49 protein-coding genes and 1 pseudogene are annotated in these 57,671 nt (G+C 43.7%); 14 read left to right on the plus strand and 36 right to left on the minus strand.

The genetic code is table 11. The features are described 5' to 3' along the window. Positions 1–111 precede the first annotated feature (111 nt). On the minus strand, positions 112–633 hold the full coding sequence (locus EKM67_RS02695) for a MerR family transcriptional regulator (RefSeq protein WP_164506538.1): 522 nt from the start codon (positions 631–633) through the stop codon (positions 112–114). 31 nt (positions 634–664) lie between these two features. Here EKM67_RS02695 and EKM67_RS02700 point away from each other — a divergent pair, with 31 nt between their 5' ends. Then, positions 665–1,633, plus strand: coding sequence for an aldo/keto reductase family protein (locus EKM67_RS02700; RefSeq protein ID WP_125577049.1), 969 nt, complete (start codon positions 665–667; stop codon positions 1,631–1,633). A 1-nt stretch (position 1,634) separates the two neighbouring features. On the opposite strand, the gene EKM67_RS02705 is transcribed toward EKM67_RS02700, so the two are convergent. Beyond that, positions 1,635–2,540 (minus strand): helix-turn-helix transcriptional regulator, encoded by a 906-nt coding sequence (locus EKM67_RS02705; protein ID WP_125577051.1) that lies wholly within the window; start codon positions 2,538–2,540, stop codon positions 1,635–1,637. A 106-nt stretch (positions 2,541–2,646) separates the two neighbouring features. On the opposite strand from EKM67_RS02705, the gene EKM67_RS02710 reads away from it, so the two are divergent. Beyond that, positions 2,647–4,611 (plus strand): glycoside hydrolase family 127 protein, encoded by a 1,965-nt coding sequence (locus tag EKM67_RS02710; RefSeq protein ID WP_125577053.1) that lies wholly within the window; start codon positions 2,647–2,649, stop codon positions 4,609–4,611. A gap of 787 nt (positions 4,612–5,398) precedes the next feature. Here EKM67_RS02710 and EKM67_RS02715 read toward each other — a convergent pair. From EKM67_RS02715 to EKM67_RS02785, 16 genes are all read right to left on the minus strand, one after another. Then, positions 5,399–6,835, minus strand: a complete 1,437-nt coding sequence (locus EKM67_RS02715; RefSeq protein ID WP_125577055.1) for a glycoside hydrolase family 43 protein — start codon at positions 6,833–6,835, stop codon at positions 5,399–5,401. 53 nt (positions 6,836–6,888) lie between these two features. Then, positions 6,889–8,508, minus strand: a complete 1,620-nt coding sequence (locus tag EKM67_RS02720) for a xylulokinase (RefSeq protein WP_125577057.1) — start codon at positions 8,506–8,508, stop codon at positions 6,889–6,891. A 107-nt stretch (positions 8,509–8,615) separates the two neighbouring features. Next, the gene (gene araA, locus EKM67_RS02725; protein WP_125577058.1) at positions 8,616–10,046 is read right to left on the minus strand and encodes an L-arabinose isomerase; all 1,431 of its coding nucleotides are present in this window, start codon (positions 10,044–10,046) and stop codon (positions 8,616–8,618) included. Between the two features lie 43 nt (positions 10,047–10,089). Further along, entirely contained in the window at positions 10,090–10,803 is a 714-nt protein-coding gene (locus EKM67_RS02730; protein ID WP_125577060.1) for an L-ribulose-5-phosphate 4-epimerase, read from the minus strand. A gap of 48 nt (positions 10,804–10,851) precedes the next feature. After that, complete coding sequence (locus tag EKM67_RS02735; RefSeq protein ID WP_125577062.1) at positions 10,852–11,070, minus strand: hypothetical protein; 219 nt, start codon at positions 11,068–11,070, stop codon at positions 10,852–10,854. 20 nt (positions 11,071–11,090) lie between these two features. Further along, positions 11,091–11,660, minus strand: coding sequence for a hypothetical protein (locus tag EKM67_RS02740; protein WP_125577064.1), 570 nt, complete (start codon positions 11,658–11,660; stop codon positions 11,091–11,093). Between the two features lie 99 nt (positions 11,661–11,759). Further along, positions 11,760–12,605, minus strand: a complete 846-nt coding sequence (locus tag EKM67_RS02745; RefSeq protein ID WP_125577066.1) for a carbohydrate ABC transporter permease — start codon at positions 12,603–12,605, stop codon at positions 11,760–11,762. Between the two features lie 5 nt (positions 12,606–12,610). After that, a complete protein-coding gene (locus EKM67_RS02750; RefSeq protein WP_125577068.1) occupies positions 12,611–13,501 on the minus strand; it encodes a carbohydrate ABC transporter permease in 891 nt (296 codons plus the stop codon). A gap of 72 nt (positions 13,502–13,573) precedes the next feature. Beyond that, entirely contained in the window at positions 13,574–14,887 is a 1,314-nt protein-coding gene (locus tag EKM67_RS02755; RefSeq protein WP_125577070.1) for an ABC transporter substrate-binding protein, read from the minus strand. Positions 14,888–14,909: 22 nt separating this feature from the next. Next, complete coding sequence (arfA, locus tag EKM67_RS02760) at positions 14,910–16,403, minus strand: arabinosylfuranosidase ArfA (protein ID WP_125577171.1); 1,494 nt, start codon at positions 16,401–16,403, stop codon at positions 14,910–14,912. A 106-nt stretch (positions 16,404–16,509) separates the two neighbouring features. After that, positions 16,510–16,761 (minus strand): DUF6171 family protein, encoded by a 252-nt coding sequence (locus EKM67_RS10980; RefSeq protein ID WP_225417291.1) that lies wholly within the window; start codon positions 16,759–16,761, stop codon positions 16,510–16,512. Continuing rightward, positions 16,748–18,202 carry an alpha-N-arabinofuranosidase gene (locus EKM67_RS02765; protein ID WP_125577072.1) on the minus strand — a complete coding sequence of 485 codons (1,455 nt, stop codon included), beginning with the start codon at positions 18,200–18,202 and terminating at the stop codon, positions 16,748–16,750. Before EKM67_RS02765 ends, EKM67_RS10980 begins: the two co-directional genes overlap by 14 nt. 29 nt (positions 18,203–18,231) lie before the next feature. After that, the gene (locus tag EKM67_RS02770; RefSeq protein WP_125577074.1) at positions 18,232–19,182 is read right to left on the minus strand and encodes a glycoside hydrolase family 43 protein; all 951 of its coding nucleotides are present in this window, start codon (positions 19,180–19,182) and stop codon (positions 18,232–18,234) included. Between the two features lie 104 nt (positions 19,183–19,286). Further along, positions 19,287–20,372 (minus strand): GntR family transcriptional regulator, encoded by a 1,086-nt coding sequence (locus EKM67_RS02775; RefSeq protein ID WP_125577076.1) that lies wholly within the window; start codon positions 20,370–20,372, stop codon positions 19,287–19,289. Positions 20,373–20,572: 200 nt separating this feature from the next. Beyond that, positions 20,573–21,778, minus strand: a complete 1,206-nt coding sequence (locus tag EKM67_RS02780; protein WP_125577078.1) for an AI-2E family transporter — start codon at positions 21,776–21,778, stop codon at positions 20,573–20,575. 564 nt (positions 21,779–22,342) lie between these two features. Next, positions 22,343–22,711, minus strand: coding sequence for a PTS glucitol/sorbitol transporter subunit IIA (locus EKM67_RS02785; RefSeq protein ID WP_125577080.1), 369 nt, complete (start codon positions 22,709–22,711; stop codon positions 22,343–22,345). Between the two features lie 243 nt (positions 22,712–22,954). Between EKM67_RS02785 and EKM67_RS02790 the strand changes: the two genes are divergently transcribed. The 3 genes from EKM67_RS02790 to EKM67_RS02800 all read left to right on the plus strand — a co-directional run bounded on the left by EKM67_RS02790 (position 22,955) and on the right by EKM67_RS02800 (position 26,256). Next, entirely contained in the window at positions 22,955–23,977 is a 1,023-nt protein-coding gene (locus EKM67_RS02790) for a lactonase family protein (protein WP_125577082.1), read from the plus strand. 730 nt (positions 23,978–24,707) lie between these two features. After that, positions 24,708–25,541: an undecaprenyl-diphosphate phosphatase gene (locus EKM67_RS02795; protein ID WP_191986400.1), complete on the plus strand. Its 834-nt coding sequence runs from the start codon at positions 24,708–24,710 to the stop codon at positions 25,539–25,541. A 73-nt stretch (positions 25,542–25,614) separates the two neighbouring features. Beyond that, on the plus strand, positions 25,615–26,256 hold the full coding sequence (locus tag EKM67_RS02800) for a copper homeostasis protein CutC (protein ID WP_125577086.1): 642 nt from the start codon (positions 25,615–25,617) through the stop codon (positions 26,254–26,256). Positions 26,257–26,461: 205 nt separating this feature from the next. On the opposite strand, the gene EKM67_RS02805 is transcribed toward EKM67_RS02800, so the two are convergent. Next, positions 26,462–27,409, minus strand: coding sequence for a magnesium transporter CorA family protein (locus EKM67_RS02805; protein ID WP_125577088.1), 948 nt, complete (start codon positions 27,407–27,409; stop codon positions 26,462–26,464). A 182-nt stretch (positions 27,410–27,591) separates the two neighbouring features. Between EKM67_RS02805 and EKM67_RS02810 the strand changes: the two genes are divergently transcribed. Continuing rightward, on the plus strand, positions 27,592–27,846 hold the full coding sequence (locus tag EKM67_RS02810; RefSeq protein ID WP_125577090.1) for a GlsB/YeaQ/YmgE family stress response membrane protein: 255 nt from the start codon (positions 27,592–27,594) through the stop codon (positions 27,844–27,846). A gap of 641 nt (positions 27,847–28,487) precedes the next feature. Here the strand turns inward: EKM67_RS02810 and EKM67_RS02815 are convergent. Further along, the gene (locus tag EKM67_RS02815) at positions 28,488–29,096 is read right to left on the minus strand and encodes a DUF1054 family protein (protein ID WP_164506539.1); all 609 of its coding nucleotides are present in this window, start codon (positions 29,094–29,096) and stop codon (positions 28,488–28,490) included. 110 nt (positions 29,097–29,206) lie between these two features. Between EKM67_RS02815 and EKM67_RS02820 the strand changes: the two genes are divergently transcribed. Next, a complete protein-coding gene (locus EKM67_RS02820) occupies positions 29,207–29,671 on the plus strand; it encodes a YueI family protein (RefSeq protein WP_125577094.1) in 465 nt (154 codons plus the stop codon). Between the two features lie 62 nt (positions 29,672–29,733). Then, positions 29,734–31,032, plus strand: a complete 1,299-nt coding sequence (locus EKM67_RS02825) for a replication-associated recombination protein A (protein ID WP_125577096.1) — start codon at positions 29,734–29,736, stop codon at positions 31,030–31,032. 164 nt (positions 31,033–31,196) lie between these two features. On the opposite strand, the gene EKM67_RS02830 is transcribed toward EKM67_RS02825, so the two are convergent. Next, complete coding sequence (locus EKM67_RS02830) at positions 31,197–33,785, minus strand: bacterial Ig-like domain-containing protein (RefSeq protein ID WP_125577098.1); 2,589 nt, start codon at positions 33,783–33,785, stop codon at positions 31,197–31,199. An 863-nt stretch (positions 33,786–34,648) separates the two neighbouring features. On the opposite strand from EKM67_RS02830, the gene EKM67_RS02835 reads away from it, so the two are divergent. From EKM67_RS02835 to EKM67_RS02845, 3 genes are all read left to right on the plus strand, one after another. Next, on the plus strand, positions 34,649–35,485 hold the full coding sequence (locus EKM67_RS02835) for a GNAT family N-acetyltransferase (RefSeq protein WP_125577100.1): 837 nt from the start codon (positions 34,649–34,651) through the stop codon (positions 35,483–35,485). A 62-nt stretch (positions 35,486–35,547) separates the two neighbouring features. Beyond that, positions 35,548–35,835 carry a hypothetical protein gene (locus tag EKM67_RS02840; RefSeq protein ID WP_125577102.1) on the plus strand — a complete coding sequence of 96 codons (288 nt, stop codon included), beginning with the start codon at positions 35,548–35,550 and terminating at the stop codon, positions 35,833–35,835. Between the two features lie 277 nt (positions 35,836–36,112). Further along, on the plus strand, positions 36,113–36,616 hold the full coding sequence (locus tag EKM67_RS02845; protein ID WP_125577104.1) for a universal stress protein: 504 nt from the start codon (positions 36,113–36,115) through the stop codon (positions 36,614–36,616). Positions 36,617–36,680: 64 nt separating this feature from the next. Here EKM67_RS02845 and EKM67_RS02850 read toward each other — a convergent pair whose 3' ends face one another. From EKM67_RS02850 to EKM67_RS02905, 11 genes and pseudogenes are all read right to left on the minus strand, one after another. Further along, a complete protein-coding gene (locus tag EKM67_RS02850; RefSeq protein WP_125577106.1) occupies positions 36,681–37,199 on the minus strand; it encodes a GNAT family N-acetyltransferase in 519 nt (172 codons plus the stop codon). Beyond that, positions 37,196–37,858: an HAD family hydrolase gene (locus tag EKM67_RS02855; protein WP_125577108.1), complete on the minus strand. Its 663-nt coding sequence runs from the start codon at positions 37,856–37,858 to the stop codon at positions 37,196–37,198. Before EKM67_RS02855 ends, EKM67_RS02850 begins: the two co-directional genes overlap by 4 nt. Before the next feature lie 21 nt (positions 37,859–37,879). Then, a complete protein-coding gene (locus EKM67_RS02860) occupies positions 37,880–38,857 on the minus strand; it encodes a DUF2785 domain-containing protein (protein WP_125577110.1) in 978 nt (325 codons plus the stop codon). 75 nt (positions 38,858–38,932) lie between these two features. After that, a complete protein-coding gene (locus EKM67_RS02865) occupies positions 38,933–39,400 on the minus strand; it encodes a flavodoxin domain-containing protein (protein ID WP_125577112.1) in 468 nt (155 codons plus the stop codon). 1,078 nt (positions 39,401–40,478) lie between these two features. Further along, positions 40,479–41,453 carry an aliphatic sulfonate ABC transporter substrate-binding protein gene (locus tag EKM67_RS02875; protein ID WP_125577116.1) on the minus strand — a complete coding sequence of 325 codons (975 nt, stop codon included), beginning with the start codon at positions 41,451–41,453 and terminating at the stop codon, positions 40,479–40,481. Further along, positions 41,450–42,994 carry an AMP-binding protein gene (locus tag EKM67_RS02880; RefSeq protein WP_125577118.1) on the minus strand — a complete coding sequence of 515 codons (1,545 nt, stop codon included), beginning with the start codon at positions 42,992–42,994 and terminating at the stop codon, positions 41,450–41,452. The genes EKM67_RS02875 and EKM67_RS02880 overlap by 4 nt, the downstream gene beginning before the upstream one ends. A 46-nt stretch (positions 42,995–43,040) precedes the next feature. Beyond that, the gene (locus EKM67_RS02885; RefSeq protein WP_125577120.1) at positions 43,041–44,300 is read right to left on the minus strand and encodes an acyltransferase; all 1,260 of its coding nucleotides are present in this window, start codon (positions 44,298–44,300) and stop codon (positions 43,041–43,043) included. Positions 44,301–44,303: 3 nt separating this feature from the next. Continuing rightward, entirely contained in the window at positions 44,304–44,990 is a 687-nt protein-coding gene (locus EKM67_RS02890; protein ID WP_191986401.1) for an ABC transporter ATP-binding protein, read from the minus strand. 34 nt (positions 44,991–45,024) lie between these two features. Next, positions 45,025–45,854, minus strand: a pseudogene (locus EKM67_RS02895) (ABC transporter permease subunit). Between the two features lie 268 nt (positions 45,855–46,122). Further along, positions 46,123–46,452, minus strand: coding sequence for an AzlD domain-containing protein (locus tag EKM67_RS02900; RefSeq protein ID WP_125577126.1), 330 nt, complete (start codon positions 46,450–46,452; stop codon positions 46,123–46,125). Then, a complete protein-coding gene (locus tag EKM67_RS02905; RefSeq protein WP_125577128.1) occupies positions 46,439–47,146 on the minus strand; it encodes an AzlC family ABC transporter permease in 708 nt (235 codons plus the stop codon). Before EKM67_RS02905 ends, EKM67_RS02900 begins: the two co-directional genes overlap by 14 nt. A 220-nt stretch (positions 47,147–47,366) precedes the next feature. Between EKM67_RS02905 and EKM67_RS02910 the strand changes: the two genes are divergently transcribed. After that, the gene (locus EKM67_RS02910; protein ID WP_125577130.1) at positions 47,367–48,260 is read left to right on the plus strand and encodes an SDR family oxidoreductase; all 894 of its coding nucleotides are present in this window, start codon (positions 47,367–47,369) and stop codon (positions 48,258–48,260) included. A 465-nt stretch (positions 48,261–48,725) separates the two neighbouring features. On the opposite strand, the gene EKM67_RS02915 is transcribed toward EKM67_RS02910, so the two are convergent. The 4 genes from EKM67_RS02915 to EKM67_RS02930 all read right to left on the minus strand — a co-directional run bounded on the left by EKM67_RS02915 (position 48,726) and on the right by EKM67_RS02930 (position 54,862). Beyond that, positions 48,726–50,276, minus strand: a complete 1,551-nt coding sequence (locus EKM67_RS02915; protein ID WP_125577132.1) for a helix-turn-helix domain-containing protein — start codon at positions 50,274–50,276, stop codon at positions 48,726–48,728. A gap of 174 nt (positions 50,277–50,450) precedes the next feature. Beyond that, entirely contained in the window at positions 50,451–52,937 is a 2,487-nt protein-coding gene (locus tag EKM67_RS02920) for a hypothetical protein (RefSeq protein ID WP_125577134.1), read from the minus strand. Positions 52,938–52,967: 30 nt separating this feature from the next. Next, positions 52,968–54,044, minus strand: a complete 1,077-nt coding sequence (locus EKM67_RS02925) for a DUF916 and DUF3324 domain-containing protein (protein ID WP_125577136.1) — start codon at positions 54,042–54,044, stop codon at positions 52,968–52,970. A 146-nt stretch (positions 54,045–54,190) separates the two neighbouring features. Beyond that, a complete protein-coding gene (locus tag EKM67_RS02930) occupies positions 54,191–54,862 on the minus strand; it encodes a WxL domain-containing protein (RefSeq protein ID WP_125577138.1) in 672 nt (223 codons plus the stop codon). 541 nt (positions 54,863–55,403) lie between these two features. Here EKM67_RS02930 and EKM67_RS02935 point away from each other — a divergent pair. Next, complete coding sequence (locus EKM67_RS02935) at positions 55,404–57,026, plus strand: ABC-F family ATP-binding cassette domain-containing protein (RefSeq protein ID WP_164506540.1); 1,623 nt, start codon at positions 55,404–55,406, stop codon at positions 57,024–57,026. 81 nt (positions 57,027–57,107) lie between these two features. Continuing rightward, positions 57,108–57,578, plus strand: coding sequence for a phage tail protein (locus EKM67_RS02940; RefSeq protein WP_125577140.1), 471 nt, complete (start codon positions 57,108–57,110; stop codon positions 57,576–57,578). Positions 57,579–57,671: the final 93 nt, after the last annotated feature.

Below are 57,671 nucleotides of genomic sequence, written 5' to 3' on the forward strand. Positions count from 1 at the left end.
AAAGCGATATCTGTAAATTCAGATATCGCTCATAAATCTCCACCAACACTATTTGACAAAGACCCAATTAACCGGCTCCTGTTTTTGTATCCTCTTTATTTTTCAAGGCGGTTAAAAATGACGTTGCAAATAATCTGACCACAATGGATCTGGTTGCTGCTGTTCACGAGCAGTTTTAATCGCCTGATAGAAAGCCAACTTGCGCTTAATATTTTCCAAATTTTGAATCAGGCTGGCCACTTGTTGCTCGGTACTCTCCACGTGGCGCGCCAACAAGGCAATAATCGGATCCAATTCGAGTTCGCCCTGATCGTATTTAAAAAATTGCTGAATTTCTTTGATCGTCATGCCGGTCGTTTTGAAACATTCAATGGCGCGCAATCGCTCCACATGCGACTCATCATAGACTCGGCGATTGCCGCAATGCGTCACGTTTGGTAACAGACCGATTTCTTCGTAATAGCGCAACGTCGACAATTCCAGATCGAACTGATCGGCGAGTGTGCGAATGGTAAAAGTAGCGATGATCCTGACCTCCAATTTTGAAAATAGATTGCTTTTAAAAATTAGCGTTGAACCACTTGACCTCAAGTGTACTTGAGGTGATGAGATCAACTTTGTTAGCGAATTCAACTTAATCTGAGCACCATGAAAGGAATAGCAAATGAAATATCGTAATTTAGGAAAATACGGCTTAAAAGTTAGCGAGTTAGCACTAGGCAGTTGGATGACGGACGTGGCCACACCGGAAAAACAAGATTTAGCCGCCGCATCGATCAAGCTCGCTTATGAAAATGGCATCAACTTTTTCGACTGCGCAGACGCCTACAGCGGTGGTGCTGCCGAAAAGTTTCTCGGCAAAGTCCTCCAACAATTCCCTCGACAAGAACTCGTACTTTCTAGCAAAGTGTTCTTTCCAACCGGTGATGGTGCCAATGATCGCGGGCTTTCGCGCAAACATATCTTCGAACAAGTCGATCGTTCGCTTAAAAATATGCAAACCGATTATTTAGATCTTTATTTTTGTCACCGCTTCGACGAAACGACACCACTAGAAGAGACGTTAAAGGCGCTCAGTGACTTAGTAGACGCCGGCAAGGTTCTTTACTACGGTGTCAGCGAATGGACGCCTGTGCAGCTTTTAGAGGCGGAATTGATCATTTCCCGCGACCACCTCAATCCGATCAGCGTCATTCAGCCCGAATACAATCTCTTCGACCGCTATATTGAACACGAATTGATCGATGTCTGTGGACAATTCGGCACCGGAATTGTCCCCTTCTCGCCACTGTCACAAGGTTTATTGACCGGTAAATATCGCAAAGGGGCCGCAATTCCGGCGGGATCTCGCGCCACGTATCAATCTCAGATCCAAGCCATGTTGACCGATGATAATTTAGACAAGGTTGAAAAATTGATTCAGATCGCCGACGATCTTCACACTGACCTCGCCACATTTTCGCTCGCTTGGGCGTTAAGGGATCCGCGCATTTCGAGCTTGATCACCGGCGCCAGCAAACCCGCACAACTTCAGCACAATTTAAAAGCCATCGATCTCGAGATTCCTGCCGATTGCTTAGCTGCAGTCGATCGCATCTTTGATTTCAAAAAATTCAAACGCCAAATCGGTTGATTTAATTTTTGTGGGAGGTTTCAACGCGTTCCAATAATTGTCGCACATCCACGCCGGGGTCGACCTGTTGATTATTCAAAAAAGTATGTGTGTACGCCTGTCGATATTGACTCGGCGTCAGGTGTACTTTTTTTTTGAACAAACGCATGAAATATTTTGGATCCTCAAAAAAAGATTGCGCGCTGATTTCTTCCACCGACAAAGCCGTCGTCAACAATAAATATTTGGCGAAGTCGAGCTTCACCGTATTCATGTACGCCTTCACCGTGATGCCGACCGTCTTTTTGAAAACACGCGTTAAATAATCTGGATTGATGGCGAAATGCGCCGCCACGTCGGCCACTTTTAAATCTTGGCCCATTTGCACCCTGATCCATTCTTTAATTTGATTGACATCATGCGGCTTGCTGGTGATCTGCTGCTGTTGCTGCCAATAATTATTCGTCAACTCGATCAACAACATCGTCTCTGCATAATCGGCCGCCAATGCAGAATAATATTCACTGTGAGCCATATCTAATAATTGTTGGGCGCTGATCATCACCTTTTCGCCGGCACTCAAGTGAAAATTCCGCGGTAAAACGGCACTGTCAACCGTAAATTTGTCAGTTAATTGTAGCTGACCCCGCGCCATAAAGTGAAACCAAATAAATTCACTTTTTTCAAGCGTGGGCAAATAACCGACGATCGTTTCCTCGGGAAAAATCGTCAGCACGTCCCCTTTTTCGACGGTGTAGTGATGACCACTCACCTCAATAAAAATTTGTCCACTCAGGCCAATGATCACTTCGACATCTTGACCATGTTGCATCGAATGATGTTGCCAACCCAATTCCGCTAAAAATTGCCCGCACTGCAAATATCGCACCGGCCGATCAAGTGCAACTTTTAAAAACTGACTCGCCATTTTAATCACATCGCTTTTGTCCACTTTTTCTACAATTATAACAGTTTTGACCCGGCAATAAAACGCCTACAATTAAGTTATCAATTCGAGAAAGAAGTGTCTACTCATGAAAATTACGTCTACAAAAATTACCGATAAATTCTGGCAAAATTATCGCCAATTGGTCAAAGAAGAACTCATTCCCTATCAGTGGTCGGTGATCAACGATGAAATCAGCGTCAACATTCAACGCGAGAATGCCAATTCACTCGATGCCGTTGAGAAAAGCCACGCCATCCAGAATTTAAAAATCGCCGCGGGTTTAGCGACCGGCGAATTTTACGGCTTCTGGTTTCAAGACTCCGATGTTTATAAGTGGTTAGAAACTGTTGCCTATGCGTTGCGCTATGCCCCTGATACGGACTTACAACAAAAAGCCGACGACTTGATTCAATTGATCGCCCAAGCACAACAACCCGATGGCTATTTGGATACGTATATTCAGCTCACCACGCCGCAGAACAAATTTAAACACGTTTCTTTTAGCCATGAACTTTATTGCATGGGACATTATATTGAAGCTGGCGTTGCCTACTATCAGACCACTGGCAACCAGACGGCCTTAGACATCGCCGTTAAAATGGCCACATGTCTCGACAATCATTTTGGCCCCGAAGTTGGAAAATTACACGGCTATCCTGGCCACCCCGAAATCGAATTGGCACTCGCCAAACTCGCAGACGTTACCGGCGACACCCGTTTCACCAACTTGGCTAAATATATGATCGATATGCGCGGAACGACACCGAATTTCTTCGCGGAACAAACCAAGACCCGCCAGGCCGAAAACATCACAGACATGTTCGACAACATGGATCCCGACCCTCAGGCCAAGTATTTCCAAAATCAAGCACCTGTTCGCGAGATGAAAACTGCAGAAGGACATGCCGTGCGCATGACTTATTTGCTGACCGGGATGGCACATATTGCCCGCCAAACTCACGATCAAAGCTTGATTGAGGCTTGCCAACGTCTGTGGAATAATATCACCGATCGCCGAATGTACATCACCGGTGGTATTGGTTCGACAGTTAGCGGCGAAGCTTTTACGTACGATTATGACTTACCCAATGACACGATGTACGCGGAAACTTGTGCCTCATGTGCCATGACTTTTTTTGCCAAACAGATGCAAGAATTAACGCCTGATCGCAAATACGCCGACTTAATGGAGCGTGAACTTTTCAACGGGACGATCAGCGGCATGTCCTTAGATGGCAAACACTTCTTCTACGTCAATCCCCTTTCCGTCGATCCCGTCGCCAGCGCCAACGATCCAACCAAGTCACATGTCAAAGTCCAACGTGCCGATTGGTTCGGTTGCGCCTGCTGCCCACCTAATCTCGCACGTCTGGTCGCCTCTGTTGACCAATATATTTACACAGTCAAAGACGACACGATTTATGTAGACCAATTCATCGGCAACCACACAACTTTCGACAACGGCCTCACAATTGACCAGTCTGGTAATTATCCATGGCAAGGAAATATCACCCTCAAAGTTACCGCTACGCAGCCATCACAGTCGACATTAGCAATCCGCATTCCCACTTGGTCACAGCCTAATTATCAACTGGCAATTAATGGCGTCGCACAATCAATCGAACTCAATAACGGCTATGCGAAAATTAGCCAAGTTTGGTCTGGCACCACTGAACTGACGCTCACTTTGGATATGTCTGCCCGCAAAACACAAGCCGATCCAAAAGTCACCGCAGATATTGGCAAGCTCGCAGTTGAACGTGGTCCGTTGGTTTATTGTTTAGAACAAGCCGACAATGGCAGCCAATTGCCGCAATTAGCGCTCCCACTTACTGCATCATTCATTGAAAAAACCGACGAAAATTCATTAGCAATTCCATTCGTCCGTCTCCAAGCTGAGGGCACGCGGATTAAAGAAGATTCCGACGCGTTATATTCAACAGCAACCGTGCGTTCTGTTGAGGCGACCGAATTAAACTTCATCCCGTATTTCGCTTGGGCAAATCGAACTGCCGGTGAAATGGAAGTCTGGGTTGCTAAGCAAGGATAAAAAATTCGGGTCTACTTGCGGCAGGAGTTGCTCCAGAAAATAGCGGGAGGTTGCTGTGGGGACGGTTCCAAGCTTTTGGAAGTTCGCCAAAAGTTTTCCGCCTAAAATATGAGCTCTTCCAAAACCGGGAAGATCTCACATTTTCCCATTTTGTAAATTCGCAAAAACCGCTCATTAACAAAATTACCACTGCAATCCCACTATTTTCTTCCGCAACTTCTGCCTAAACTTATTTCGTCTAGGCTAGGATCTGAATAACAAGGTTCCTCAAACTTGATTAACACTGTTGCCTTTATGCAGAATAGTTCAGCTTAAAAGTTTGTGTGACAATCAAGTCCACCTTTCGCCTTCTAGAGAAAAGAGTTGCGATACAAATCAGTCGCACAGGACTAGACGTTGACTAGAGTAACCACTATGAAACCGCCAAGATGAGTCAGAACGCGGAAGAAAAAGTTGCGCCTCGCAGTGAAATTGTTCTTGCGGGACCAGATTATTTCCTAAACGTTCTCAGATGAATTGACTAACAATGCAGTTCTCCACAAAACCATAGTCCCGCTAGAACAAGGGTGATCTTCAAGACTTTGCCGATTTTGCAAAGGCTTGAAGTCATCCCCACAGCGAGGCGCAACTATTTTCTGGAGCGTTCTGACGGAACCGAACTAAATCCTACCTCACGCAAAACAAGCCTTCCAATTTTTTAAACAACCAAAAAAAGCGATGAACACCGCGTTGATTCTACTCAACCGTGTCCATCGCTTTTTCACACCCTAAATTTCAACACGCACAACTACTTACGAACCATAAACAATGGTTCGCCATTCTGATCCGTACCCGTAAAGGTCATGGTTTGCTTCTTCGTATATTGATCCCACTCCGACACAAAATAACCTTGATAATTCTTAGCGCCGATCGAAACCTGACTCTGCTCACCCTTATTTTCAAACTTCAAGTTTGCATTATCCACGCCACTGATTTTGCCATCTTTCTTGATCGTCAAATCAGTTGGTGTCGTAATTTTCGCCGTGATTTTCTTATTCATCTGAATCACTTCATAATCGCCGATCACCTGATCAAGTTTATACTTCGCAATTTTTTCACCGGCATAGCGCAATGGTGCCACTACCGGCCAACCCGATTCAGTGAAGAACATTTGGTGAACGCGATCTTCATAAGCCTCGCCTGTATTCGGAAAGCGAGAATGGAAAATCAAGAAATATTGATTGGTCTTCGAATCAAAGTACGCCGAATTATGCCCCGGTGAAACGTAGCCGGACTTATATGGTTTCTTAGTATCCCAAGTGTGATTACCCATAATTTTTACGCCATACTTTTCAATTGCTTGATCATCGAAGGTCGTTCCTGCTGGCCCTTGAATTTTGGTAAAATCATTCCCTGCTGAATCGACAAAGGGACCGTCAGGATTTTTCGAGCGGCCAACGCGAATATTATAGCCACCTGTTGCATCCAAGCCCCCAAACGATAGGAATAGATAGTAATAGTCTGTCTGGGCGTTATAGAGCATATAAGAGCCTTCTACGCGCACATGATTGCCACCGAGCAGTCGTTTGCCGTAACCTTGTCCTGCAATTGGCAAGCCAGTTTTTTCGTTCATCTTCAAAACGAATATCCCACCAGAATATGAGCCGTAAACCATCCACAACTGACCATTCTTATCATAGAAAGTTTGTGGATCGATCGCATTCGGTTCGATCGTGGCATCATACGTTACGTCGTCAGAGACGGCATTCCCCGAACGTAGGAAAATGCCCCGGTCATGATATGGACCACTGATTTTATCTGCGACCGCTAAACCAAGTACGGCCGTTGGATTATCACCTTCACAGGCACAGTAATACATGTAATACTTCTTATCTTTGAGTTGTTCAATATCACCCGCCCAAAAAGTATCCGTACTTGCATCCGTGAACACATCCGCCAACTCGGTATGAATATCCGTAAATAATTTTTGATCATCTACATTATTAGAGATCTGTTGCCACTTGATCAAATCAGGTGACTTCGCCATTTGCATGTGTGAACCGAAAATATAATAATCAGAACCCGATTTCACAATTGAAGGATCATGCACAGAAACATCCGTAAATTTCGGATCGTTCAACACTTGTTTCGCCGCCTTTGGTTTCGGTTGACTGCAACCGACTAAAATACTCAACCCGACTGCCAGACACGCTGTGCCAAACAGCGCTTTGCTTATTTTCTTCATTGCCCTTACCTCAATCTCTCTACTTTAGCTCCCCCTAGAACCAACTCTTTTAATTACGATTTCTTCGCCACATCAGGAATTTTTGCGGCAGTCACTTCGGCCGCCAGTCCTAATTTATAACGTTCGATATATTCGTCGTAGCCTGCAACGCCAGCTTGATTAGGTGGCAAGGTGCTGCTTTCTGGATCTTTGAAGACCTCGTTGTCTAAATAATCGGCTAATGAATCGGCACCATTTTTATCCAGCACATATTGCGCTAAAATCGCCATTCCCCAAGGGCCGCCTTCACCAGCATTCGCCATTACAGTGATCGGTGTATTCAAGGCATCGGCTAAAATTTGTTGTGCAACCACTGGCGTCCGGAAAAGTCCACCCTGCGCAATCAACACGTCGGTGGTGATGCCCTCTTCTTTAGTCAAAACATCCATCCCAATCTTTAAGGGTGCAAAGGCTGAATAAATTTGCGACTGAATAAAGTTAGCCAAGTTAAATTGACTATTGGGTGTGCGCACAAACATTGGGCGTCCTTCTTGCACGTCTGTAATGTTTTCGCCAGACAGGTAAGCATAATTAACTAAGCCACCGGCGTTAGCCTCCGCTGTAGCTGCAGCGTGATCAAATAATTTTCCATACAATTGATCGACGGATAAATCCGAACCGATCAGCTGGCTAAATTCTGTGAACATCTTCATCCACGCGTTGACATCAGAAGTACAGTTGTTGGTGTGCACCATGGCAACTGGAGCACCCTCGGGCGTGGTGACAATATCAATATCGCGGTGCACTTTTGCAAGCGGCTGGTCTAAGACAACCATTGAAAAAGCAGAAGTCCCTGCCGAAATATTACCTGTCCGTTTTTTGACACTATTCGTCCCAGTCATTCCAGTGCCCGCATCGCCTTCTGGTGGTGCCATTAACGAACCAGCTTGTAATTCACCGGTCACGTCTAATTTTTGCGCGCCAGTGGTTGTTAACTTGCCTGCAACCGCACCCGCAATCAATGGCTTTGGCAAAATTTGAGCGAGTTTAAATTGATAGCCTAAAACTTGGGCCAAATGATCAAACTTCTCCATTTTGTCATGATCATAATTATGCGTGGTCTCATCGATCGGAAACATACCAGACGCGTCGCCAATTCCGATCACTTTTTCACCAGAGAGTTGCCAATGCACATAACCCGCCAATGTCGTTAAGAAATCAACCGACTTAACGTGCGATTCCTGATTTAAAATAGCCTGATACAAATGGGCAATGCTCCAACGCTGAGGAATATTAAAATTAAATAATTTCGTTAACTGGGTTGCGGCCTCACCCGTTGTATTATTGCGCCAGGTTCTAAAGGGAACCAATAATTGATCATCCTTGCCAAACGGCAAATAACCATGCATCATCGCGCTGACACCGACTGCGGCAATTTTTGTCAGTGAAACTGAATACTGCGTTGAAACTTGTTGCTTAAGTTCGGCATAACTTGCCTGAATTCCTTGCCAAACTTCTTCAAGCGAATAAGTCCAGAAGCCATCAACCAACTGATTCTCCCAAGCATGACTGCCAGAAGCGACTACTGAATGATCAGTCGCCACCAGGACCGCCTTGATCCGCGTCGAACCCAATTCAATGCCTAGAGAAGTTTTGCCGTCCGTGATTTCTTGTTTAATATTAATTGTCATCATGCACCTCGATCGATTTACTATAAAAATGTTTCGTCAGAAAAGGCTGAATGATCAATAACAATCATCCAGCCTATAACCATGCTTGCTAGCTGAACGCATTGCACAGCTTATTTAATATTAACGAACTTTAAGTCAAACATTTGTGCGAGATCAGTCACTTGTTGTGCAGTCACTTTTGTCGTGAAGACAGTATGGTGACCACCACCATTTTGGATCCATTGTGTCGCGCCGTTCTTCAAACCAGCTTTTGGTACCCACAATTGACGCGCAACAGGTAAGTTTGGTGCTGGCTCTTCGGCTTTTTTAGCGTCGACTTCATAACCGATCAAGCGATATTCGTCGCCAAAATCAGACATCGTTACATCGATACCATCACCAACTTGACCATCAAAGACCAAACGTGCAGGATCTTCGCGATCACCAATGCCTAATGGGTGTACTTCAACACGAGGCTTTGTACTTGCCAAGGTTGGATCAACTTCAAGCATGTGTGAACCAAGAATAACTTCATGACCCTTACGTAAGTCAAGCGTGTAGTCTTCCATGAAGCCAGTGTTTTGATTATGGCTGACGATCTTCAACAAACGATCTAAGGCAGCCGTCTTCCAATCACCTTCGCCGGCAAAACCATAACCCTCGCGATTTAACAATTGAACTGCCAAACCAGGTAATTGTTTGATGCCCCAAAGATCTTCGAAGTTAGTTGTAAAAGCAGAATAACCGCCACGTTCGAAGAAACGCTCCATGGCAATTTTTTCTTTTAATTGATAACGAACTTGCTTCTTGAAGAATTCAGGATCATTGTCACCTGCAGCAGGCACAAGATCATACTTGCTCTCTAAGTCGGCGTATTCAGCATCAACGTCTGCTTCGGAAACTTTACCGATTTCTTCGACAAGATCGCCAATACCAAAGTAATCGACGGTCCAACCCATTTGGATCTGAGCTTCAATTTTATCGCCTTCGGTAACGGCAACATTGCGCATATTGTCGCCGAAACGAGCAACTTTAATATTGAAACTTTCGTTGTAACCAACGGCAACATTCATCCAGTCAGAAATTTCGCCTTGGACTTCTTCATCGCCCCAGAAACCATAGACAACTTTATTATGCTTGCGCAAACGGGCATTGATGAAGCCATATTCGCGATCACCATGAGCACTCTGGTTCAGGTTCATATAATCCATGTCGATCGTATCCCAAGGAATATCGTTACGGAATTGAGTGGCTAAATGAAGTAAAGGTTTTTGCAACAATTTCGTGCCACGGATCCAGTTTTTAGCTGGTGAGAACGTGTGCATCCAAGTGATAACACCGGCAACTTCATCTTTGAAGTTAGCTTCTTTCATTGCTGAAGTAATATTAGCCGCGTCAATCGCAACTTCTTTGAACTCAACCGGATAAGGTAATTGACCACTCTTATTTAATCCAGCAACAATTTCCTTAGCATCTTTTTCAACTGACTTTAAATCATCGTCGCCATACAAAGCCTGACTACCAACAATGAACCAAAATTTATATTCAGGTACTGATAACATGATATTCGACACTCCCATATTAAATTATTTCATATTTTAAATTCTATTTTTTCTGTCCGTAATAAGCATTCTTACCATGTTTACGATAATAATGTTTATCTAAAAGATATTGTGGCGTCGCGACGTCTTTGGCGATGCCGGCAAATTTCTGCAACATCATCGTGTGATAACTCATTTCAGCGCAGACTTCCAAAACTTTCGCGTTGTAAACTGCTTTTTCAGCCGTGGCACCCCAAGTGAATGGGCCATGATCTTGAACTAATACTGCAGGCACATCCATCGGTTTGATTCCGCGCTCTTTAAAAGTACGAACGATTACCTTGCCGGTGTTTTCTTCATACGCAGATTCGATTTCTTCTTGAGTCAGTGCATCGGAAACGGGCACTGGACCATAGAAAGTATCGGCGTGCGTCGTTCCTGCTGCGGGCAAATCTAAACCGGCCTCAGCAAACGAAACGGCCCATGGTGAATGGGTATGAACGATTCCACCAATTTCTGGAAATGAATTGTACAAAACGGTGTGCGTGGGTGTATCGCTAGAAGGATTGAGCTTGCCTTCGACAACCTCACCCTTCAAATTAACAACGACCATATCGTCGGGCGTTAATTTATCATAGTCAACACCACTAGGCTTGATCACAAACAACCCTTTTTCGCGATCAATGGCACTCACATTACCCCAAGTAAAAGTGACTAAGTTATATTTGGGCAATAACATGTTGGCTTCATAAACTTCTTTTTTTAAGGCTTCTAACAATGAACTGTCACTCCTTTGCAATTAATTTTAAACAGGCTTCCGATTCTTTTAACCGACCATGATCAGTCCGGCAATCAATAGAACCACACCAATTAGAAACAGAATATTATTACCATGTTTCCAGATTGAGCCCTTAGGCATGATCAAATTTTTAAAATCCGCTCTTTTTTCAGTAGGCATTTTAAAAATTTGCATCACATAACGAACCACACTGATAATGGCCAATACAATCCCGATCACTAATAGAAATGTACCGATTATTTTCAAATTGATCACCTACCCCACAATTAATGAATATGCAGTTGCAAACGAATTTGTTGCAATGGTTTCTTCGTTAACAAAATCAAACCCTCAATCACAACCGGTGCAATAATAAAGGCCATGAATTGTGGAATAAATGACACCGACATATAAATCAAGAAAAACAAGAGCACAATCATCAGTGAGTTCAGCCCAAAGTGACTTAGCGCATAAAATGACATCTTCAGACTATTCTTCACGTCAATTTTGAAAAATGATTGTATCCCAATAATCCAGCCAAGACTGACCAGAGTCAAAATCAACAAAACCAAAATCATCGGCGAGAATAATTGATTCTTAATAACCGCATTAACGGCATACATATCAAAAAGTAAAAAGATGACAATACCAGTGTAAAGTAGACCAATCTTTAAATATTTAAACCGATTTACCCAGTAAAAGTGGAAATATTTCTTAAAGCCCGCAATGAACTCAATATTCCAACTTCGATCTTTAAGCAAGTCTGCCAATCCACCAATCGAAGGATACAGAAGGACTAATCCAATTAAATAAATTGGAGAAGTGACCAGACTAAATTTAAGTGTCAATAGTGACACAATCAAAACCACATTGCTTAAGTAGAAATAGAAACTACAAAGCACAAAGCGCCAAAATATTTCGATAACTTGATAAATCAGATTTTTTTTCATATGAGATTAACCTTTCACACCGCCACTAGTAAGTCCTTCGATAAATTGATTCTGGTTCAAAGCAAAGACGATCAGTATTGGAATAACGGACATAACAGAACCCGCAAAGAGTAACTGATAATTATTACCATAAGGCGTCATAGCTGATAACAAACCTGCAGGAATAACAAAGTTTGCATCAGACTTCATAACGATCAATGGCCATAAGAAATCATTCCATGAGTTCATAGTCGTTAAGATCGTCATGGCACCAAAAGCTGGCTTCATCAATGGCACGTAGATCTGCCAGAAAATTCTGAATTCACCACAACCGTCGATCCGTGCTGACTCAGCAAACTCTCTTGAAAGTCCCAAACAGAACTGCCTGAAGAAGAAGATTGCCGACGCGGGAACAATACCTGGTAAAATTACCCCAGCATACGTGTTCATTAAACCTAATTGTGTGACCAATTTGTACAATGGTAACAAGAGAATACTGCTTGGTACCATCATCATGATCAATACAATGGCAAAAATTGTTTTACGACCTTTGAAATCATACTGAGCTAAGCCATAGCCAACCATTGAAGTGAAGGCCAAAACCAAAACAGTTTCAAGAATCGTAATGATCAAACTGTTCTTAAACCACTGCCAATAAATCCCATTTCGATTTGTCCATAGTGATTTATAAGAATCTAAATTCATTTTTTTGAAATTGAGATCAACATTTAACCCGTTTGAGAAAATCGTTGACGTATCTTTAAACGATGCAACCAGCATGAAGTAAAAAGGAATCATAACAATAATTGCAAGAAAGATCATCAAGATCAGGCTGAGGGTTATCCGAATTCTGTTTTTCTTAGTTTCACCCATGATAATTACCCCTCATCCTTGAACAAACCCATGACACGAGTTTGAATAATATTAACCACGACAACGATTGCAAACAGCGCAACACCTAAGGTACATGAATAGCCGAAATTACCATTCGTAAATGCAGCTTTGTAAATCAAGGTTACTAAAGTTGTACCAACGTTATTCGGTGATTGAGCACCCCAGTATACGTATGACTCATTGAACATTGAAAAACCAGCCATTATCGAAATCGTCAACACATAAATTGTAATTGGCTTTAACAATGGAATCGTAATGTACCAGAACTTCTGGAAACCATTAGCGCCATCCATTGATGCTGATTCATAGAGTTCTGGAGAAATGCCTTGTAATCCAGACAAGAAGTAAATCATGTTTGTCCCTAACCAACGCCATACGGCAATAACGATCAAGGCAAACATTGCAGTGCCTGAACTGTTCAACCAATCAACAGGCGCAATACCTAAATGACTGATCCATTCGTTAAATACACCCGTCTTTTCAGAACTGAAAGCATATTTAAAAATCAAACCTGCAATAACAGAAGAGGTCAATACAGGAACAAAGTATACAGAACGGAAGAAGCCTTTCATTGGCAAACCTTTTTGGTTCATGATATAAGCAACCAACATTGGCAATGGAATCAAAATGAGAATTGTCCAGAAAGTATACCGTAAGACATTCCACAAGGCAGCATAGAAGTCACCATCGTTGAATAATTGTCGATAATTTGCAAGACCGACCCATTGTGTATCACTAAATCCGTTCACCTGCTGGAAACTCATGATCACGGCATTGATGAAAGGATACAACGAGAACACCAAAAATGAAATAATAAAAGGTGCGACGAACAGATATGGTGCAATGCTTTGCCATCTGATTCTTTTCTTTTGCATTTTTCTACACTTCCTTCAAAGTAAAGAATTCTTAGAAAGGTTTTCCCTCCTAAGAATTCCCAACATCTAAATCTATTTATTTAAGGCATCGTTAGCTTTTTGAAGAGCCGCTTTAGGTGTCATCTTATCTTTCAAGAGCGTACTTGGGAACGTGTTCTTTAACATGTAATCATTCAAATCAGGAGAAATCTTAGCAGTCTTGGTTGTAGAAGTAACTTGTGACTTCAATTGTACAAAAGTATCGAAGATATCTTTGCCGAAGTAACGTGTATATTTGTTATCTTCCTTCATCACTGGTTCACTCCAGATATCTGAGCGAACTGGATCGAATCCTAAGTCTTCCCAAATTTTAACTGCTTGGCCCTTGCTAGCTTTAGCCCAAACAACGAACTTAGCAGCGAGTTTCTTGTTGCTTGCTTGGTTAGTGACCATAGTACCAGTACCACCACCACCAGCAGAACGATAGTCGCCTTCATTGAAGACAGGCATTGGTGCAATGGCAATTTTACCCTTTAACTTAGGCATGTGGTCAGCAATCCGCTCCATGTACCATGAAGGCATCGTAACGGAAGCAACATTACCCTTGTTCATTTCTGCAAAGAATTGATCGTTATCAATACTACCACCAACGGCAGTTCTAGCAATCTTGTCTTTATAGATCCAATTTTGTAATTGTGTTAAGACACGGACATTAGCAGCGTTGGTTAAAGTCGCTTTATCGTTCTTAATGTAATCAGCGTGTTGTTGAGTAACCATTGCGTCATATTGGAACATAGCGCTGTACTCAACTTCGTTCATCCATTTACCAGTCTTTGCTTTGACTTGTTCGCCGGCTTTTTCGTAATCGTCCCAAGTCTTGATCTTCGTATAATCAACACCAGCGGCTTTCATGATATCCGTGTTATAGTACGTAACAGTTGTACCAACATGATAATCCAAGCCATAGTAATTACCATTCTTCTTGAAGTTATCCAGCCGTGATTTAACTAAGTTATTCATATAAGGTTTTAAAGCACTGTTTAATGGATAGTATGCAGGTTTGTCGGCCTTTAATTGAATGGCACCTTGGCCCAATTCAACATCGGCGATATCTGGTGCACCTGAACCAGATTGTAACGCAACCGTTAATTTCTGGTTCATTTGATCAAATGGCAGTACATTGACCGTCAAATCAATCTTTTGCTTATGTGTTTTGTTCCAACTCTTAGCTGCATTCTTGAAGAATGTCCCTTGTGCATCAACGAAGGTCCACATGGTCATCTTTGTTTTACCATCTGCAGTTTTATTTGATGAGCTCGATCCACCGTTGCCGCAAGCAGCAAGTCCGATAGTTGTCAAAGCAGTCAATAAAACTAGCCCAATTTTTTTACCAAAATTCTTCTTCATTTTGCTTCTACACTTCCCAAAATTAATAATTCAATCTAATGACGTTCCAAGATAAAGGCTGTAGTGATGCATGCACATGATTGTAATCGGCACTCACGTTTGTGTTTGCTGCTAATTTCATCTTAGAATCTTCATTAGTTGCCTTAATATCATACCCGCAGAACTGTGTTGCTTCAATGATACCCTTCACATTGAGATCTTCGAGTTGAACATCGAGATCCAATGCTTCTTTTTGCGAACGGTTCACTGCAAAAATTGTAATTTCATGTGCGTCTTCGTTTAAAGTTGCGATACTTTCCAGATATGGAATTTCATCAAACTTCTTAGAACTATATGTGCTTGATTGAACTCTGGTATCTAGTGCAACACCGCGACCATACTTCGAAACTTGCATGAATGGATAAAAGATTGTTTGTAGCCAGACACCGTCGTCAGTTGTCATAATTGGTGCAATGACATTGACCAGTTGCGCGAGGCACGCAATCTTAACACGGTCTGAATGTTTCAACAAGGTAATTAACAAGCAACCAACCAATAAGGCATCTTCAAAATTATAAACATCTTCCAATAATGGCGGAGCAACTTGCCATGGTTCGATTTTCTTGTCATCGGCATTTGAATGATACCAAACGTTCCATTCATCCATCGATAAGTTGATCGTCTTCTTGCTGTGTTTTCTTGCCTTAACAGCGTCGCAAATTGCGACGACACTGTTGATGAAATCATCCAAATCTAGAGATTCGCCTAGATAATTGCCTAAATCATTATCTGGATTGCCATAGTAGCGGTGAAGTGACAGATAATCGACATTGTCATAAGCTTCATCAAGAACTGTTTCTTCCCAACTACCATAAGTCGGATTCTCCATTGATGAACTGCCGCAAGCGACTAATTCAATTGAATCGTCGACCCACTTCATTGCCTTTGCAGTTTCATTTGCCAAGCGCCCATATTCATAGGCCGTCTTCGCACCGATCTGCCAAGGACCATCCATCTCATTACCTAAGCACCAAGTCTTGATATTGAATGGCTTTTCGGCCCCATTTTTGCGGCGAAGGTCGCTCCAATAAGTTCCTTTTTCGAAATTCGTATATTCTACTAAATTCCGTGCGGCATCAACACCACGAGTTCCTAAATTGACTGCCATGTTAACTTCGGTATTCGCTTTGTCAGCCCATTCCATAAATTCATGGAGACCAAATTGGTTAGTCTCAAGACTGCGCCAAGCTAAATCAAGTCGACGTGGACGATCCTCCTTAGGTCCAATGCCATCTTCCCAGTTGTAACCGGAAACAAAATTACCACCAGGATAACGAACGATCGGAACATTGAGTTGTTTAACGGCATCGATCACATCTTTACGTAATCCGGATTCGTCTGAATTGGGATTACCTGGTTGGTAGATACCGTTATAAACGGCACGACCAAGATGTTCGATAAATGAGCCATACAACCGAGGATCAATATTAGAAATTCTTAAATCGGTACTGATTCTAACTTGCCCCTTCAAAAACATCACTTCCTAAACTTGTAATCAAATTTAACTTACATATTATTTATACTGCACAATGAAACCGTTGTCAAGATTTGTACGTAACATTTGTTATTTTTTTTGATTTTTTTTAATTCCATTTTTTAATTGGGCAAGTTTTATTCTTTAAACTAGTTCTAAATCGGGTATAACAACCACATTTTAGACACATCCCATTTTGAAAAAAAGGACAACTCGCACAAATTTTTAATCTAGCATCACGAATTTCATCGGGCACTAAATTACCTATTTCTAATTTTAACTGCTCGTCGATCAGCTGTTCTGTATCGAGTCGATCAAGGCTCTCCAACAGCTCACAGCGCACACAATCAGTGTTTGCCATTGATCTTGAGTGTGACTACACTCATCGGTGGCACATTCGCTGTAACGGTTTGTTCTGCTAAATCATAATCGTTAAAGTCTACAATTTGAACTTCATTTGGAGAATCAAAGTCATTATGTTGGTCCATTTTTTGACCTACTAGAATTTGTCCGGTCACCTTACCAACTGATTGATCAAATTCAAGAGTCACAGAATCACTGGCGGTTAATCCATAATTACATAGCGAAACAAAATAGCCATCATCCGTCTTTGAAACTGACGCGCTCGTTGTATCGGCCAGTTGATCAAAAGTATCCAACGCAACCGCATCTTGATGATCGACAAACATTTTGAAGACGTCGTAAGTTGGTGTCTCGATCATTTTGGCCCCATCGGTTAAGATCATGGATTGTAAAACATTGACCATCTGCGCAATGTTGGCCATATGAACACGATCTGCATGTTTCTGGAAAATATGCAATGTGACTGCAGCCACCATTGCATCACGCATCGTGTTTTGTTGATATAAAAAGCCAGGATTCGTTCCTGGCTCAACATCGAGCCACGAACCCCATTCATCAACAATCAAGCCAACTCTTTTATCTGGGTCATATTTATCCATGATCGTGCTGTGTTTGGTAATTAATTCATCCATCTTTTGCGCACTCTTGATCAGCGAGAACCATTCATTTTCAGGGAAGCTTAGTGCTGGGCGCTTGTTTTCCCACTTCGATGCGAGAGCGTAATGGTGCAGACTGATCCCATCCATATATGGCGCCGCGTTCTTCATCAAGACGTCCATCCAATTATAATCATCGATATTGGGACCGGAGGCAATTTTATAAATTGGATTCTTGCCATCGTAATTATGAATGAAAGTTTGATATTGTCGGTATAAATCCGAGTAATATTCTGGGCGCATGTTACCACCACAACCCCAGCTTTCATTACCAACACCGAAGAATTTAACTTTCCAAGGCTCTTCATGTCCGTTAGCTGCACGCAAATCAGCCATCGGTGAAACACCATTAAAGGTCATATACTCGACCCAATCAGACATTTCTTGAACCGTCCCACTACCAACATTTCCATTGATATAGGCTTCAGTTCCAAGTTGCCGACACAATTCGAAAAACTCATGAGTTCCGAAGTGATTATTTTCAACCACACCACCCCAGTTTGTGTTGACGATCTTTTTACGTTTATCGCGAGGGCCAATACCATCTTGCCAGTGATAAGTATCGGCAAAACAGCCACCCGGCCACCGCAACACTGGAATGCGAATATCTTTTAACGCTTCGACGACATCGGTACGGATCCCGTTAACATTAGGAATATCAGATTCGGGTCCGACCCACAGCCCTTCATAGATACAACGACCGAGGTGTTCGGCAAACTGACCATAAATATATTTGCTAATTTGGCCGTGTTGACGATGTTGATCAACAATAATTTTAGACATAGAAATCTCCTTTGAATTTAAAAATTATATTAATTATCTCCTGGCTCACCAAAATCAGGAAACCCTTTTTGATCCCAGCTAAATGTTTGTGCGTATGCATGACGGTCTGGGTTATCTAGCGGGTCACCTTCGATACCGGCATTATCGTACGGGCGCGCGTGATAAACAATCACATTTTGTTTACCATCGGCAGTTGTCGTGAAGCTATTGTGCCCCGGCCCAAATAGATGATTCTTTTGCGAACTCTTGAAAACTGGCTGTTCACTTTTATGCCACGAATAACCATCTAATAAGTCGCTACCGAGATCTGCCCATAATAATCCGACCGCATAATGTTCGTCTGTTGCGCTGGCCGAATACGTGATGAAGATTTTATCCTGACCGAACAAAACCGCAGGCCCTTCATTGACGGAGAAACCAATCTTTTCCCAATCAAATTCAGGAAGGCTGAGTAACATTTCTTTACCCGTTAACGTCCACGGATTTGCCATCTTGGCCAGATACAAATTGGAATTGCCAGGAACAGTCGGTCCCAGTTGTGCCCATAAATAATAAAGCTGAGATTGATATTCAAATACAGTTGCATCCAAACTAAAACTATCTTGGTCAGTGACAATCTGTCCTTTTTCCTGCCAGTCAGCCGTCATCGGTGATTCGTGGTCACATTCGATCACGAACATCCGATGATGATGTTTCGCGTCACGGACTTCAGCATCGTCTGATGCCGCAAAGTAGATATACCACTTGCCGTTAATATAATGGATCTCAGGTGCCCAGATCAATTCACTTAATGGTCCATCCGCATGTGCATGCCAAACAGTCACCCGCTCACAATCCTGCAATTGATCCAACTGTTTAGCTCGACGCACCTCAATTGTTTGATAACCGGGTACAGAACCAGTGAAATAATAGTAACCATCTGTATGCAAGTATGCACACGGATCGGCTCTTTGTAAGACGATCGGCTTTTTTTCTGCCATCAAAATTCTCCTTTTATTGGTATGAATTATTTAGAAAACGCTTTTAACAGTACAAATTCTATACTAAAAAAACTCCTTTTTCAAGGAGTTTTCGTTTTAGACGTTTAATTCTTTTTTCCTACCGAATCACCGACCACAATTTCGGGTTGATACATTTTTGAATACGAACTGAAATCCTTATTAGGATCTTTAAGCATCTTAATCATCAACTCAGCAGCATCCTGCCCCATTTGCGCCTTAGGGTGGTTGACTGAAGTTAGACGAATGCCAAAGCTGTGTGCCAGCGTCGAATTATCGAAACCAATGATCGATAATTGTTCGGGCACTTTGATCCCCATACTCAACGCTAAATTATATGCAGTCACCGCAATTTGGTCATTGTAACAAATTAATGCCGTTGGTCGATCCGTCAGCGAAAAAATTTCCCGCAGTTGCATGCCTAGATTTGATTTAGAAGCACCCGACTGAAATGCGAGACTCCGATTCAGACTCGGCATCTGACTTTGCTGAATGGCAAAATTATAACCATTCATCCGATCGATCCCCTGTTGATCATCCGTTTTAAAAACACCTAAGATATTTTGATGACCATGATCCAATAAATATTTAGTTGCGATGCGGCCGCCTTCATAATCATCCATGACAAAGTAAGGCACATCAAGCCCCTTGATACGCGCATTCAGGGTGATGATTGGCACATGCTCGTTATCCAGATCTTGATATAAAGATAGATTTTTAATTTCAAAAGCACTTTTAGTCGGTTCAACGATTAAGCCATCAATATTTGAATTCAATATTTTAGCTAAATTCCGCTGTTCCAACTGAGTATTATTCTGAGTACTACTCAACATCAACGAAATCGATTGAGCGGTTAATTGACTTTCGATCCCAGAAATAATCGATGGGAAAATATAGTCATTGATATGCGTGGTCAAGATTGCAACCGTTTGTCCATCGGAGAGACGATTTGCCATTCTTTTCTTATCGCAAACAAAAGTGCCACCGCCTTGAATGCGATAGACGATCCCGCGAACTTCCAGATCAGACAAAGATTTACGGATCGTATGCCGACTCACTTCGAAGATCTGCATCAATTTCGATTCAGTTGGTAACTTTTCATTAGGCTGATATTTACCTGATGCTATCCAATCTTGAATGGCCTCAGTCACGACTTCGTATTTCTTCTCCATAATTAACCCCACGTCTATTTGTACGTATGAATTATATCGCTTTTTTTCATAATTAACAAGAATTTTTAACTAGATATTTCATAAAAAATAAGCCGGTAAACGATATGGATTATAGTGCAATCCACTCAAATCACCAATGAATAGCACAAACAAGTTTCATAAATCATGAAAATTTGTCCCCGTACAAAAAAAGAAACTGATTATTTGTCAGTTTCTGCTTGATCTTGCTTATTTTTCTCAGTATCAACTTGCGGTTCTGGTTCTGCTTCAGGCTCGTATAATCCAGAGACAGATTTAAACCATTCGAAGAAACGCATAAAGATAATTTTAACAACGGCATAAACGGGAATACCTAACAGAACGCCGAGTAGCCCAAACATCTTGCCTGCGGCTAACAAGATCAATAACGTGGTGACTGGATGCATTTCCATCTTGCTACCAACGACCAACGGCGAAACGAAACGACTCTCGATTGTCTGCTCGATGGCAAAAACAATTAGCACTTTGACGACCATTAGTGGCGCGGTAAACGCTGCAATGATCAAGGCAGGAATAATCGCGAGAAACGAACCCAAGTATGGAATCAAATTCAAAAATCCCGCCAACACGCCTAAAGTCAGCGCATATTTCTGACCAACGATCGAATAACCGATTGAAAACATGACACCGACCCAAAATGCGACGGTCAGTTGACCACGAATATAATTACTCAGCGATAAATTAATGTCACTCAACAACTCACCTGTCGGTTGACGAAACTTCACTGGGACGAAAGCTAATAGATTCTTTTTAAATTTCGGACCATCTTTCAACATGAAAAATAAAACGAATGGTGCTGTCGCTATTGTCACAAAGATACTCGTGATCACACCAACCGCAGAAGTAATATTTGAAAACCAGTCGGCAATATTATCGTTAAATTGTTTGACGACTGTTTTCGAAAGACTATCAAACTGCGTATTGATTTGATCACGAACACCGTCTAACTGCGAACTCGATAACAACGAATCCGCTGTGGCCTGAATATTTTTCCAATACTTCGGCCAGTTATCAATAATTTGTTGTGTCTGTTCTTGAATAATAGGAATCAGGGCGACGATTCCCCAGACGATCAAACCGATAATGACCACAAAAACAATCGTGATCGTCCAAATCCGGTGAATTTTAAATCGCCGCTCCGCAATTTTGACCAAGGGTTCGATCAAATAATACAGCACTGCCGACAGAACCACAGGCGGGAAGACCATCATCAAAAAATCTCCGACCGGTGTAAACACCCAGCTGACATTAGCCAGCATCCAGATGACACCGAGCGCTAGTAGGATGTTGATCAGGGCAATTGTGGCCTTATTATTGAGGAACCAACGGTAAAACCAGGAATGTTTAGTTGCTTTGGGATCAGTCATTGACCATCCTCCTAAAAGAAATTGTGAGAGACAACCGGTTGAAATGATTGGCTAAGGTAAAAGTGGTAAAAGTGAAATTCTTTAGTAATTTGTCTACCTTCGGTCGCGGCTGTGTGGGGCAAGTGACCTAAACTGGAATTAGGTTAGTGGTGAACTCGGAAAAACTGGGTTTGGGTGCATGATTTTATTTCATAGTCGACAACTTTACTGCGAGAACTATAATCACGTTTGATATTTTGCCACTAAATATATATGTTGCTTAAAAAAGGCTTACACGGGTGAAAGTCCAGTTCAGAATTTAAATCTGTTTGCTAGAATAGACCCACAGAATTTGCGGAAGAGAATGAACAGCACACTGTGATAATGGTCTTAGCGACAGATTCACCGTCGCTTAGAGCATGGGAAATTCGGAGATCTTGCGGTTTTGGCAAGAGCTCCAAATTTAGGCGGAAGAATTTTGGTGGGTTTCCAAAATCCTGGAGCCGTCCCCACAAGTGAGCTGTTCATTCTCTGGAGCAAATTCAAACAGCAGTTACCCACCCACGATCAGCCTTTAACCCTAAGTTATTTCGTCGTATAAATAATTTGTGTCCCGACGTGAAACTCCGGCTTAGTTCCCTCAGCGAAATATAACGCGTTTTGCAAATCAGAAGGTCCTTTATCTGAAAAAATCAAGGTCACGTGACCAATCGTCCGCAAATTCTCATTGACTAAACTGCCCACTTCATGAATCTTAAAATGCTGACCATCGATCGACAGCTGATCACCAGACTGCACGTGCAATTTTTCTTGATGAGCTGGATCGCCGAATTGTTGAATAATTGCAACTTGACGCAGGGCCTCGCTAGCAGATTCGTCGAATAAAATCACCATTGGATCCTCATCGCTGAGTGCTTTAGGCCCGATGGCTGTGACTGTTGATTTGATTTCCATAATTGCAAAAACCTACCTTACTATTTTGAGTTCGTCTTAATAATTTCATTTTAGCACACAAGCCTTACTTTTTTATAAGGCTCCGCTCCAAAAACCGTTTAAAAATGCAGAAACACTTTTTTATAAATAAGTTACATTAATCTTCAATTTCAGCGTAGGCGCTCACACTCTGGCGCTAAGTCTGGTAAAATATGAAGTGGCTTATGCTATACTTACATTGATAAAAAATGGAGGCTTTACACAATGAAAGAAAAAATTCTCTTCGGCGGTTATACGCGTCGTATTGGTAAAGGTATTTATCAAGCTGAACTTGATACAGAAACAGAATCGATCTCACAACCTGAAGTTTATCTCGAGGTCCCTCAAGCAACTTACTTAGCACTCAGCAAGAAAAACATTCTTTACACGGTTTGCAAAGATGGTGAAAATGGTGGCGTTCGCGCTTATGATTTAAACGGCGAGAAACCACAACTGATCAATGAAGTGATGGCTGTCGGCGCACCACCTGCTTATGTCTCTGTTGATGAAGATCGTCAACTCGTTTATGGCGCCAATTATCATAAAGGTGAAGTTTTAGTCTATCGAATTGCCGAAAACGGTGGAATTAGTCTTGCTAGTTCTGTTACTCACGTTGGTGATGGCCCTCGTCCTGAACAAGAAAGTGCCCACGTCCACTTCACAGATCTCACGCCTGACCATCGCTTAGTTGCCTGTGACTTGGGTATCGATGCCGTGGTCAGTTATGACGTCAATGATGCTGGTGACCTGACGAAAGTTGCAACCTACCGCACAGAACCCGGCTACGGTCCACGTCACATTGTTTTCAATCCGAATGGCAAAATTGCTTACTTATTAGGCGAGCTTTCCAGTAACGTTCAAGTCTTAAATTATCAAAATGATGGTAGTTTCAGTTTAGTTGCGACTTATTCTTTGATCCCAACTGACTTCACCGAACACAACGGAAGTGCGGCCATTCGCATCAGCAATGACGGCCGTTTCTTGTATGCTTCTAATCGTGGTCACAATTCGATCACTGTTTTTGCCATCGCCGGTGATGGTCGCGAGTTGCAATTGATTCAACGGATTAGTACAGAAGGCGATTTCCCTCGCGACTTCAATTTAGATCCTACAGAAAGTTTTGTCGTTTGTGCAAATCAAAATACAGATAACACGACGTTGTATCGTCGTAATTCTGAAACAGGTCGCCTGACGAAAATCCAACAAGATATTCAGACGCCTGAAAGTGTTTGCGTTCTATTTAGATAAATAAATTGTGAACTACTGTTAAAAAAGCCTACCTTCGGTCGCGGCTGTGTGGGGCAAGTGACAGACTACTGTGGGGACGGTTCCAGGCTTTCCCCTAAGTTCCTGGGAAAGTCTTCCACCTCAATTTCGAGCTTTTTCTCCGTCGCAGGTGCGGCTCCTGAGAAAAATCTCGAAATATGCTCCTGCTGTAAGCGACGATAGCCCATGTCGCAACACCAGTTTCACAGTATCGTCACTTGCCCCACGCAGCCGCGACCTAAACTGGAATTAGTTTAGTGGTGAACTGGGAAAAACTGGGTTTGGACGAAAGTAGTTTAATTTCTGCCCGATTGCTTTGTTGTGGGAAATATAATCACGTTGAATATTTTGCCACTAAATATTTCTGTTGCTCAGAAAAGATTTGTGCGGGAGAAAGTCCGGTTCAGTATCTAAATCCGCTCACTAGAATAGACCAGCAGAATTTGCGGAAGAGAATGAACAGCACACTGTGATAATGGTCTTAGCGACATGGTTCACGTCGCTTAGAGCATGGGAAATTCGGAGATCTTGCGATTTTGGCAAGAGCTCCAAATTTAGGCGGAAGAATTTTGGTGGGCTTCCAAAATCCTGGAGCCGTCCCCACAAGTGAGCTGTTCATTCTCTGCAGCAAATTCAAGCTGCCATTACTTGTAATTACGTAGAAACCGAAAAGTCCACTTTTGTCACATTTCCCTAACGAAAGGAATTACTAATCTTGAATATTATCAAAGCGGTGATCTTAGGTATCATCGAAGGAATCACCGAATTCTTGCCGATCAGTTCGACCGGCCATCTATATTTAGCCGACGAGTTTATTAAATTAAACGAAGACAAGGCCTTCGTCAACATGTTCATGGTCGTAATCCAACTCGGCGCGATTTTAGCCGTCGTCTTGCTGTACTTCCACAAGTTAAACCCCTTCTCACCGAAAAAAACGCAGCGCGAACGTGGTCGGACTTGGCAGCTCTGGTTTAAAGTCATCGTTGCCGTCATTCCATCAATTATTGTTGGTTTACCACTCAATGACTGGATGGATGCCCACCTAAATAATTGGCAGGTTATCTCTGCCACCTTGATTATTTATGGGGTGCTCTTCATTGTCATCGAGCGTTACAATAAGACTCGCCAGAGCACGATGAATGATTTGAATCGGTTGCCGTATCAGACGGCTCTTTTGATCGGTGTTTTCCAATTGCTGTCCTTAATTCCTGGGACTTCGCGTTCTGGTGCGACAATTTTAGGCGCGATCCTCCTGGGGACTTCGCGTTACGTTGCGACCGAATTTTCTTTCTTCATGGCAATTCCAACGATGTTTGGCGCGTCCTTACTCAAAATCGTCAAGTTCTTGAAAGATAATAGTTTCTCCGGCGACCAAGTAATCGTTCTGCTCGTGGGAATGGTGGTTTCATTTATCGTCGCCTACTTGTCAATTCGTTTCTTGTTAAACTATATCAAGAAAAACGATTTTCAAGCTTTCGGCTGGTATCGAATTGCGCTTGGCGTCATCGTCATCGCTTTCTTTGGACTGCGTGCACTATTAGCCTAATCAATATTCAGAATGTCCCACAGCGCAAATGAGCTTGAATTAAACACAAATAAAACCTGGAGGCGATCGATCCTTGTTAAAAGAAATTGCCGTAGAAAATTTCACGATGATCCCTAAAGCTGTTGCGGCCGGTGCAAACCGGATCGAATTAAACGATAACTTGACCGTTGGCGGCACTACTGTTAGCCACGGTGTTATGGCCGAAGCTGCTAAATATCTCGGCGAGAAAAAAATTCCGCTGGTCGTGATGATCCGTCCGCGTGGTGGTAACTTTATCTATAACGACACAGAATTAAAAATTATGGAATCAGATTTATTTTTAGCCCAAGAAGTGGGCGTTGATGCGGTCACTTTTGGCGCATTGAATGAACGCAATGAATTGGATAAAGAAGCCATGGAAATGCTGATCGGTGCTGCTGGCGGCCTTCAAGTCGTCATGCACATGGCCTTCGATGAAATCCCCATCGACAAGCAAAAAGAAAGCATCGATTGGTTGGCTGATCATCAAGTTAGCCGCATTCTGACTCACGGTGGTCCCCTTTCTTCACCGATCGAAGCCCATTTCGCACAACTGGCACAGACCATTGCCTTAACCAATGGCCGGATCGAAATTTTGCCTGGCGGTGGCGTGACCGATCTAAACGCCGATCACGTGGCCGAAGTCTTAGGTGTTAAACAGTTACACGGCACCAAGTTACTAGGTTCTCTAGCTTAAATAATTCATTTTAAAACAAAAGCCGAAACGGAAAATTCCGTTTCGGCTTTTGTAGTTTGTTAAGTTGAATTGAATTAAATTTGAGTCAACCTCTCATTCGTTTTACAGCGTTAGTATAGGTGAATGAAAGACGCACTGATCAAAATTCTATTTTTTAAATTAATCGTGTTTGTTGAAGGAAACATCAAGTTGTGACTAATACTGATTACATTTTCGTATAATCTTTTCGCGCTAAATAAATGGCCGCCGAAATCGTCAACATCAGTGCGCCTAACAAGACTAGCCAGAACGCACCCGTGGTACTTCTTCCTGGCAAGCTACCCACATTCATCCCCCAGATTCCGGCGATCAAGGCTGGCACCGAGACAATTAACGTGGCTGAGTCTAAATATTTCATCAAGTGATTCAGATGATTATCCATCATGTCGTTAAATAAACCACCGATCGTCTCGATCAGATCACGATAGATCACCACTAATTTTTCCGCATAGCGATGGCGCAAACGAATGTCCTGTAAAAGTAATGGTGAAGCTAATTCCTCAATAAATTTCGCGTCTTGCCACAACTTCTTCAAAGTATCACGTTGATCAGTCAATGTGTGGTCCAGATAAACCATGTCCCGCTGCGTATCCGCTAACCGAAACAACTCAGTATTCTTAGTGGTCACTCGCGCCGAACGATCTAATTGATCGATGATTTCTTTTTTGTGCTCCAACTCAACGATAAAGTGAGTCGCCATCGCATAGATCGAAAATCCAATCACCCTAGCGACTGAGCTGAGTTTCTGCTCATACTTTTGAATGAGGCGTTCCGTGAAGTTAGATCCCTTGCACAGATGAAAAATTAATAGCTCGTCAGATTTAATGATCGTGATCGGTTGCAGCCGTTGCTCGATCCGTTCCTCATTTTCTGCCGATAAATCTATCAGAACCAAAACCTGAGCGTTGGTTAAATTTGTATCCGACAAAGTTTCATAGCGCGTCACTTCTTCGGCTTGATCACCGGCCTGAAAAATATCATCCGGTAAATTATATTGAGTGATGATTTCCGCCAGTTCAGCTGGCGTGGCTTCATTTAAAACCAACCAATTGGTCTCATCAGCTCGATTTTTCTCCGCGACGCCAGTTTCTGTGATCTGATAATGTTGATACATCGATCTCCCTCACCTTCATTGCCTCTAGTTTCATTCTAGCGAATCCAAGTGCTTCACTACAATTATCCGCCTACAAAGTTTTATCTGGCGCGTTCTAGGCGTTAATATTGCGTCGAATCGGTTCAGTTCGCTAAACTAAAGTTAGGCATAATTGCTTAATAAAAATGGAGAGGATGATGAACATGTTACATTTCTTATGGGTACTCATTATCGGTGCAGTGATCGGAGTGATCGGTCAAATGATCGTTGGTCGTGATATGCCATTGGGCTGGGTCGGCAATATTATTGGCGGGCTTGCTGGTGCATGGATCGGCTCCAGTTTGTTCGGTAATTGGGGACCGATGGTGGCCGGAATGGCGATCATTCCCGCAATCATTGGTGCTATCATTGTCGTATTCGTGATTTCCCTGATTTTAGGGTCGCGAAAAAAAGCTTAACTTAGTTTTTCGCGTTAATTTACTGTAAATTAAGATCCCCCCGAGGTGAAAAATACTCGGTGAGATCTTTTTTTGGTGTTGAATTTTTGTTTGGTTCCGGCGAAATTTGTGGTGGGAACTGGTTGCTTGCCGTGGGGACGGCTCCAAGCTTTTGGAAACCCACCAAAAGTTTTCCACCTGAAATGTGAGCTCTTCCAAAATCGGGAAGAGCTCACATTTCCCCTTTCTGTAAACTCACAAAATTCGTTCGTTAACAGAAATGTCACTGCAGTCCCAGTTCCCACCACAAATTTCGCCTAGTCTATCCAGAAGAGCTCGATAATGTTTAATGCATAACATTCTTTGTTATTTAGAGCCAAGGCTACCTTGATAATCACCTTTCAGGAACCCCGCAATTCAAATCCTACTCTAAACCAAATAAGTTTAGGTCGAAAGTGCTGGGGCAGGCAGTCGTGGCAGTGACAACCATGTTGGCGGGCCGTTTTTGCCCACCTTACATGGTGGATCGATTCGAGATTTTGCGGTCTGTGCAAAAGCTCAAATCGAAGCTCGGAACTTTTCCCGCCCTTGGAAAAGTGGAGAGCGGTCCCACAAGCCAACGTACTGCCTGCCCCAGCACTTTCAACCGAAGGTAGATCAGATTACCGAGGCTTAATCAAATTAACAATCTCCTGATACAACGGTGCCAAATCGATGATCTGATTATAAATGATCTGCTCGATTAATTTGGGCTCCGCAAACCGGGGATCATCTAGCTTAATCCATGAACCCAACAGAAAATCACTATTTTTAACAGTCTGGTATCGGGCAATCGATTTTTGCCAATTTTCCTCAGAATATTCCTGGGCGGCAGCGTTAGTGTGATCGGTGGAGATCTGAAATGCGGGAATGATTTGCCAATCAAGATCAGCCAACCACGCCGTAATTTTCTCGCGATCTTTCACCTCTGCGAGTAACGCGAACGTGATAAATAAGGTGTCTGGCCAGATTCCCACTTCAAAATGCGGTAACATCTTATATCCGCGAGCATTGTCGCTGAGCGCAAACCAGGTATCAACTGGTGGATTTTTGTGCCGCCGTAAGTGCTTGGCGATGTGCAAATACATTTTCTGATCCAGTTGTGGATGCAGCAAATCGATCAAATTCTGACCCATCATTTCGAAATCGGGATCAACTTCAGTTTGGATTTTTTGCAGGCGTCCTGGCAACGTTGGATCGTTGAAGACGCTAAAGCTCGTTCTATCTATCATGATAACAGTCCTCTTCTTAAACATGGTATACTGAAAATACGCTAGACGATTTTTTGTGTAAGCGTTGACGAAATTACTTTTATCATACCATAATTTTTTGAGGTGAAAAGATGACAACTCCACAAGATGTGAATGACCGTTTAAATAATGCCATGTATGGCACGCCACAGACACTTCCAGATCAGCGCCGCCAATATTTAGGCTCGTTGCGTGAACGCGTACTGTTGGCAATTCGCGTCAAGGATTTAGACAATCCGAGAACCTTCGACTTGTTTAAGAAACACTTGGTTGATTTTCCGGATCGAAGCGCACTCGTGAATGGGAAAATCGATCATCAAAAAATGGGCCCCTATTTAAAATTGCTAGCTCAAGAAGACTTCCCATTCACGTTAGTCAATAAGCCCGAAACGCCCAGTGAGGACGACAGCTTTGCTTTATTGATCATTGCGCAACAGGCCGTCGACCAAAAAGTCGTCGATCTGTTAGACCTGTACCCACTGACGTCGCCGTCAAAACCGGTAACGACTGACAAAGCGCCCGCTAAAAAAGGGTGGTTTTCAAAACTATTTCATTGATCTCTGACTGAATGCTAGTCACCGAGTTATCTTTCATCACATTTTAAAAAGGAGATCTTATTTTGGCACAACCATTAGCTTGGCGCATGCGTCCGCAACAGTTGGCTGATATTGTGGGTCAACAACATTTAGTCGGTCCTGGCAAAATTATTGCGCGGATGGTCAAGGCCAAGCAACTTTCGTCGATGATTTTATATGGCCCACCTGGCACCGGCAAGACTTCGATTGCTAGCGCCATTGCCGGTAGTACGAAATATGCCTTCCGCACGCTCAACGCCGCCACCAATACTAAGAAAGATTTACAAGCCGTTGCCGAAGAAGCACGCATGAGTGGCACCGTAATTTTATTATTAGACGAAATTCATCGCCTCGATAAAACCAAACAAGATTTTTTGCTGCCATTGTTGGAAAGCGGCCGTATTATTTTGATCGGTGCAACGACTGAGAACCCCTATATGACCATTAATCCGGCCATTCGCAGTCGAACGCAAATTTTCGAAGTTTATCCGTTGAAACCAGACGAAATCAAAGTCGCTTTGAAACGCGCGTTGACAGATGAGAAAAACGGATTAGGTCAGCAAAAAATCGACATCGCCGATGACACGTTAGACTTTTTAGCCCAACGTACCAATGGCGATCTTCGCTCTGCCTTGAATGGTCTCGAATTAGCGGTCAATTCTACCACTCCGACCACTGATGGCGTGATCGAATTAACACTGACTGACATTGAAGAGTCGATCCAGAAGAAAAGTTTCTCCCACGATAAAAATGGTGACGCACATTACGATGTTATTTCAGCGTTTCAAAAATCGATTCGTGGTAGCGACACCGATGCGGCACTACACTACTTAGCTGAATTGATCGTTGCTGGCGATTTAACCAGCATTATGCGGCGTTTGATGGTGATTGCGTATGAAGACATTGGTCTGGCTAATCCGGCCGCTGCAGCGCGAACTGTGAGCGCCTGTCAGGCCGCCGAGCGTTTGGGTTTACCCGAAGCGCGGATCCCCTTGGCAAATTCGGTGATCGAATTATGTTTGTCGCCTAAATCTAACTCGGCCATTCAAGCCGTGGATGCTGCCATCAGCAATATTAACAATGGCAAGGCTGGCCAGGTTCCCCGCCAATTACAAGATGCCCACTATGCCGGTGCCAAAGATTTGCATCATGGCGATAATTATCAATTTCCACACGATGCACCCAATGATTGGTTGCCACAACAATACCTACCTGATATCGTGGCGCATCAACAATACTATAAGCCTAAGAATAATGGCAAAATTGAAGCCGCCTATGCCCAGCAATATCGGCAATTACGGCAAGCCCAACGCGACGGTTTAAAAAATAAAAACGGCTCATAGAATTAATACTGCAGTCGTTTTGAGCAATGCATGCGTGCATTGCGCTTTTTCATCAAAAAAATCATCACGAGAGGTAATCAGGGCGTTTTTGACCCGTTACCTTCTCGTGATGATTTTTTTTAAAACTTAATTTAATTGCATAGTTCGAAAATAAGTCGTGCTAATCAATCACGGTTAGTTTTCTTTCTCATCGTGAATTCAAATCCAAATGCTGAACCGATCAAACTCAGCAATCCAATGATCACCATACCCATACTTTTTGCTTCGTTGGTTTGTGGCAAAGTCGTCTGTTGATCGTGGCTATTATTTTGATTGTTGTGATTTGGTACGGACGGTTTAGCTGGCTCTGGAATCGTCGGAACCGCAGTTAGATGCAGATAGACGCGAGACGTTTGCCCGGCAACTGTCAAGGTCACAACGTAATCACCTGAATGTGACCAATCAACCTGACTGAAATCGGCGGTGACTTGAGCCGTTACATCCGCACCCAGACCATCGATTGCTTTAGTCACGAATGCTTGCGCAGTTGGGTGTTTACTTCCAACCTGTTGGGTCAAGTCATGACCGACCAGCTGAACTGAATTCATGCGGGGGCTCACTGTAATGGTTGCAGTTGCAGTTTTGCCACCATAACTGTACGTAATTGTATACGTTCCCGCTTTTGTGGTATCAACCGAACCTTTGACAGTCACATCTGCAAAGTCAATCGAATGACCGTCTTTGTCCGTGGCACCAACAAAATTATCTTCTGCAGTCCATTTATCACCAACGTATAAGTCGCTGTTTTTAGCAGTAACCGCAGTTTGATCCGCTTTGACAATAACAGTTGCAGTTGACGTTTTCCCGCCGTAGCTGTACGTAACTGTGTAAGTCCCAGCTTTTGTTGTGTCGACCGAACCTTCAACCATGACGTCCGCTAAGTCGATCGAATGACCGTCTTTGTCCGTGGCACTAGCAAAATTATCTTCTGCAGTCCATTTATCACCAACATATAGGTCGCTATTTTTAGTAGTAACCGCGGTTTGATCCGCCTTAACTGTAACCGTGATGGTCGTTGATTGTCTAGCCGACTCTGGTCCATAACTGTAAATCACATCATAATCGCCTGGTGTTTTAGTATCGACCGTTCCTGATATCGATAAATCTCCAATGCTCAATTGCGAAGTTTGCAATACCCCCTCTTGAGTGAAGGTATTATTAACACCACTATCGAAATTATCCGCAGCTGACCAATCATCGCTTGTATAAATGGTCGAATTATGAGCAAGGATGTTTAAAACTCCTGACATCACGACACGACCAAACATAAAGTTGCCCGCTGCATCACTATACGTGACCATAAACATAAATTGGTTGATGGTTGAGCCATCGGCGTTCATCGGCAATTGGAGATAATTACCAGCCACTATCACACCTGGCGTATAATTTTCAATTTCAGCAGTCAACAATTTACCATTGACATAAATATACGGAATATAACCATCTACTGGTATTTTGCCATTGACAGGAACCGGCGTGCCATTAGGTAGACTATTAACAGGTGCAGTACCGATCATACCATTTTGGTCGTTTCCGTATAACGCGTTAACCGAACTCAGGTACTGTAAGCCATTCATGTAAAAAATCCCAGTACCGGCTGTCGTTAAATCGCCTAAAACATCAACGCCAACCAATTGGTTATAAGCAAAAGCTTGGTCACCAATTGAAGTCACGCTCGCCGGAATCACAAAATGTTCACCAGGCTGATTGGCCAATCCATTATTATAAAACGCATTGCTGCCGATCGATTGCAAACCATCGGGTAACGTTAAGGAACTGATGTAATTATTAATAAAAGCACTATCACCAATAGTTTGTAAACTATTCGGCAACGTTAAGGAACTGATCAGATTATTAGCAAACGCACTGTCACTGATCGTTTGTAGTCCAGTAGGCAATGTTATGGATTCAATTTTATTGCCAGCGAAGGCACTTTCACCAATCGTTGTCACCTGCGCCGGAATATTCAGCGTACCCGCTAATTTATTGTCTTCGAAGGCAAAGCTGCCGATCGTAGTAACGGTGTCTGGAATTACAATGCTCGTCAAAGGATTTCTGATAAAAGCAGCACTGCCAATTGTTTGTAGATTGGCAGAAAGTTGCACATTGGTCAATTCATTCCCGTTAAAAGCCTGATCTCCGATTGTGATGACACTGTCTGGAATCACAACACTCGTTAAGTTTTTAAACCAAAGCGCCTGAGCCCCGATCGCCGTCACTGTTTTTCCATCGATCGTTGATGGGATGGTCAGTGCAGTCTCCGCGCCGGTATAACCGGTGATCGTCAGTGTGCCGTCGGTATTAGTCGTGTACGAATAATCAGTTTCGGCAGTCGTTGCTGGGGCCATCGCTTTGGCCTGCTGCTTGAGAGAAACAGTTGTTGTTTTTTGAACCGCACTTGTATCACTGCTACTATTTTTAACCTGGTCAGTGCTACTATCACTTTTGGAAACGGTGATAGCTGCATTGCTTGTCGATGCTGACGTGTCTTTATCGAGACTTGCTTGTTCAGCCTCCGTAGCATCTTTACTGGATGTCGCTGTCTCGGCACTTGAACTATTCACCTGACTAATTGCCGACTGATCAGTAGCCGCAAATGCTGGCACTGCCGGCGCAATAATCCCTAACGAAATGATTGCAATTCCAGCAACCACCCAGAATTTACCCGCCTTATACATCTTGAAATGAACTTTACGTTCACCAAAATTACGCATGATAGACTCCCCCTTATAACTATCGTTACGATAAGTTTAACGCAATATACCCCCGAAAGCGTTTCATATTTTGAGTGAAAATTGTTTGTAATTTGACATTCAGCGTCTTAACAGGCATCGTGCCTCGATTAGGTCTTAAGTAAACGTTTTATTAATTGCATTTTCACCGGTAGAATGTTAATGTTAATTATGGAAAGTCTAAGGTGTTCGATTGATTCAAATTTATGTTGACCGATCAAGTAATTTAATGTTTAGGCTGTGGATCGTTGAGCGGTGTGCGAGTCTTCTGACTTGCCAAGACCAATCAACTGCATGGCTCCTGCTTAGTAATTAGCGGGCTCAACTAAACGAATCTACCACCGGCACCACTAGATTTTCTCAAAGTTAAAAACTTTGCGGGGATCAGCTGAGAAGCTGATCCCTTTGTTTTTGTAAGCTGCGAAACAACACGGGTTGAAATTGAGGATTAACTCTGAGACATCCTTCAATCCCGCTTTTGGATTCAAGGATGTCTCAAGTTAACCGGAAATTTCAGTGTTGTTGAGCGCAATTTGTAAGCTGCGAAAAGTGACGGGTTGAAAATATTGTCCAAGTCGGCGATAATTAAAATCTTGGTCTTAAGATTTCGATTATTGCCACTTGGACAACTATTTTCAGTCACTTTGAGCGCAATTAAGCTGCGAAAGTCAACGTTTTGGCTGCGTAAGCTAAGTTCATCAATTGCTTAATTCGGTCTTTGAATTTAGTAATTGATAAACTTAGCTCTAGCAGACAGTTGACTTGAGCGCAATTTGTAAGCTGCGAAACAACACGGTTGAAATTGATAATAACTTTTAAAATTTTCATGGAAACTAGGCCAGCCTATGGAAACTATGACCAACCAAATAAATTCCGATATCGTCGCATTTATTCTGCACCATAATCAAGCAAGTGATTGTGCTTATGTTGGCGGTGATACAAAAAATGTGAATGCAGATATTGCTGAAATGGATACATATACTATCTTCGCCTCACCTAATCTCCAGTCGTATGATTCTTTGTGCTTAGTCGACACGTACACGATCGGGTCAAAACGGGTCAATGAGATTTGGGGGCCATTTGGAAACCAAAAAGCAGCACTACTGACTGAGGTTATACAACCGAATAATCGTTACGAAATGCTGATCAAATCTTCGGAGCCATTCATTCCAACAATAACCGAAAAATATGGATTCAGTTTAGTAGAGACGTACAACCAGCTTGAGTTCAACAATCGTAATCGACAACAACACGAAACAGATAATACTAATGTGAACAAAGTCAAAGAAATTTTGTTTGAGAGAGATTCTGCCGCGATTGCGGAATGTGCCGCGATTCATCAGACCTGTTTCCCAGATAGTTCCTCTTTTTCTGACATCGTTAGTAATCTAACCGCGAATACGAAACTTTTAGTTTTCCAATCCGATCAAGTCGTCCTCGGCTACTTTCTTTTCGAGCTTAGGGAACAGAGCGGTTGGCTTTCGCTAGAATACCTCGCTGTAGACCCAGACCAACAACGCCAAGGAGTTGCAACTGCCCTGTTCGAATATGTAATCAACCACTTCGACTTTTCGTTGATTTCATTAATGCAACCAATCTCCCACCAAGCTGCTTTTAAATTTTATCAGAGCGTCGGTTTCACCTTAACTGAGCAATACAGTCATCTACGACTAGACAACTAAGTTGACCATTTAATGATCAATTACCTGAATTAAAAAAATCCCATTTTTCAAAGGAGTCCCTCATGAACGTCATTATCACAGTCGCAATGTTAGTTTTTATCGCATTACTTATTATTCTCGCAATCTACCTGCTAACTCATCTCAACAAATCATTTCTGATCTTCAATCCAGGTGCAACACCCCGATTGCGCGCAGCCATGGTGACCACGAGCGTCCTTTTGTTGGCGACTTGTGTTGGTGGCGTGCTCGTGTTATTTTTGCTCCCTGCCAAAATGAATTTGATCACGTTGATCGTTGGTAGTATTATCACCGCTGGGTTTGCGCTGTCGATCAATTTCAGTAATAATTAATTGTCTTGAAAAATAATTGTTTTTCTTAAAAGTGTTCACTGCGGCTATGTGGGCGCTTTTTTATGTGGATTGCTTCTGGAGTTAACGTGCTAAAACGCGCTCGCAGCAACTGAAATGACTGTCTAAGTACCAACAACTTGAAATCCAAGGACAGGATTTTAAGTTGTTGGCGACTTAGCCAATCATTTCACCCGTTGCTGCTCGCGCTCTGGCTTAAATTCATGCTTTTTCTTTCTCAATGCTGTAAAATGAAGTTGAAATCGAAAGGGGCGGTATTATGTTACAACAGTATAAAAAAATACAAGTTGCGATTGACGGCTCACAGGAATCTGAACTTGCATTCAAGAAGGCAGTGGCGGTCGCATTGCGTAATCAAGCTGAACTAAAGTTAGTCCACGTTATCGATACGCGCGCGTTCCAAAACGTTTCAAGCTTTGACTCTGCAATGGTCGAGGAAGTTTCTGAAACGGCTAAGAACACGATGGAAGCTTACGTTCAAACCGCAAAGGATGCCGGCTTGCAGCACGTTAATTATTATATCGAGTATGGTTCACCGAAGACGATTTTGGGACGGGAATTTCCTAAACGTGAGAAAGTCGAATTGATCATGATCGGCGCGACCGGTTTAAATGCCGTTGAACGTTTATTATTAGGCTCTGTCACAGAATTTGTCACGCGCAACGCGACTTGTGACGTATTAGTCGTTCGAACAGATTTAAATAATCAACCCGTTAAGTTTAACGAGAAGGCTAAATCACCCAAAGCTAAAAAAGAATCATAACTAACTAAAAAAATCTCCCACTCGGTCGAAATAACCGGTGGGAGATTTTTTGTATGGACAAAATTTAACTCAGTAATAATTCATAGGCAAATCGCGGCGTGTGATCGGCCATGGCGACTCGACCACAGTAAGTGAAATTATTTTTTTCAGCGAGATAACGCATGCCTGCATTTAATTCGTGGGTGTCAAACCGCAGCGACGGATAAGACTGCGTGCGGGCAAACTGGCTGGCAAATTCTAGTGCTGCCTGAGCGACGCCATTTCCAGCGGCATCACGGGCAACTGCGATGCGATGAATAGCCAGATAGTTATCCGTTGATTGCAGCCACTTACCATGGATGATCGTGTAATTAGGATCCGGCCCTGGCGACAAGGTCATGATCAACGCTATTTTTTGATTCAAGACGGCGACCCAGAGCGCCCCTTTTTTGATATCGGCTTGAAAAACGGCTTCAGTTGGATACACGCCTTGCCATTGCGGCACGTTTTTTTCACGCAAATAAACACGCGCATCGGCGACAATTGTCATGATCGCGGGTAAATCCAGCTCAGTTGCGAGGCGAAAAGAAATTGGTTGCATCATCGTGTCACCTTCCTCATGTGAGCTAACTGTGGCAACAGCGCCGTTAAATTCGCAACGTGCGCATCGGCGGCGCTTTGATCCGTTGCGACCCGTGGATCGGAAACGGCGACGGCAAACGTGAAGATCCCTGCGGCTTGCGCGGCGGCGATCCCCATTTGCGAATCTTCAACGGCAACTGCTTCGGTGGCTGCCACGTCGAGTTTTGCCAAAGCATTCAAATAAATACTTGGATCCGGTTTGCTTTTAGGAAAATCGGCACCGCTTAAAATAACGGAAAAGTTTCCCGCCAAGCCGGTCGTGTTTAACATGTCCTCAATTGTCGAGCGCTCGCTGGAACTTGCCAGCGCTAAAGTCAGTCCTTCCGCACGCAACGCGGCAATCGTCGACTTAGTATCTGCCATCAGCGTCGCATTGAAGTCTTGCGGATGACGCGACTTGTAATAACGATAACCCGCGCGCAGACGATCATATTCCGCTTCACTTTTACCCGGAAGTAATTGTGGTAAAACAATTTTCATATTGCCACCGACCATATTTTGCAGACGCAAATCGTCGACATCCACACCGATCAGCTGGAAATATTCATTACGTTGCTGTAAATAATAGGGCTCACTATCGATCAGAGCCCCATCCATATCAAAAATTACTGCTTTGATCACACTGTCACCCTATATCTTTGCCTAATATTCCGGCAATTTTTTAATAAAATCGATCAGAATTTGCGGTAAATCTGGCACGACCATTAAATTCAAGAAATAATGGGTGCGGTTATACCACTTCACCCAGAAATCGGCGCCACTCGTCTGTGGATCCGTCGGCGTACGCAGTGGCCAAATTTTGAAAATACGAACCAAATATTTCGCGTAAAATTGCTCCTTGTCTGCCAACGCCAAAGTTGAATTGGCGATCCGTTGATCTTCACCGAACGAAAACGACTGACCCGCCTGTTGATAAGCAATCATCACACTCGTTAAGAAAAATAACTTTTGCGCGCGTGACAACCGACTTTCGGTGGCCTCGGATAAAACATTGCCCACATGCGTGAATGCGTGCGCCCAACCATGATCCGGCACGAAACCGCGGGCATCCTGCTCCAAAATAATATAAAGCGAGATCTGTTCGATCACATGCCAATATTCATCCTGTGATAAAACACCACCGTACACCTGATCGGCGACCAGAAAAACGGAGCACAACAAAACCGCCATTGACCGACCAAAGATCGCGTCATTTTCCGGTTCCAGAATGTGATCAAACAAGACCTCATCTTGGCTTAAATATTGTAACGCTGGCCAAATTTGTTCTTCGTGGAGAACGCCGCGATTCATCAAACTGCTGACCGTGAAAAAAATCCCCCGATCACGCAGCGCCTCACTTAAACTACCCGAGTTTTTTAACAACAAAAATAAATCTTCGTTGCTGATCTCGGCATCGTCGTCCCCGTTAATGATTTCTGTGGTAATTTTTTTAAGAACGGCCTGCAAATTCTCGATGGTTCCTTCCGTTCGCGGCACGACTTTTGTCCGCCGCGTCGCATACTTAACGCTCAGTTTCAAGTCAGTCAAATCATCGGGCAGACTGTCGAAATTTTCTCCCCGCTCAAACGACTGATATAATTGCTGCATTTGCTGGCGCACATCATTAATTTTCGAAACCACCAAATCGATAACCTACTTTTTCTTAATTGTGTTCAACTGAATGGGCCGAATAGCCAAGCCCGCGCGATTCACAACTCATACTAGCTGCTGCTGATGTAATTGCATGAAGTCTAAAAATTGCTGACAAAATGCATCCAAACGCGCTAAATCGGCGCGGTCCGCATCCAAATCGATCTTCAAGATCGCCGTGGCGCGCAACGCACCCAGATGATTCAATTGTTGATCTAAATAATCTAGCGCGCGACCGAAATGTTCATGCTTGATCGAACTCGAACCGGTCAGCGCATAACATTTCCCAGTCAGATCGATGGTTTGCAGATCATCGAAGAAATCTAACGACTCATCTGGCAACTGCCCATCATGATAAGTATAGCTGACAAAAACGAAGCCGTCATAATCGGCTAACTTTTGCGAATCGAACTGCGAAACTTCATTGATTTCTGTTGGTTGATCGAGTTTTGCAAATTTTTCCTGCAAATACTCGGCAACTCGTTGATTGCGCCCAGACATGCTGGCGTAAATGATCCCCACTTTTTTATTCATCGCGAAACCTCCATCACTTTTTTCCTACTCTAATTCTAACATAACCATTGAAAATTGTGATAATTCTGGGCAACTGCTAAAAACATTATCTACCTGCGGTCGAAAGTGCTGGGGCAGGTAGTACGTTGGCTTGTGGGACCGCTCTCCACTTTTGTAAAAAAGTCTAGGATCAGTCTACCTTCGGTCGAAAGCGCTTGGGTAGGCAGGTCTGTGGCGTGGGACCGCTCCAAGCCTTTCGAAATTCGCGAAAGTCTTGAAGCTTCGATTTGAGCTTTTGCACAGACCGCAAAATCTCGAATCGATCCACCATGTAAGGCGGGCAAAAACGGCCCACCTTACATGGTTGTCACTGCCACGACTGCCTGCCCAAGCACTTTCGACCTAAACTTATTTGATTTAGCGTAGGATTTGAATAGTTGGGTTCCTGAAAGTTTGATTATCAAGGTAGCCTTTACTCTGAATAGTTCAATAAAAAATGTGATGAATTTCAAATCTGCGCAAAATAACACACGACAAATTTTAAAACAGGTGCAGATTAGGCTGAAAAAGCCGACTTCATATTGTTTCAGACGAAAGATTGCGCCTATTTTTAAATTTGTCGTGTACCTAGATTACCAATTTTTGTTTTCCGTGTTTAAAAAAATATTGTTTGGAATAGAAATACAAATTAAATCTTCAACGTTGAACATATCGAGCTCTTCGGAATAGACTAGGCAAAATTTGTGGTGGGAACTGGGACTGCAGTGGCAATTTTGTTAATGAGCGGTTTTGGCGAATTTACAAAATGGGGAAATGTGAGATCCTGCGGTTTTCAGGAGCTCAGATTTCAGGCGGAAGAATTTTCCGTACTTTGGAAAATCCTGCAGCCGTCCCCACAGCAGTTTCCCAGTTCCCACCACAAATTTCGCCGGAACCACAAAAAATCCACCCAATCGAAGATTGAATCTTGTTAACCTCTTGACAAAATACTTCAACCACGCCACAGCAGTTTCCCAGTTCCCACCACAAATTTCGCCGGAACCAAATAAAAAGTCAGCGCCCAACCAGGGTCGCTAACTTTCAAACTCACATAAAAGCTCTATTTATCGCCAACGTCTGCCACGGCAGATTTGACGTCAACTTTTTTCTTGATCAGACCTTCTTCATAGAACAGATCCGCAACATTCTGCTCCTCTTTGATCGTCGTGCTGTTCATGGCGGTCATCGCGTACGTGCGCCGCTCAACCATCCGCGTCACCACTTTCGTCGACAAGTTCAATGACTTGCTCAACATCTTGATCAGCTTGGCATGATATTGATTGGCCCATTCCATGTCATCTTGCAGATACTCGATCAACAACGACGACACTTCTTTATTGTTGCTGGCAAAAGTGCTCGTTGACAAAACATAGTCTCGGTTGTTCGAGATGCCGTTATTGCCGGTCACCAATAATGTGGCGTCTTGGGTCAACTCTGCAGTTGAGGTCATGGGATCCCAAGTCGCCCACGCATCCACTTTGCCTTTATTAAAAGCAACGCTGGCGGCGGAATTATCTAGATTGACCCAGGTAATATCGCTAGACTTCATGCCGGCCTTCTTTAAAGCACTCAACAATAAATAATTAGAGCTCGTGCCTTTGGTATAAGCCACGCGCTTCCCTTTCAAATCTTTGATCGATTTGATTGAGGAAGTTTTTTTGACTAACACGCCGGAACCGTTGGATTTCGTTGAACCGGCCGCAACATATACGAAGTCTGCGCCGGCTGCTAAATTAACGATCCCTGGCGTATCGCCGAGTCGAGCGTAATCGATGCTGCCAGATTTAAGCGCCTGTAATTCGGCGGCGCCATCTTGAAATTGTTTCCAAACGATCTTATATCCTTTGGCCTTCATTTTTTTAGCGAAGACACCACGTTGGCGCGCAATGTCGAATGGATCTGCTTTTTGATAGCCTAATGTGATCGTGGTCAGCGTTGTGGACTCGCCGTTGACTTGTTGATAGCCATAATAGGCGACGGAGATCCAGACGATCAACAACGCCAGTAGACTAAATTTACGCCAGCGTTGTTTCATCGCGCCTCACCTGCCAGTTGTTGAACTAATTCTTCGTGTAATTTCGGACGCACCACTTTCCCAGTCGCATTGAGTGGAAATTCAGAGACGAAATAAATTTGTGTAGGTTGTTGGAACTTGGCGAGTTTTTCCGCCGCGTAATCAAAAATAGCTTGCTTTTCGGCTTCCAAATCATGGGTCTGTGCTTTTTTAGGGATCACCACCGCAGTCACGGCTTCACCATAAATCTCATCGGGCAAACCGATCACCGCTACCTGACCGATAAAATCGAGCTGGTTCAAAACATTTTCGACGGCGGCCGGCGCAACTTTTTCACCGCCACGGCTGATCATTTCCTTGATGCGGCCCTTGACGAATAAATAACCATCTTCATCGAAGTAACCTAGGTCGCCGGTCAGGAACCAACCGTCACGGAAGGAATCTTGATGTGAATCTAAATAATCATTGATCACGTGGTCACCGCGCACGGCAATTTCGCCGATACGATTCGGTGCTTTGGTGATTTCACCGTTAATCAAAAAGCCCACTTCGGTTTTATAGGGTTTTCCGGCCGAGCCAATTTTAGGCGCGTCAAAGGGATTGATCGTGCATTGGCTAGCTGTTTCTGTCATACCATAGCCTTCCAAAATTTGGGTGTGATAACGGCGTTCAAACGCGCGGAACTTATCTTCTGGCAAGGCGAAGGATGAACTGCGAACGAAACGTAACTTCAAGTATTTTTGGTACTTCTGATATTGTTCGTTAGCCGTTTGATTCAGTAACAAAATCGTGATGATCGTGGGCACAACGGACGACCAAGTGACTTGATTTTCAGCGACTTGTTGCCAGAAACGGCTCGCGCTAAACTTCGGTGCGACCACAATTTTTCCGCCGGCCAAGCGCATTGATAAGACCGACATGGCCTGCGCGTTGATATGAAACATGGGCATGGTGATCAAGGTCGTGTCTGCGGCGGTCATCTGTTGGCTTTCCCGGTCGTAAGTTGCGGCGTTAAATAATAACCGGTGGGTCAGACCGACGCGTTTAGGTTTGCCGGTCGTTCCAGACGTGTTCAAGATCAAGGCGAGGTCATCTTCGGAAATTTCTGCCGCAGGTGCTACTGCACGCAAAACCGTCTGATCAGGATCGACTAATAATTTCAAACCGGCGACAGAAATCAGCTTCAAGTTGATTTCATTGAGTGTGATTGCCGCTAAAATTTCTGTTTCCAAATTGGGATCGATCAACATGGCCACGTAATTCTGTTCCTGCCATTCAGTCAATAATTGGGCGGCAGGTGTCGACGCCGAAACGGGATGTACCACCACACCCTGCGTCCAAAACGCCTGCATTAATTCGGGATAGGCAATCGAATTGTCTAAACAAACCAAGACTTGATCTAAATGGCCGATTTTCGCATTGGTCAATGCCGACATGATCCGCATCACATCGGTGCGAAATTCGCCTTTCGTGATCCAATTGGGTTCGTCGACAGATTTGATCAGTGGTCGTTGAGGATCGGTCAGTAGTTGTTGCGTTAAAGCATCGGTTAATTTCGTCATATGATCACTCCTATTTTTCTTGAAAACTTCGACTTAAAAATTAAACTTAACTATTTTTGGTCACGGTTTCTATTTGCTCGGTCACGGCGCGAACCCGTTCGGTGATCGCGTTTGTCTGTTTTGCGCGGCGTTGTGGGCGTCCGATCAGAATTCCGAAGGGCCAAACTTTATAGCATGCCCACGAAATCAAAAACGAGCCGCCTAACACAAATGCGTAGCCGAGTGGAAATAGCATCAACATCAGCCACGACGGGATCTGATCGATGTAGCCGAGAATGCCGTACAACAACGTGATCGGAATCGTTTGCGATAAATAAATTCCGAAAGAAATTTTTGAACCCAGTTTAATAAAATGGTCGATAGCTGGATCCAGTCTCGTTTCGCGGATCTCCGCATATTTCAACCCGACCAGAAAAACCACACCGATCATCATGATCGCGTAAATCATGATGTAAGGTTGATGCACGATTTCCGTCCGCGCGAAACTTAATTTCAACACGTTTTGATTAAAGAAATATAAGCCGACAGTTCCGGCTGCGAGAATAGTTGCCAGGCTGTAGATGATTTTAGCGTGGGCTTTCAAAAACGTGACGGCTTGTTGATAGTGGATCGCGGTGTACGCCCCTAAGAAGAAGTAGGCTTGGTAAACAATGATGTTCATGCCATAGGCTCTGAACCAATAAGGCCAGCCACTGCGATCGACGCCAGGCAACCAATATTTAATGCCAAACATCAAGCCCAGTTGTACGAGCAAACTGATGGTCAGAATCAGACCATGATGCTGCGAAAATGACTTGAACAGTTTGACCAGTGCTGGAAAAATCAAATACAGTTGGAAAATCACAAAGACATAGTACAAATAAAAACTGCTGCCATGGATAATATTGCTATAAAGGGTCGTCCAATATTGGTGACCCTCAAACAAGGTGCCTGAAATCACATCGGTGAGAAATAAGAGGAGCACATTCCAGGCAAGATAAGGAATCCCCACGCTGGTGTAACGTTTCTTCCAGAAGACCCACCAATTCTGGTGCTCGCGGTTATAATAATTCAAAAATAACACTAAGCCAGTCATGAACATGAAGCCCATTCTGGTGAAGTGCAACATTAAGTGACTTGCGTGTAAAAATAATTTACTCCAGGAATCATCCGCCATATGTTGGGCAAATGCAGAAGTCGTGTGATTCATCAAGACGCCGAAAATAAAAATATTGCGCATCAAATCGACTTCGTGTAAGTAGGGTCGTTTCTTCTTAGCGGGCTTAATTGTCCCGTCTGTGGGTTGTGCGGTAGTTGTCGTGGTCATGGCCTACCCTTCTTCGTCAATAATATCGTGTAACACTTTTTCAGCAACGACACCGACTGCGGCCGGATCGTGCCGATCAAATCCTGATTCTTCGTATAAATTCGTGCCGTTCTTGATGACGACGATCCTGTCGGCCATCCGCGCCGCTTCTTCAACGTCATGGGTGACCAAAATTGTGGTGAGCTGTTGTTTGTGACACACGTCTAGAATTAACTCCTGCATTTTGCGCCTTGTCAGCGCGTCTAAGGCACCCAAAGGTTCATCGAGTAACAGTGGCTGGGGCTCGGCCATTAACGCTCTAGCAAGCGCAACCCGCTGTTTCTGGCCACCGGATAATTGTTCCGGATATTCGTTGGCGAAATCCGCCAAGCCGACCAGACGCAACATTTCTTTTGCGCGGGCACGCATTTGTGGTTCACGTCGATGAAAGGTCACATTTTCGAATACGCTCAGCCATGGTAACAGCCGATCGTTTTGAAACATTACCCGGATCACCGGGGCCACGTTGCCAAAATCGATCGCGCCTTCGGTGTTGGCTTCGAGCCCGGCGATCAATCGCAGCAAGGTACTTTTACCGCCACCACTCATGCCGACCAACGCGACGAATTCGCCTTGGTGGATCTGCAGGTTAACATCTTGCAAGGCCACTTTACGGCCGTAATTTTTTCCTAAGTGCGTCGCGGTCAACATGACTTTTTGCGGTGTTTCTGTTTTTGTCGATAAATTAATCACGGACATTCACTCCTTTAGCATCGCGCCATGAGAGCACGATTTTTTCAATATTCTTGGCGATCACATCGGATAATTTCCCAAGTAAGGCATAGATAATGATGCAGCAAATGATCGTTTCCATATCCATGAAATCCTCGGCGTTGGTTGACATATAACCGATGCCGGAATCCGAAGCGATGGTTTCCGCCACGATCAAAGTTGTCCACATCACGCCCAAGGCATAGCGAACACCCATCAGGATCGTGGGCAACGCACCGGGAAAAATGATCTTACTAAATAATTCGCGTTTGTTGAGGCCATATGACTTGCCCATCTCGATCAAATCGGGATCGACCGAACGAATGCCGTGGTAAGTATTGATATAGACTGGGAATAAAACGCCGACCGCCACCAACGAAATTTTGGCGCCCTCACCGATCCCTAAAGCGATAATCACCAGCGGAATCAAAGAAAGATGGGGAATATTCCGAAACATTTGAATTGAACTATCGAATAATTCACGCGAGAAACGAGAGATCCCATTCAAAAATCCGAGAATAAATCCAAGGCTGCCACCGATCAGAAAACCCATCGTGGCCCGGTACAAACTAATACTGATATTTTTCGGAAGCGTGCCATTCTGAGTCAACTTGATGCCATCCTGCAAAACCGCCAATGGTGAAGGTAACGTTGAACTGGCTAAAATTCCGAGGCTGCTCGCCCCTTGCCAGGCCGCGATCAACAAAACCGGGATCACCCACGGTAAAACACGATGAATATTAAACGAAAAATATTTGTGGTGCGGTTTCAGTGTGGCTTCGGTCGCTTTGATCGTTGCGGTATTATCCAAGGTCATGCATCTCCATTCATTTTCTGTCGGTTAAATAATTGCTGTCATTGATTGATAACTAGTACTTTAGACTTTGCTAACGAATATTTATGGGCAAATTCGGGAATAAAAATACAAGAATAAATGAAGATTCTGTGATGACCAACTCATGAGAAACAAAAAAATCCCCAACAGATTTAAACTGTTGGGGAAACTAATTTGCTGCTTAATGCGCGTTAAGTGGCGCGATATGATACTTTTTAAACTGTCGAAACTTGCGACTCACCAGCCTAATAATCGGATCGCTGCTAAGGATAATAAACCGACTAAAACGATGACTAATAAATTCTTAGAAATAATTGCCGACACCACCCTCGGCATCGAGGCCAGCAAATTATTGACATTTAATTCTGGCAAATGGCCCAAATGCTGTGTGAACAGATTGCTGAACCACAAAGCCGACATGATCACAACGGGCACGAAGCTCAAATATTCAACGACTGCTTTCGACAGGCTGAATTTTTTCAATAACACAAACGGTAGGATGCGCGATAACCAAGTCACCACGCCGCAACCGATGATGGTCAACAATACAAATTTAAAAGAAGGCATGCTTGATCACCACCCCGATTCCACAACCGACCACCGTCACAACTAAGATCAAAATATTGCTAGGAATAAAAATAAACCCGAGATAAATCAAGACCAAGGTGATCCCAACCATCAGTAATTGCAACATGCGAGGCAATGAGCGGTCCGTGATGATCTGCAAATATAAGAGGCCGATAAACATGGCGACGATGGCGAAATCTAATCCAAATTTTTGCGGATCTGGAATAAAGTTGCCCAGCAACGCACCGACAAAAGATGAGATCGCCCAGGTTAAATACGCGACCACATTCGCCGTGTTGAACCAAGCAAAGCTCAGATGATGATCGGTGAAATTCAGCTTGTTCATCCCCAACACGAAACTTTCGTCGGTCAATAAAGTGCCAACTAGAATATTTTCACTCATTTTATTTTTCTTAAAGTATGGCGCTAAGGTGGTGCTCAATAAGATCATCCGCGCGTTGACGAGGAAGGTGGCGAAGACGATCGACAAAAGTGGACTGCCCACCGCCAACATCGAAACGGTAATAAACTGGGCGGATCCGGCGTAAATAATGATCGATGTTAACAAAACGACCAGCGGACTAAAGCCGGTCGCGCGACCAACAATGCCGAAAGTCACGCCTAGACCCACGTAGCCAAATGCAGTTGGCAATGTTTCTTTGAATGCGGTCAACGAATCGAGTTTATCATTCATCGCGGTGACTCCTTCATAAAAAAATGTGCCCATCAATAGCAGCACTAAATAATATCTTTATGAGTATTCTAATTTTCCATTAATCTAAAGTCAAACGCAAATCTGTCAGTCAACGCCTAAAATTCTTGCAGGTATGCCGATTTCGTGACTCGACTCCAGTCAGTTTTATATAATGAAATTAGTCGACAGCACCCCCGGATTTAAAATGAGGAGGAATTTGATGCCAGAGCCAAAATTAGTAGACCCACGAAGTCTTTATCATACTGAGAAATTTCCAGAACAAGACCAAGACACGCCGGCATTACAAAATCAGATGCGGCCCAAACCCGATTGTGGTGAGGAGAGCTATCGAGGTCACGAGCGTTTATTGAATCGACGCGTGCTGATCACGGGTGGTGATTCGGGGATCGGACGCGCAGCGGCGATTGCTTATGCGCGCGAAGGCGCCAACATTGCCTTGCAATTTTTCCCTGGTGAAGAAGCAGACGCGCAAGAAGTTGCGGCATTGATCGAAGCGGCTGGTCGCCGGGCAATTTTATTACCTTCGGACCTCCGCGATGCCGCCGCGCCCAAAGAAATTGTCGAACAAGCACTCACAGGATTGGGCGGTCTAGATACGTTGGTGTTGAATGCAGCGCAACAAATTTCTGAGAGTTCGATCGAAGACATGCCATTGGTTCAAGTCCACGATACATTCAAGGTGAATATTATCGCCATGTTTGCCATCGTCCAAGCCGCACTCCCCCGCCTAAAACCAGGCAGTGCGATCGTGACCACAACTTCGGTGCAGGCCTTCGAACCAAGCGAACACTTATTAGATTACGCAGCCACCAAAGCAGCCATCGCGAACTTCACCGTCGGCCTTGCCAAACAATTAGCACCAAAAGGCATCCGCGTAAACGGCGTAGCACCCGGCCCGATTTGGACACCATTACAACTCGACCAAGGCCAACAACCAGGATCGATCCCAGAATTCGGCCAAGATTCATTAATGGAACGCGCAGGCCAACCCGCAGAATTAGCCCCAGTCTACGTCTTCCTAGCCTCAAACGAAGCCAGCTACGTCACAGCCCAAATCTACGGCGTAACAGGAGGACAAGCGATTAATTTGTAGGGTGCGGAGAGCAACGGGTGAAATCAACAGCTAAGACAACTAAAACCGAAAGTTTGCACTTTAACTTTTGCGTTTTAGCTACTTAGGCACTAATTTCAGTGTTGCGCAGCACGTTTCAGAGTGTGAAAAACCACGGGTGAAATTGAGGATTAACGTAACTGATTCAAAAATCCATGCACTTGGGATTTCTGAATCAGTTCGTTAACCGGAAATTTCAGTGGTTTTGAACACGTTTAGAGTGCGGAGCAACCTGGGTTGAAATCAACAGCTAAGCTAGCTAAAACCGAAAGCTTGCACTTTAACTTTTGCGTTTTAGTTTCTTAGATGCTTGATTTCAGTTGCTCGCAGCACGTTTCAGAGTGCAAAAAAGCACCGCCTCCATTCCAACTAGAAGGCGATGCACAGACCGTTCTTCTCCGGCTACTTTTCAGCCGAAGAAGAACGTTTTTTCTTTTTAAACAGGTCTTACACGATTTCAAAATCAGGTTGAAACCGAGTTACTTTATCCAAGTATGCGGCTTTTAAATACGCGTTCAAAGCTGGATAATCAAATTCGTACTCGATGCCAAAAATCACAAAAACGCGAGCGTCATTTTGCTGCAAGTAACGACCTTGCTGATTTGTGAGGATCACGTCATAATTTTCACTGCGATTATAAATCCCGATTTCATACGGAAACGTGTTGTCAAAATGCCGCGTGACATTTTCGATTGCGGTTTCTGCGACCACATCTTCAAACGGAAAGTCGCAACCAATTTTCAAGCGAATGCCAATACTCCTATAAATCATGTGCAAGATCATCGCATATCTGCCGATCAATTCGAACCGCAAATCCGCATATTTCTGTGGATCAATTTCCAATCCAGTCAGCACGTGCATTGCCATCTTCTGACAAAAATCACCAAATTTTTGATTGGGTAAATAATCAATTTCAGGTTGCCATAGCTGCTCGTTAAAAGCCTCGGCTAATTGATTGGTCTGATAAACATCGATGGTTCCACGAAAATAGGCAATGCGAAAATGAGTCTTGATGACCGATAAAGAAAGTCGATGAATCAATTGCGGATCCAACTCGAATTTGGCAAATGCGTGGTGCAATCGCTGGTCCACATACCGATTGCATTCATGGACCCGCGGATCACTCGCACCCGAAAAAAGCACGATTTCAGAAGTGACTGGACTCTTCACATTGAAACAATAATTACTCATCAGAAATAATAACAGCGATTTAGATTCTGTTTGCGTCCATTCAAGCCCCCATTGTCCGAAACAATCCCGCAAAAACTTCGCAGATAATTGCACCGATTCAGGTGCGCTCGCTAATCTTGTATCAAGTTCCTGTGCAAAATCGCCCGTGATCGAATGGCCAAATTCAAGTCGTTGCTTGGCAATCGCTAAATAAATCATCGCCTTCAATTCACCGCTCTCAGTCAACACGTTGCCATATTGTCGGCGAATATCGTTAAACATTTGTTGCCATTGCGGCCGATCAAACGCAATATCGTTGACTAGATTAGGACGACCAAACCAATAAAGCTGCATAAAAAAGTGCCGGATTTGCAACTTACTGCCGACAATTTGAAAATTTTGCGTGGTTAATTCAAAGTTGGCTAAGAGCTGATTAATTTCACGAATCCGCCGCGTCACCGTCGATGCACTAATGCTTAAATTTTTGATCATCGGTTTCATTTCGACCGGTTGATTTTCAAACAAATAAATCAGCAATTGATATTTGAGCGAATTTTGCAAATAATGCCAGTATACATCCGCTAACGAAAAATTCGCCGCATGAGAGAAACTAACCGTTTGTGTATCGCCACTTTGCAACACGATCCGGCCATCTAACTGATCGATATTTTCCTGCAGTGCGGCCAAATCTTGACGCACGGTATTGCGCGCCAAATTTAATTGTTTAGCCAGCAACGAAATCGGTGTCGGTTGTCGCTGTTTCAAGATGATTTGCAAAATTTGAATTTGTCGATACTCAGTCTTGTCCAATAGCTCAAACAGCTGCATGAAATCTCCCTCCCCCAGGTTGATAGCTTAACCATAGCACACTTGACGGCGTTTAAAATTCCGACCTTGATTAGAAAAATATATAAAATCTGACATATCCATAAAAAAGACCTGATAACTAGCGCAATCCTAGTTAGCAGGTCTCTTTAATTAAGGCCGTTTTGGCGATTTCAATCAAGATTGTGGTCCAGCAACTAAATTCCAGGTAACTTCCATTTGATATTTTTCATTGACCTGAATTGCATTCGCCGGATCCACTTCGAGTTGTAATTTATCCTGCTGATTCGCGTTTACTTCAATCGTGCCGCGATCATTGGCGGTGTTTTGATAAATAGCCGTTGCATTGTTGGCGATTAAATTTAAAGCCGTGCCGTTTTTGACGTAAGCTAACGCGCTCAATAATTGACGCCCACTGGTTGTTTGGGCCGCCTTGGTCAAAGTTGCCGTGATCTGCCAAGGTGCCGCCGTCAGCAGCCGTGTATCTAACACGCCGAAACTGTGGTCTCCGCTGGCTTGATAAACTTTTTTCCGTTCAGGCAGCTGAACTGCATCCCCGAAACTAACCGTCTTCGGTGTATGCGTGAAACTCAGTTGAGCCGCGGGAATATTAATTTGATTTGGTTTCGTGCTGACCGGATCCAGCGGCATCGTCACCGCTGTCGGGATCGAAATCTGACTCGTTAACGTGGCCGCTTTGGTGGTCACAGTCGTGTTAGTCAACCCGGGCAATTTGAAATCGTAAGCAATTTTAACTTGATTATTTAGCGTGTTCGCAAAAGTCACCGGAACTTGCAAACTCGTGACTAATCCGGCGTCATTCACTTTAACCCCGTTGACCGTCAGCGTGCCAGCTTGATATTGCGCGCCAACTGGCAAGTTGATCATCACCTTGGTACCCACTACAGGATTGCCTAACTGGCTCAGCGTGAACGTCTGCGTTTCGCGAATGACGTCTGTGCTCAACGCGGTAATTGCCGTGCCGGTTTCTTGCGTGGTTAAATTGGTCACCTGACTGGCAGCCGTGATTTTCGGTAAATCGGCCACCGTAATCAGGGGTAATTTAACGACGCCGACGTTTTCCGATTGCCAGTGATAAGCAGCCGTTGGATAAGCCTGTTCCAAAAGTGAATCCTTCAACCGATAATCGAAATAATATTGGCCACTCGCCAATTTCGGCAGCAAGGTTTCCGCGGTAAATTCAGAACTACTGCCAGTTGGATTGGTAATCGTCTGAAAAAGTGAGTTGGTGAAACCAGCGACTAATTGTTTCGTCTGCGCGTTGTACAACCGATAACGGATCTCGCCGGTTCTAAGCGAGCTTGCTTTCCACAACGCTTTGACCGTGAACGGCGCCGACGGAATGAACTTGCCATATGGCGCGGTCTGATCTAAATTCGTCGGCGCTAAATTACCATCGAGTTGATGGCGGTCGCTGACTTTCAAGACTACCGGTGACAACGGAATCTGGGTCGCATCCGTTCCCGAATAAGTCACGAGCGTCGGCGCCTGATTAAGTCCAGTCGTTGCAGTCGGCGCATGCGTTAGCTTAGCCCCAGCTGTCGAATTGATCCCGGTGAAAAAATTAACGACGCGATCGAACCGATTCTGTGGCAGCTGTGCGAAACTCCCCTCGCTTAAATCTAAGACGACTTCACGATTGCTCGTGGTTCCCGGCAAATTGGAATTTTGACCATTCACATATTCTGTCGTGTCGGCTTTCGTATTATATTTACCCGTATTATCCCAGGGTGACAGATAATTATTCCAAGTCGGAATGATCGTGTTGGCGTTTTGGGCATACTGCGAAGGTGCCAGAGCGCCATTATTTAATTTGGGATAAAAGCGCCCGGCAGCTGGTGCACCCCACAGATTCCACGCCCGATCTTGCACCGTATTATTGGCATCATAAAAATCAACAGAGATCCCCGCCTGTGCAGTCAACGCAGGTGGCAATTTTCCCTTAGTCAGAATTTTATCGGGACTGGTATCAAATTTATTACTATTGGCCGTCAGCTTTTTAATATCTAGAATCAAATTCAACTCCAAGGGAATATCATTGGCATTAAAACCAGAAGAATTATTGATCGTCGAAAAAACACCCGATATATTTCCATTGTCCCAAGCACCCAAACTCAATCTGAGTGTGTGATTGCCCGCAGAAAATAAATTCTTCTGATCGAGCGTTATTTCTGCACCATTGACTTTAAACTTACTGTTAGTCCAATCGAGTGCGTTTAACACATCCGCAGTCAAAACTTCCTTAGGCAGATTGATCAAGGTCACAAACGCGTAGCCATAAAGGGGGATGCTGACAAAGTCAGATGCATTGGTCAGCTTCACATGATCCGTCCAATTAATATTTAAACTGCCACCAAACCATGGATCGGCAGTTGTTTCACTGACATAATTGACAGCGAGTTTCGGCAATTGATTGGCACCCGTCAGTTGAACAAATTTACCGCCGGAAATGCCACTGCTCGCCCCATTAGTCGGTGTGATATTTTCATAAGTGTCGGGATCGTACTCAACTTTCGGTGGGGTCACGCCCACCGCTTCCACTTGGCGCGTCGAAAAACGTCCCAGCACCGTTAATGATCCCACCAACAACAGCAAGGCTAGAAATAAATGACTGATGGCTGCTCGAGTTCTTTTCGGTTTCATGTTGACCCTCCTTTCACCGTTGATCAGATCTTAAGAAGTCTTGAGATCTGAACTCGTGGGAGTCAATTTAGCTGGGTCGTCCTCATCGTCTTTGCGACGGCGTTTAAACAGCAGGAAGAAGATCCAGAAGAGTAACACGATGACCAGCGCGATCAACAAATAGAGCCACCAAGGTGTTTGTTTATCTTTCGTGACAAAAATCGAGCCTTGATTCACTTTGTTGGCCTGATCTTGATTGACCGTAAACTCATATTTAAATTTCCACTCGTATTTGGTCCCAGAACGCGCAACGATCTCCGCGACATAATCACCGGGTTGCGCATGATCGCCAGCTAAATCGAGATTCAGATGAAAGTTTGAATTGGGCGCTACTAAATATTCGTTGGTCGTGCTTTTAACGTAAACTTTATCGTTGCGCTTGATTTTCGTGGTGAAAATTAAATGATTGATGATCGTTGGCGTCGGATTTTGAAACTTCAATTGAACCGTCGTCTTGGCGTTAACGGCAGCCAAATCTCCGGAGACAAGTTTTAAATCAGGTGTGATTGCCGCCGTACTTTCTTGCAAAACCACCGCGATATTGTAGGCGATCTTATTCTTAACTTGAATCGCGCCCTCGTTTTCGTCGGTTGTACTCGTCTTTTTTTCATTAACGGTGATTCCGGCTAACACGCGACCGGCAAATTGGTCGGCTGGTAGTGCCACTTGAATTGGGATCACCACCGAGCTTTTTGCGGCTAATTTATAATCATGTTGTGCCAAAGTCAGCACCTTGCGCACATCAAACGGAATCGTCGGATCGAGTTTGACTGAACGTTGATTATAATCGATAGTGCCACCGTCGCTGGTGACTGCTGGATTGATATAAACTTCGAAGGTCCGCGCAGTCGTCGACGGATTAGTCAAGCGAACATTCAACGTTTGTTTCTGACCGGGTGCCACTAACAAATCAAAATATCCCAGTGATTCATCCTGCTGATTCTTCGGATAAATAGGTGTCACACTAAAGTTGCCCGGATTTTCGGCCGCCTCAGTTTGGTGAGTGGTGGCGAAGATCCCCCCGAACAAAATGGCAAGGATCACGATCCATTGTTTTTTAAATTTCATAACCAGCGTCCCCCTCCGCTTTTTTTAGTAAAAGGGATTGCCGTCAATGATGCCGACGAGCAACCCCGATAAATCGATCATGTTATTCTTGACACGTTACGTCGAGTCCAATTATTTGTCGGTGCCGACTTGTTGTTAAGATTGATTTAAGCCAGTGGTTCTGAACTTAATGTCCAAGTTAACGTTGCAGAATATTCACCTAACCGAGCTTGCGGAACAGTTAAGCTAATCACGTTGCGTGGATAAACTTCCAACCATGAACCGAGTCCTTGACCCTTATCGGCGGTAAAAATCGTCGTCGCCTGATCCGTGCTATCTAACGAAGTAATGTCGCTCGCAGTTGGTGCCGCACCTTGACCTGCCAAATGAGATTTCACACTGGCTTTGGTCAATGACATGGTTGCACCGTTCAATTTCTTACCAGTATCTTTGAAATCAGTGATCGCAACTTTCAAATTCCAACCTTGAGACTGCCCGTCACTACTAACACCGCGACGATCAGAAACTTGTAGATAAGGATTCAAGTTGACTGCCGTATAAGTTTTCGCCGACATTTCCATTTCGTGAGTTCCGAAAGATAAAATTGGCGCTGTGTCCAGTGTTAATGGTCCGGCTAGGCCAGTTGCTGGGTTTTCTGGATCTGGTTTATTCACTTCACCTGGTAAATTAGGATTCCAAGGGTCAACCGTATCTGTTGGCAATGTAAAAGTAATATCACCAGTCGTGGTTGACGTTGTCGTTTCCGCGTGAACTGCAGTTGCGCTCGTTCCCAAAATCAACGCTGAGACAAATGCAGATAATAATAGAACTTTTTTCATGATATGCTCCCCCTTAAATCTGTGTGCGAGTGTATGGCTCGCAAAATTTAAAATGCATAACTATTGTTATGGCCTGAATAAAAAATGGTAGCTGGCGACGAATATCGGTTCGTTTTTATTCATCGATGTGAGTTGGCTGAAACATCAAATATTGGTCAACCAATCTTTGGCTTAATCACCTCTCTTTCCCTTATTCTCGAATTAAGTATATATAAAAAGTAATCGTTTGCATACTAAATAGGTTTAATTTGAGCGTCACGTTTTGACCAGTGGTGGTCAAAATGTGACGCTCAAAAAAGCTCATGATTATTCGGATCGTGTATTTACTTGTAACTAGCAATAACGCTTTGCACCGAACTGACAGCATGCATTTTTCAAGGCAAATTATTTGCCCACGATTCAATTAGATCTGAAGTCGCTCAATTTTCGGACAAATAACGAGATATCCTTGGTCTAACGGTAATTTTCTGCTAAGATAGGGTGATAGTCTCAAAAACGAACAAGTTTCATTTTCAACATCAATCATAAGCGAGGTACAGAATTGTTAACTGTTAATAATGTCTCCATGGTTTTCGGCGATCGTAAGCTTTACGATGACGTCAATCTCAAATTCACACCAGAAAACTGTTACGGAATTATCGGGGCAAATGGCGCTGGTAAGTCCACTTTTCTCAAGATTCTTGAAGGCAACTTGACCCCAACAACGGGAACGGTCTCCATGGGTCAAAACGAACGCATGAGCAGCTTGAAGCAGGATCATTTCGCCTTCGACAATCAAACGGTGATCAATACCGTCTTGCAAGGCCACGAGAGTCTCTACAAGATCATGGTCGAAAAAGACGCCCTTTATGCCAAAGCTGATTTCTCGGAAGCCGATGGGATCAAAGCCGCCGAATTAGAAGGCGACTTTGCCGAAATGGATGGTTGGAGCGCCGAAAGTGATGCCAGTCAACTCCTACAATCATTAGGGATTCCAGAAGCTAGCCACGAAAGTTTGATGAAGGAATTGCCTGAAAGCGACAAAATCAAAGTTTTGTTAGCACAGGCATTATTTGGCAAGCCCGATGTTTTACTGCTCGATGAACCCACAAACGGTTTGGATCCACAAACGATCCAATGGCTAGAAAATTTCTTGGCTGACTATGAAAATACCGTTTTAGTCGTCAGCCATGACCGCCATTTTCTGAATGCAGTTTGCACGCATATTTGTGACGTCGACTTTGGCGCGATCCAATTATTCGTCGGCAATTATGATTTCTGGATCCAGAGTTCCGAATTGGCACAACAATTACGCTCACAAGCTAATTCTAAAAAAGAAGAACAAATCAAACAGTTGCAAGAATTCGTGGCGCGTTTCTCGGCCAACGCTTCTAAATCGAAGCAAGCCACTTCGCGGAAGAAACAACTGGAAAAAATCACCTTGGATGATATCAAGCCAAGTTCACGCAAGTATCCTTTCATCAAGTTCACGCCAGAACGCGAATTGGGTAAAGACTTATTACGCGTGGAAAACGTCAGCAAAACGATCGACGGTCAAAAAGTTCTCGATAATGTCAGCTTCACTTTGACCCCCGGCGATAAAACCGCCCTCATTTCGCGTTCAGACGTCACCACCAGCTTACTGATGCAAATCATTGCTGGCGAAATCAAACCCGACACAGGGACAATTACGTGGGGTGTGACGGTGAATTCTGCCTATATGCCAAAAGATTTAACGCCAATTTTTGGCGATTCAGATTTAAGTATTTTAGATTGGTTACGTCAATACGCAAGTAAAGAAGAAAGTGATAATACTTTCCTGCGCGGCTTCTTGGGCCAAATGCTGTTTAGTGGCGACGAAGTCTTGAAACAAGTCAACGTTTTATCCGGTGGTGAAAAAGTTCGTAGCTATCTGTCGAAGTTAATGTTGAGTAAAGCCAACGTGCTACAACTCGACGATCCCACTAACCACTTGGATCTGGAAAGTATTGAAAGCTTGAACGATGCGTTGATCGGTTTCCCTGGCTCGATTATTTTCACCAGTCATGATCACCAATTCATTCAGACAATTGCCAATCATATTATTGAAGTTGGTCCTAAAGGCGTGGTCGATCGTGCCGATATGGATTACGACGAATTCTTGGCGCACGAAATCGCCCAAGCACAAGTTGCCAATATTTATTAGAATTCAAGTATCAATAATCGAACAACTGCCCGATTTAAGATATACTATTCGTACTATCTTACTTAAAAGAGGAGTCCTATTATGTCCTTAGTTGTTGATTTCAAAAACGTTTCGACACAGGGTTTGGAAAGTTCACCCGTTGCCGCAAGCTTGGCTGGATTACGCGCCAACGAAGCACGCTATTTCATGAATAAATACAAGCATGAATTTACCGTTGTTCCTGCTAGTGAGAGCCAAGATGTGGTTCAATTCGTCAACACCCTACTCAAAAACGAACGCGATTTAACTTTGTCCGCCCAACCGTTGGAGACGTCGCATTTTCAAGTTGAAAACATCGAGTATGCTTATGTGATCTATCAAGACGGTTTAATTTTGAATGTGATGTATGCCTTGGACGATCCGAAGAAACGCGCCGTGGGTTTCAAATTGTCGGAAGCCATGGAAGTGCCTGCCGAGTTGGAAGGTAAATTCAAATTTGCCCACCAGAAGTCGAAATTGGCTGGCATCATCCGCGGTTCTTATTTCGTGATCAAAGGTGATTATCACAATTAAATTTGATGACCAAGTTTGAAAATACCCATCAATTATTTGCGCCTAAAATAATTGATGGGTTCTTTTTTCGTGAGTTCGGCTTAAGTAAGTGGG

Origin of the sequence: Lapidilactobacillus mulanensis (assembly GCF_003946215.1) — a bacterium.
Classification (GTDB): domain Bacteria; phylum Bacillota; class Bacilli; order Lactobacillales; family Lactobacillaceae; genus Lapidilactobacillus; species Lapidilactobacillus mulanensis.

Excerpts from the sequence above, each read along its gene's own strand:
- EKM67_RS10980 (WP_225417291.1), bottom strand. The coding sequence starts at position 16,761 with ATGGCAAACACTGATTGTGTGCGCTGTGAGCTGTTGGAGAGCCTTGAT.
- EKM67_RS02865 (WP_125577112.1), bottom strand. The coding sequence starts at position 39,400 with ATGAATAAAAAAGTGGGGATCATTTACGCCAGCATGTCTGGGCGCAAT.
- EKM67_RS02880 (WP_125577118.1), bottom strand. The coding sequence starts at position 42,994 with ATGACGAAATTAACCGATGCTTTAACGCAACAACTACTGACCGATCCT.
- araA (WP_125577058.1), bottom strand. The coding sequence starts at position 10,046 with ATGTTATCAGTACCTGAATATAAATTTTGGTTCATTGTTGGTAGTCAG.
- EKM67_RS02785 (WP_125577080.1), bottom strand. The coding sequence starts at position 22,711 with ATGGAAATCAAATCAACAGTCACAGCCATCGGGCCTAAAGCACTCAGC.
- EKM67_RS02720 (WP_125577057.1), bottom strand. The coding sequence starts at position 8,508 with ATGATGACAATTAATATTAAACAAGAAATCACGGACGGCAAAACTTCT.
- EKM67_RS02930 (WP_125577138.1), bottom strand. The coding sequence starts at position 54,862 with ATGAAAAAAGTTCTATTATTATCTGCATTTGTCTCAGCGTTGATTTTG.
- EKM67_RS02900 (WP_125577126.1), bottom strand. The coding sequence starts at position 46,452 with ATGCCTTCTTTTAAATTTGTATTGTTGACCATCATCGGTTGCGGCGTG.
- EKM67_RS02830 (WP_125577098.1), bottom strand. The coding sequence starts at position 33,785 with ATGCGTAATTTTGGTGAACGTAAAGTTCATTTCAAGATGTATAAGGCG.
- EKM67_RS02810 (WP_125577090.1), top strand. The coding sequence starts at position 27,592 with ATGTTACATTTCTTATGGGTACTCATTATCGGTGCAGTGATCGGAGTG.
- EKM67_RS02770 (WP_125577074.1), bottom strand. The coding sequence starts at position 19,182 with ATGGCAGAAAAAAAGCCGATCGTCTTACAAAGAGCCGATCCGTGTGCA.
- EKM67_RS02875 (WP_125577116.1), bottom strand. The coding sequence starts at position 41,453 with ATGAAACAACGCTGGCGTAAATTTAGTCTACTGGCGTTGTTGATCGTC.
- EKM67_RS02835 (WP_125577100.1), top strand. The coding sequence starts at position 34,649 with ATGGAAACTATGACCAACCAAATAAATTCCGATATCGTCGCATTTATT.
- EKM67_RS02890 (WP_191986401.1), bottom strand. The coding sequence starts at position 44,990 with ATGTTGACCGCGACGCACTTAGGAAAAAATTACGGCCGTAAAGTGGCC.
- EKM67_RS02940 (WP_125577140.1), top strand. The coding sequence starts at position 57,108 with ATGTCCTTAGTTGTTGATTTCAAAAACGTTTCGACACAGGGTTTGGAA.
- EKM67_RS02775 (WP_125577076.1), bottom strand. The coding sequence starts at position 20,372 with ATGGAGAAGAAATACGAAGTCGTGACTGAGGCCATTCAAGATTGGATA.
- EKM67_RS02765 (WP_125577072.1), bottom strand. The coding sequence starts at position 18,202 with ATGTCTAAAATTATTGTTGATCAACATCGTCAACACGGCCAAATTAGC.
- arfA (WP_125577171.1), bottom strand. The coding sequence starts at position 16,403 with ATGTTTTTGAAGGGGCAAGTTAGAATCAGTACCGATTTAAGAATTTCT.
- EKM67_RS02885 (WP_125577120.1), bottom strand. The coding sequence starts at position 44,300 with ATGACCACGACAACTACCGCACAACCCACAGACGGGACAATTAAGCCC.
- EKM67_RS02750 (WP_125577068.1), bottom strand. The coding sequence starts at position 13,501 with ATGCAAAAGAAAAGAATCAGATGGCAAAGCATTGCACCATATCTGTTC.
- EKM67_RS02840 (WP_125577102.1), top strand. The coding sequence starts at position 35,548 with ATGAACGTCATTATCACAGTCGCAATGTTAGTTTTTATCGCATTACTT.
- EKM67_RS02920 (WP_125577134.1), bottom strand. The coding sequence starts at position 52,937 with ATGAAACCGAAAAGAACTCGAGCAGCCATCAGTCATTTATTTCTAGCC.
- EKM67_RS02710 (WP_125577053.1), top strand. The coding sequence starts at position 2,647 with ATGAAAATTACGTCTACAAAAATTACCGATAAATTCTGGCAAAATTAT.
- EKM67_RS02755 (WP_125577070.1), bottom strand. The coding sequence starts at position 14,887 with ATGAAGAAGAATTTTGGTAAAAAAATTGGGCTAGTTTTATTGACTGCT.
- EKM67_RS02815 (WP_164506539.1), bottom strand. The coding sequence starts at position 29,096 with ATGATAGATAGAACGAGCTTTAGCGTCTTCAACGATCCAACGTTGCCA.
- EKM67_RS02915 (WP_125577132.1), bottom strand. The coding sequence starts at position 50,276 with ATGCAGCTGTTTGAGCTATTGGACAAGACTGAGTATCGACAAATTCAA.
- EKM67_RS02700 (WP_125577049.1), top strand. The coding sequence starts at position 665 with ATGAAATATCGTAATTTAGGAAAATACGGCTTAAAAGTTAGCGAGTTA.
- EKM67_RS02715 (WP_125577055.1), bottom strand. The coding sequence starts at position 6,835 with ATGAAGAAAATAAGCAAAGCGCTGTTTGGCACAGCGTGTCTGGCAGTC.
- EKM67_RS02820 (WP_125577094.1), top strand. The coding sequence starts at position 29,207 with ATGACAACTCCACAAGATGTGAATGACCGTTTAAATAATGCCATGTAT.
- EKM67_RS02745 (WP_125577066.1), bottom strand. The coding sequence starts at position 12,605 with ATGGGTGAAACTAAGAAAAACAGAATTCGGATAACCCTCAGCCTGATC.
- EKM67_RS02850 (WP_125577106.1), bottom strand. The coding sequence starts at position 37,199 with ATGATGCAACCAATTTCTTTTCGCCTCGCAACTGAGCTGGATTTACCC.
- EKM67_RS02805 (WP_125577088.1), bottom strand. The coding sequence starts at position 27,409 with ATGTATCAACATTATCAGATCACAGAAACTGGCGTCGCGGAGAAAAAT.
- EKM67_RS02845 (WP_125577104.1), top strand. The coding sequence starts at position 36,113 with ATGTTACAACAGTATAAAAAAATACAAGTTGCGATTGACGGCTCACAG.
- EKM67_RS02905 (WP_125577128.1), bottom strand. The coding sequence starts at position 47,146 with ATGAATGATAAACTCGATTCGTTGACCGCATTCAAAGAAACATTGCCA.
- EKM67_RS02790 (WP_125577082.1), top strand. The coding sequence starts at position 22,955 with ATGAAAGAAAAAATTCTCTTCGGCGGTTATACGCGTCGTATTGGTAAA.
- EKM67_RS02910 (WP_125577130.1), top strand. The coding sequence starts at position 47,367 with ATGCCAGAGCCAAAATTAGTAGACCCACGAAGTCTTTATCATACTGAG.
- EKM67_RS02925 (WP_125577136.1), bottom strand. The coding sequence starts at position 54,044 with ATGAAATTTAAAAAACAATGGATCGTGATCCTTGCCATTTTGTTCGGG.
- EKM67_RS02780 (WP_125577078.1), bottom strand. The coding sequence starts at position 21,778 with ATGACTGATCCCAAAGCAACTAAACATTCCTGGTTTTACCGTTGGTTC.
- EKM67_RS02705 (WP_125577051.1), bottom strand. The coding sequence starts at position 2,540 with ATGGCGAGTCAGTTTTTAAAAGTTGCACTTGATCGGCCGGTGCGATAT.